The sequence below is a fragment of the Pantoea sp. V106_11 genome (assembly GCF_029967885.1).
Taxonomy (GTDB): domain Bacteria; phylum Pseudomonadota; class Gammaproteobacteria; order Enterobacterales; family Enterobacteriaceae; genus Pantoea; species Pantoea ananatis.
In genome coordinates, this window is the sequence record NZ_JASCAK010000032.1 from 57294 (window position 1) to 114964 (window position 57671).

Annotated in this window: 52 protein-coding genes (2 of these 52 cut by a window edge); 31 read left to right on the forward strand and 21 right to left on the reverse strand. The window is 51.1% G+C overall.

What is annotated here, in order from left to right; translation table 11 throughout:
• The 3 genes in view from rfaD to rfaC are tightly spaced (at most 17 nt apart) and all read left to right on the forward strand, a layout consistent with a single transcriptional unit that may run on beyond the window.
• Nucleotides 1–917: the 3' portion of an ADP-glyceromanno-heptose 6-epimerase gene (rfaD, locus tag QLG08_RS17070; RefSeq protein ID WP_078829334.1), read on the forward strand. 16 nt of this gene lie to the left of the window's left edge; the window shows 917 of its 933 coding nt (coding positions 17–933); its start codon lies beyond the left edge, outside the window; the stop codon is at nucleotides 915–917.
• A gap of 17 nt (nucleotides 918–934) precedes the next feature.
• Nucleotides 935–1993, forward strand: coding sequence for an ADP-heptose--LPS heptosyltransferase RfaF (gene rfaF / locus QLG08_RS17075; RefSeq protein ID WP_014604755.1), 1059 nt, complete (start codon nucleotides 935–937; stop codon nucleotides 1991–1993).
• Complete coding sequence (gene rfaC, locus QLG08_RS17080; RefSeq protein WP_078829335.1) at nucleotides 1981–2949, forward strand: lipopolysaccharide heptosyltransferase RfaC; 969 nt, start codon at nucleotides 1981–1983, stop codon at nucleotides 2947–2949. Before rfaF ends, rfaC begins: the two co-directional genes overlap by 13 nt.
• A gap of 34 nt (nucleotides 2950–2983) precedes the next feature.
• On the opposite strand, the gene QLG08_RS17085 is transcribed toward rfaC, so the two are convergent.
• Genes QLG08_RS17085 through QLG08_RS17100 form a run of 4 tightly spaced genes read right to left on the reverse strand, consistent with a single transcriptional unit; the run spans nucleotide 2984 to nucleotide 7466 of the window.
• Nucleotides 2984–4192 (reverse strand): O-antigen ligase family protein, encoded by a 1209-nt coding sequence (locus QLG08_RS17085; protein WP_078829336.1) that lies wholly within the window; start codon nucleotides 4190–4192, stop codon nucleotides 2984–2986.
• Nucleotides 4189–5358, reverse strand: a complete 1170-nt coding sequence (locus QLG08_RS17090; RefSeq protein ID WP_078829337.1) for a glycosyltransferase — start codon at nucleotides 5356–5358, stop codon at nucleotides 4189–4191. Before QLG08_RS17090 ends, QLG08_RS17085 begins: the two co-directional genes overlap by 4 nt.
• 36 nt (nucleotides 5359–5394) lie before the next feature.
• Nucleotides 5395–6507 carry a glycosyltransferase family 9 protein gene (locus QLG08_RS17095; RefSeq protein WP_078829338.1) on the reverse strand — a complete coding sequence of 371 codons (1113 nt, stop codon included), beginning with the start codon at nucleotides 6505–6507 and terminating at the stop codon, nucleotides 5395–5397.
• On the reverse strand, nucleotides 6507–7466 hold the full coding sequence (locus QLG08_RS17100; protein WP_029569278.1) for a polysaccharide deacetylase family protein: 960 nt from the start codon (nucleotides 7464–7466) through the stop codon (nucleotides 6507–6509). Before QLG08_RS17100 ends, QLG08_RS17095 begins: the two co-directional genes overlap by 1 nt.
• Nucleotides 7467–7629: 163 nt before the next feature.
• Between QLG08_RS17100 and QLG08_RS17105 the strand changes: the two genes are divergently transcribed.
• Both QLG08_RS17105 and galE read left to right on the forward strand, forming a co-directional pair.
• Entirely contained in the window at nucleotides 7630–8751 is a 1122-nt protein-coding gene (locus QLG08_RS17105; RefSeq protein ID WP_014604749.1) for a glycosyltransferase, read from the forward strand.
• A gap of 11 nt (nucleotides 8752–8762) precedes the next feature.
• Nucleotides 8763–9779: a UDP-glucose 4-epimerase GalE gene (galE, locus tag QLG08_RS17110; RefSeq protein ID WP_014604748.1), complete on the forward strand. Its 1017-nt coding sequence runs from the start codon at nucleotides 8763–8765 to the stop codon at nucleotides 9777–9779.
• Nucleotides 9780–9812: 33 nt separating this feature from the next.
• Here the strand turns inward: galE and QLG08_RS17115 are convergent, their stop codons facing one another.
• Nucleotides 9813–10832 carry a glycosyltransferase family 9 protein gene (locus QLG08_RS17115; protein WP_238493033.1) on the reverse strand — a complete coding sequence of 340 codons (1020 nt, stop codon included), beginning with the start codon at nucleotides 10830–10832 and terminating at the stop codon, nucleotides 9813–9815.
• A gap of 176 nt (nucleotides 10833–11008) precedes the next feature.
• On the opposite strand from QLG08_RS17115, the gene QLG08_RS17120 reads away from it, so the two are divergent.
• The 6 genes from QLG08_RS17120 (at nucleotide 11009) to coaD (ending at nucleotide 16897) form a co-directional block, all read left to right on the forward strand.
• The gene (locus QLG08_RS17120; RefSeq protein WP_257793780.1) at nucleotides 11009–11998 is read left to right on the forward strand and encodes a glycosyltransferase; all 990 of its coding nucleotides are present in this window, start codon (nucleotides 11009–11011) and stop codon (nucleotides 11996–11998) included.
• A 73-nt stretch (nucleotides 11999–12071) separates the two neighbouring features.
• On the forward strand, nucleotides 12072–13148 hold the full coding sequence (gene rfaQ, locus QLG08_RS17125; protein ID WP_161611130.1) for a putative lipopolysaccharide heptosyltransferase III: 1077 nt from the start codon (nucleotides 12072–12074) through the stop codon (nucleotides 13146–13148).
• Complete coding sequence (locus tag QLG08_RS17130) at nucleotides 13141–14277, forward strand: glycosyltransferase family 4 protein (RefSeq protein WP_013027733.1); 1137 nt, start codon at nucleotides 13141–13143, stop codon at nucleotides 14275–14277. The genes rfaQ and QLG08_RS17130 overlap by 8 nt, the downstream gene beginning before the upstream one ends.
• 90 nt (nucleotides 14278–14367) lie before the next feature.
• Nucleotides 14368–15642: a lipid IV(A) 3-deoxy-D-manno-octulosonic acid transferase gene (gene waaA / locus QLG08_RS17135; protein ID WP_013027734.1), complete on the forward strand. Its 1275-nt coding sequence runs from the start codon at nucleotides 14368–14370 to the stop codon at nucleotides 15640–15642.
• Entirely contained in the window at nucleotides 15642–16421 is a 780-nt protein-coding gene (locus QLG08_RS17140) for a glycosyltransferase family 2 protein (protein ID WP_015699302.1), read from the forward strand. Before waaA ends, QLG08_RS17140 begins: the two co-directional genes overlap by 1 nt.
• Nucleotides 16418–16897, forward strand: coding sequence for a pantetheine-phosphate adenylyltransferase (coaD, locus tag QLG08_RS17145; RefSeq protein WP_014604743.1), 480 nt, complete (start codon nucleotides 16418–16420; stop codon nucleotides 16895–16897). Before QLG08_RS17140 ends, coaD begins: the two co-directional genes overlap by 4 nt.
• On the opposite strand, the gene mutM is transcribed toward coaD, so the two are convergent.
• The 4 genes from mutM to radC form a co-directional block, all read right to left on the reverse strand.
• Nucleotides 16894–17703 carry a bifunctional DNA-formamidopyrimidine glycosylase/DNA-(apurinic or apyrimidinic site) lyase gene (gene mutM, locus QLG08_RS17150; protein WP_014604742.1) on the reverse strand — a complete coding sequence of 270 codons (810 nt, stop codon included), beginning with the start codon at nucleotides 17701–17703 and terminating at the stop codon, nucleotides 16894–16896. The genes coaD and mutM overlap by 4 nt on opposite strands.
• A 69-nt stretch (nucleotides 17704–17772) precedes the next feature.
• On the reverse strand, nucleotides 17773–17940 hold the full coding sequence (gene rpmG / locus QLG08_RS17155; protein WP_001051798.1) for a 50S ribosomal protein L33: 168 nt from the start codon (nucleotides 17938–17940) through the stop codon (nucleotides 17773–17775).
• A gap of 20 nt (nucleotides 17941–17960) precedes the next feature.
• Nucleotides 17961–18197, reverse strand: a complete 237-nt coding sequence (gene rpmB / locus QLG08_RS17160; RefSeq protein WP_006121249.1) for a 50S ribosomal protein L28 — start codon at nucleotides 18195–18197, stop codon at nucleotides 17961–17963.
• 238 nt (nucleotides 18198–18435) lie between these two features.
• A complete protein-coding gene (gene radC, locus QLG08_RS17165) occupies nucleotides 18436–19122 on the reverse strand; it encodes a DNA repair protein RadC (RefSeq protein WP_013027738.1) in 687 nt (228 codons plus the stop codon).
• A 150-nt stretch (nucleotides 19123–19272) separates the two neighbouring features.
• Between radC and coaBC the strand changes: the two genes are divergently transcribed.
• From coaBC to slmA, 3 genes are all read left to right on the forward strand, one after another.
• A complete protein-coding gene (gene coaBC, locus QLG08_RS17170; RefSeq protein WP_014604740.1) occupies nucleotides 19273–20493 on the forward strand; it encodes a bifunctional phosphopantothenoylcysteine decarboxylase/phosphopantothenate--cysteine ligase CoaBC in 1221 nt (406 codons plus the stop codon).
• Entirely contained in the window at nucleotides 20471–20929 is a 459-nt protein-coding gene (gene dut, locus QLG08_RS17175; RefSeq protein ID WP_014333008.1) for a dUTP diphosphatase, read from the forward strand. Before coaBC ends, dut begins: the two co-directional genes overlap by 23 nt.
• Before the next feature lie 120 nt (nucleotides 20930–21049).
• Nucleotides 21050–21646: a nucleoid occlusion factor SlmA gene (slmA, locus tag QLG08_RS17180; protein WP_072137333.1), complete on the forward strand. Its 597-nt coding sequence runs from the start codon at nucleotides 21050–21052 to the stop codon at nucleotides 21644–21646.
• 28 nt (nucleotides 21647–21674) lie between these two features.
• Here the strand turns inward: slmA and pyrE are convergent, their stop codons facing one another.
• Together pyrE and rph are read right to left on the reverse strand one after the other, a co-directional pair.
• On the reverse strand, nucleotides 21675–22316 hold the full coding sequence (gene pyrE / locus QLG08_RS17185) for an orotate phosphoribosyltransferase (RefSeq protein WP_013027742.1): 642 nt from the start codon (nucleotides 22314–22316) through the stop codon (nucleotides 21675–21677).
• A gap of 48 nt (nucleotides 22317–22364) precedes the next feature.
• Complete coding sequence (gene rph, locus QLG08_RS17190; RefSeq protein ID WP_013027743.1) at nucleotides 22365–23081, reverse strand: ribonuclease PH; 717 nt, start codon at nucleotides 23079–23081, stop codon at nucleotides 22365–22367.
• 153 nt (nucleotides 23082–23234) lie between these two features.
• Between rph and QLG08_RS17195 the strand changes: the two genes are divergently transcribed.
• Complete coding sequence (locus tag QLG08_RS17195; RefSeq protein ID WP_161611129.1) at nucleotides 23235–24419, forward strand: nucleoside transporter C-terminal domain-containing protein; 1185 nt, start codon at nucleotides 23235–23237, stop codon at nucleotides 24417–24419.
• Between the two features lie 35 nt (nucleotides 24420–24454).
• On the opposite strand, the gene QLG08_RS17200 is transcribed toward QLG08_RS17195, so the two are convergent.
• Nucleotides 24455–24889, reverse strand: coding sequence for a DUF3574 domain-containing protein (locus QLG08_RS17200; protein ID WP_014333006.1), 435 nt, complete (start codon nucleotides 24887–24889; stop codon nucleotides 24455–24457).
• A 157-nt stretch (nucleotides 24890–25046) separates the two neighbouring features.
• On the opposite strand from QLG08_RS17200, the gene QLG08_RS17205 reads away from it, so the two are divergent.
• From QLG08_RS17205 to QLG08_RS17225, 5 genes are all read left to right on the forward strand, one after another.
• Nucleotides 25047–25910, forward strand: a complete 864-nt coding sequence (locus tag QLG08_RS17205; RefSeq protein WP_013027746.1) for a YicC/YloC family endoribonuclease — start codon at nucleotides 25047–25049, stop codon at nucleotides 25908–25910.
• A 758-nt stretch (nucleotides 25911–26668) separates the two neighbouring features.
• Complete coding sequence (locus QLG08_RS17210; RefSeq protein ID WP_019105388.1) at nucleotides 26669–26944, forward strand: hypothetical protein; 276 nt, start codon at nucleotides 26669–26671, stop codon at nucleotides 26942–26944.
• Between the two features lie 517 nt (nucleotides 26945–27461).
• The gene (gene lpxP / locus QLG08_RS17215; protein WP_014333004.1) at nucleotides 27462–28385 is read left to right on the forward strand and encodes a kdo(2)-lipid IV(A) palmitoleoyltransferase; all 924 of its coding nucleotides are present in this window, start codon (nucleotides 27462–27464) and stop codon (nucleotides 28383–28385) included.
• Between the two features lie 761 nt (nucleotides 28386–29146).
• Nucleotides 29147–29809: an oligosaccharide flippase family protein gene (locus QLG08_RS17220; protein ID WP_014594911.1), complete on the forward strand. Its 663-nt coding sequence runs from the start codon at nucleotides 29147–29149 to the stop codon at nucleotides 29807–29809.
• A 456-nt stretch (nucleotides 29810–30265) separates the two neighbouring features.
• Complete coding sequence (locus QLG08_RS17225; RefSeq protein ID WP_013027768.1) at nucleotides 30266–30883, forward strand: trimeric intracellular cation channel family protein; 618 nt, start codon at nucleotides 30266–30268, stop codon at nucleotides 30881–30883.
• On the opposite strand, the gene ligB is transcribed toward QLG08_RS17225, so the two are convergent.
• Nucleotides 30797–32566, reverse strand: coding sequence for an NAD-dependent DNA ligase LigB (gene ligB, locus QLG08_RS17230; protein ID WP_238493035.1), 1770 nt, complete (start codon nucleotides 32564–32566; stop codon nucleotides 30797–30799). The two genes, QLG08_RS17225 and ligB, sit on opposite strands and share 87 nt — an antisense overlap.
• 240 nt (nucleotides 32567–32806) lie before the next feature.
• Here ligB and gmk point away from each other — a divergent pair, with 240 nt between their 5' ends.
• The 7 genes from gmk to QLG08_RS17265 all read left to right on the forward strand — a co-directional run bounded on the left by gmk (nucleotide 32807) and on the right by QLG08_RS17265 (nucleotide 41923).
• On the forward strand, nucleotides 32807–33430 hold the full coding sequence (gene gmk, locus QLG08_RS17235) for a guanylate kinase (protein WP_014332998.1): 624 nt from the start codon (nucleotides 32807–32809) through the stop codon (nucleotides 33428–33430).
• 54 nt (nucleotides 33431–33484) lie between these two features.
• Complete coding sequence (rpoZ, locus tag QLG08_RS17240; protein WP_003851346.1) at nucleotides 33485–33760, forward strand: DNA-directed RNA polymerase subunit omega; 276 nt, start codon at nucleotides 33485–33487, stop codon at nucleotides 33758–33760.
• A gap of 20 nt (nucleotides 33761–33780) precedes the next feature.
• Nucleotides 33781–35889, forward strand: a complete 2109-nt coding sequence (gene spoT / locus QLG08_RS17245; protein WP_013027771.1) for a bifunctional GTP diphosphokinase/guanosine-3',5'-bis pyrophosphate 3'-pyrophosphohydrolase — start codon at nucleotides 33781–33783, stop codon at nucleotides 35887–35889.
• Between the two features lie 3 nt (nucleotides 35890–35892).
• A complete protein-coding gene (trmH, locus tag QLG08_RS17250) occupies nucleotides 35893–36594 on the forward strand; it encodes a tRNA (guanosine(18)-2'-O)-methyltransferase TrmH (RefSeq protein WP_013027772.1) in 702 nt (233 codons plus the stop codon).
• On the forward strand, nucleotides 36591–38669 hold the full coding sequence (gene recG, locus QLG08_RS17255; RefSeq protein ID WP_072137337.1) for an ATP-dependent DNA helicase RecG: 2079 nt from the start codon (nucleotides 36591–36593) through the stop codon (nucleotides 38667–38669). Before trmH ends, recG begins: the two co-directional genes overlap by 4 nt.
• An 83-nt stretch (nucleotides 38670–38752) precedes the next feature.
• The gene (locus QLG08_RS17260; RefSeq protein WP_014332996.1) at nucleotides 38753–40132 is read left to right on the forward strand and encodes a uracil-xanthine permease family protein; all 1380 of its coding nucleotides are present in this window, start codon (nucleotides 38753–38755) and stop codon (nucleotides 40130–40132) included.
• A 111-nt stretch (nucleotides 40133–40243) separates the two neighbouring features.
• Nucleotides 40244–41923 (forward strand): AsmA family protein, encoded by a 1680-nt coding sequence (locus QLG08_RS17265; RefSeq protein ID WP_238493036.1) that lies wholly within the window; start codon nucleotides 40244–40246, stop codon nucleotides 41921–41923.
• Nucleotides 41924–41955: 32 nt separating this feature from the next.
• On the opposite strand, the gene fabY is transcribed toward QLG08_RS17265, so the two are convergent.
• From fabY to typA, 5 genes are all read right to left on the reverse strand, one after another.
• Nucleotides 41956–42903: a fatty acid biosynthesis protein FabY gene (gene fabY / locus QLG08_RS17270; RefSeq protein WP_026020958.1), complete on the reverse strand. Its 948-nt coding sequence runs from the start codon at nucleotides 42901–42903 to the stop codon at nucleotides 41956–41958.
• A 59-nt stretch (nucleotides 42904–42962) separates the two neighbouring features.
• Nucleotides 42963–43400 (reverse strand): D-aminoacyl-tRNA deacylase, encoded by a 438-nt coding sequence (gene dtd / locus QLG08_RS17275; RefSeq protein WP_013027777.1) that lies wholly within the window; start codon nucleotides 43398–43400, stop codon nucleotides 42963–42965.
• Complete coding sequence (locus tag QLG08_RS17280; protein ID WP_013027778.1) at nucleotides 43397–44266, reverse strand: virulence factor BrkB family protein; 870 nt, start codon at nucleotides 44264–44266, stop codon at nucleotides 43397–43399. The genes dtd and QLG08_RS17280 overlap by 4 nt, the downstream gene beginning before the upstream one ends.
• A gap of 3 nt (nucleotides 44267–44269) precedes the next feature.
• A complete protein-coding gene (gene yihX / locus QLG08_RS17285; RefSeq protein WP_014332993.1) occupies nucleotides 44270–44866 on the reverse strand; it encodes a glucose-1-phosphatase in 597 nt (198 codons plus the stop codon).
• 224 nt (nucleotides 44867–45090) lie between these two features.
• Nucleotides 45091–46914: a ribosome-dependent GTPase TypA gene (gene typA, locus QLG08_RS17290; RefSeq protein WP_014332992.1), complete on the reverse strand. Its 1824-nt coding sequence runs from the start codon at nucleotides 46912–46914 to the stop codon at nucleotides 45091–45093.
• Between the two features lie 432 nt (nucleotides 46915–47346).
• Here typA and glnA point away from each other — a divergent pair, with 432 nt between their 5' ends.
• The 3 genes from glnA to glnG all read left to right on the forward strand — a co-directional run bounded on the left by glnA (nucleotide 47347) and on the right by glnG (nucleotide 51416).
• A complete protein-coding gene (glnA, locus tag QLG08_RS17295) occupies nucleotides 47347–48756 on the forward strand; it encodes a glutamate--ammonia ligase (protein ID WP_014332991.1) in 1410 nt (469 codons plus the stop codon).
• A gap of 193 nt (nucleotides 48757–48949) precedes the next feature.
• Nucleotides 48950–49999, forward strand: a complete 1050-nt coding sequence (gene glnL, locus QLG08_RS17300) for a nitrogen regulation protein NR(II) (protein ID WP_014332990.1) — start codon at nucleotides 48950–48952, stop codon at nucleotides 49997–49999.
• A 7-nt stretch (nucleotides 50000–50006) separates the two neighbouring features.
• Nucleotides 50007–51416: a nitrogen regulation protein NR(I) gene (gene glnG / locus QLG08_RS17305; RefSeq protein WP_014332989.1), complete on the forward strand. Its 1410-nt coding sequence runs from the start codon at nucleotides 50007–50009 to the stop codon at nucleotides 51414–51416.
• Nucleotides 51417–51456: 40 nt separating this feature from the next.
• Here glnG and hemN read toward each other — a convergent pair whose 3' ends face one another.
• Nucleotides 51457–52830, reverse strand: coding sequence for an oxygen-independent coproporphyrinogen III oxidase (gene hemN, locus QLG08_RS17310; protein ID WP_088900799.1), 1374 nt, complete (start codon nucleotides 52828–52830; stop codon nucleotides 51457–51459).
• Nucleotides 52831–53064: 234 nt separating this feature from the next.
• The gene (yihI, locus tag QLG08_RS17315; RefSeq protein ID WP_014604730.1) at nucleotides 53065–53586 is read right to left on the reverse strand and encodes a Der GTPase-activating protein YihI; all 522 of its coding nucleotides are present in this window, start codon (nucleotides 53584–53586) and stop codon (nucleotides 53065–53067) included.
• Nucleotides 53587–54135: 549 nt separating this feature from the next.
• Here yihI and yihA point away from each other — a divergent pair.
• The gene (yihA, locus tag QLG08_RS17320; RefSeq protein WP_033774673.1) at nucleotides 54136–54771 is read left to right on the forward strand and encodes a ribosome biogenesis GTP-binding protein YihA/YsxC; all 636 of its coding nucleotides are present in this window, start codon (nucleotides 54136–54138) and stop codon (nucleotides 54769–54771) included.
• A gap of 395 nt (nucleotides 54772–55166) precedes the next feature.
• Here yihA and polA read toward each other — a convergent pair whose 3' ends face one another.
• Nucleotides 55167–57671, reverse strand: the 3' portion of a protein-coding gene (polA, locus tag QLG08_RS17325; RefSeq protein ID WP_161611127.1) for a DNA polymerase I. It continues 282 nt past the right edge of the window; 2505 of the gene's 2787 nt are visible here — the last part of the coding sequence; its start codon lies beyond the right edge, outside the window — the gene reads right to left on this strand; the stop codon is at nucleotides 55167–55169.

Below are 57671 nucleotides of genomic sequence, written 5' to 3' on the forward strand. Positions count from 1 at the left end.
GCGGCGCAGGAATGATCGGCAGCAATATTGTCAAAACGCTGAACGATCGCGGTCACAACGACATTCTGGTCGTGGATAACCTTAAAGATGGCACCAAGTTCGTGAATCTGGCCGATCTGGATATCGCTGATTACATGGATAAAGAAGAATTCCTGACCTATATCATGTCAGGCGAAGATCTTGGTCCGATTGAAGCCGTTTTTCACGAAGGTGCCTGCTCAGCCACCACCGAGTGGGACGGTAAGTACATGATGGATAATAACTATCAGTACTCTAAAGATCTGCTGCACTTCTGTCTTGAGCGTGAAATTCCGTTCCTTTACGCTTCTTCTGCCGCCACCTATGGTGGACGCAATGAGAATTTCATTGAAGAGCGCCAGTACGAACAGCCACTGAATGTCTACGGCTATTCAAAAATGCTGTTCGACCACTACGTGCGTCAGATCCTGCCTGAAGCCTCCTCGCCGGTATGCGGCTTTCGCTACTTTAACGTTTACGGCCCGCGTGAAAGTCATAAAGGCAGCATGGCAAGCGTGGCGTTTCATTTAAACACGCAGATTAGCAATGATGAAAATCCAAAGCTGTTTGAAGGCAGCGACGGCTTTAAACGTGATTTTATTCATGTCGATGATGTGGTGTCGGTGAATCTGTGGTGCTGGGAGAATGGGATTTCCGGCATCTATAACTGCGGAACAGGCCGCGCCGAATCCTTCCAGGAAGTGGCAGATGCGGTGCTTAATTTTCACCAGAAAGGCCAGATTGAGTACATTCCTTTCCCTGACAAGCTGAAAGGCCGCTACCAGGCTTACACGCAGGCCGACCTGTCTAAATTACGCGCAGCGGGTTACGACAAACCGTTTAAGGCCGTGGCACAGGGCGTTTCTGAATATATGGTTTGGTTAAATCGCAACGTCTAAAGGAATAGATACCGGTAATGAAAATTCTGGTGATCGGCCCGTCGTGGGTCGGCGATATGATGATGTCGCAAAGTCTCTATCGTACCCTAAAGGCCGAACATCCTGACGCAGTGATTGATGTGATGGCACCTGCGTGGTGCCGTCCTTTACTTTCACGGATGCCTGAAGTGAATCAGGCGCTGGCGATGCCGCTGGGTCATGGCGCGTTAGCGCTTGGCGAGCGCCGTCGACTGGGCAAATCGCTCCAGGCCAGCCATTATGACCGCGCTTATGTTTTACCCAACTCTTTTAAATCAGCGCTGGTTCCCTTTTTTGCCGGGATCAAGCGCCGTATTGGCTGGCGCGGAGAAATGCGTTACGGCCTGTTAAACGATTGTCGGGTACTGGATAAAGCCGCGTTTCCGCTTATGGTTGAGCGCTATGTGGCTCTGGCTTATGACTCACCAGTCCGCTCAGCGCGGGAACTGCCGCAACCCCTGCTAACGCCTCAGCTACAGGTCAGTGAACAGGAAAAAAGTGAGACGTCCGCGCAGTTTCAGCTGACTCCCGAGCGGCCGACGATTGGTTTTTGTCCCGGTGCAGAGTTTGGGCCGGCAAAACGCTGGCCGCATTTTCACTATGCGACGCTTGCCCAGCAGTTAATCAGTGAGGGTTATCAGATTCTGCTGTTTGGCTCGGCAAAAGATCATTCCACCGGTGAAGAAATCCTGTCTTCGCTACCGGAAGCGAGCCGTGCGCATTGCCGCAATCTGGCTGGCGAAACGCAGCTGGAACAGGCTGTTATTCTGCTGGCTCAGTGCCACGCAGTGGTCAGTAATGATTCGGGCCTGATGCATATTGCCGCAGCGTTAAACCGACCGCTTGTCGCCTTATATGGTCCCAGCAGCCCTGACTTTACGCCGCCTCTGTCTGACCGGGCACGTATTCTCCGTTTAATTAGCGGCTATCATCGTGTACGCAAAGGCGATGCCGGGCAGGGCTATCACCAAAGTCTTATCGATATTCAGCCCGCACAGGTTCATGAAACATTGAGCACGTTGTTGCGCGAAGTCCAGGAGGGGACATGCACGTCCTGATCGTCAAAACCTCCTCAATGGGAGACGTACTGCATACGCTGCCAGCACTCACCGATGCCATGCATGCCCTGCCCGGAATACGCTTTGACTGGGTGGTGGAAGAAAATTTTGCACAAATCCCGACCTGGCATCCGGCAGTGGATAAGGTTCTGCCTGTCGCCATTCGACGCTGGCGCAAACACTGGTTTGGCAGCCTGCAGCGTGAAGAGCGCGTGCGTTTCAAGCGTGAGCTTCAGTCTCGTGACTACGACATCGTGATCGACGCTCAGGGGCTGATTAAGAGCGCCGCGCTTGTGACTCGTCTGGCTAAAGGCGTTAAGCACGGCCTGGACAATCGTAGTGCGAGAGAACCTTTCGCCAGTTGGTGGTATGACAAAAAGCACGAGATCAGCAAGCAACAACATGCAGTCGAGAGGACGCGTGAGCTGTTTGCTAAAAGTCTGGGTTACGATAAACCCCCGTCTCAGGGGGATTATGCAATTGCCGGCCATTTTCTGAAGCCCTTATCACAGCATGAGAGCCCTTATCTGGTATTTCTTCATGCCACTACCCGTGATAACAAGCACTGGCCAGAAGCTCACTGGCGAGAGTTGATTGAACGTGTCCGGCCAGCGGGCTTGCGTGTAAAGCTGCCATGGGGCGCTGAACATGAACATCAGCGTGCGCTGCGTCTGGCTGAAGGTTTTGAGCACGTAGAAGTCTTGCCTAAGCTTTCTCTTGAAGCCGTAGCACAGCAGTTGGCAGGCGCAGATGCCGTAGTGTCGGTAGATACAGGGCTGAGCCATCTGACCGCCGCACTAGACAGGCCCAATATCACGTTATATGGCCCCACCGATCCGGGTTTGATTGGGGGTTATGGGCAAAATCAGTTCGTACTCAAATCCACTGATAACAATCTTAACAGTATTACTCCAGAGAAGGTGTCAAACGCGCTCGGTCCGTTACTCGACAAATAAAAAACGAGCAGAGTCAATCTGCTCGTTTTGTCTTCTATGCCTGTCTTTTAATTAACAGATAGACAGGTACCCCCAGCATAAGCACTATTGCACAGCGTAAATCAATAAATAAAGTGTCAGTCAGGCCATAAATAAAATTAGGCGTTAAGAGCAAAATGACGCCGGCAATACTTTCATTATTTTTTATGAAAATATAGGCCAGTGAAAAAAAGAATGATGCCAGTAGCAAAGCGCCCCAAATACCCCTTAAGCTAAGGCTATCAATGAATTCATTATGCATATGAAAATCTATTGCACGTAATGCTTCAGGATTTTTATTTTCATATTGATCAATATAATTTTTAATCTCAATATAACGCTGATCTGCACTTTGACCCATTGGGTGTTTTGCAAAAGCATACAGTCCTGCTTTCCATAAACTAAATCTCGCACCAAGAGAAGTATTTCCATTATTGGCGTTATAATCTTTAATCTCACTTGATGTAGAGACAATTCTTTCGAAAGCATTGTAAAACGGCTTATGATTAATAAAAAAAGTGATCGCAATGATTGCAACCATCAGTAAGATAATGTTCCTGTTAATAAGTTTTGACTGAGCCAAAAAAACAAAAACCAATATTGGGTAGGTTAGTATAACAGACCGCGTCTCAGTAAGTAACAGCACATAAAACCCAAGAAGAATGACTAAGACATTCAATAAAAATGAAAACTTTGTTTTTAAAGTCGAAGTAACATATATAGCCGCAAAAGCCTGAATAGCATAGACATAGGCTACAGTAGTCGCAACAGTTTTGATTTCCAGTCGGACACCCGGGTTTTGGTAATGAATGAGAATCCCTTGCACGGAAACATATAAAAAACCTACAAGAATCAAAATCTTGGAAACCAAAAAACCATTCTTTGAGATATATTCTTTCTGTTGCGCAAGGTAGTAAATGATAACGCTCGCCATCAATATGCGAATCGCTACGTAATAATAGTTTTCATCAACTGAAAACATTACAATTGAATGGAAAAACTTAGCATGCAAGATAAGTCCTAAAGCGAGGAAGGCACTCGTCAGCGAAAAATAAAAGACGCTATCTGTCTTTAAATTCCGCCTGTTCAAAAAAATATCAAAAAATGATATTATGAATGCCATAAAAAGTGCATTGCGACAGACTGTTGACGCATTCAATGCAGTTGAAAAAGATACACAATTTAGTGCGAGTACTATTGCTGGCACTTTAAATTTTATCGTCATTTCATTTTTACCTGGGTAAGAAAATCTTCGATGTTCTTAATCATATCGTTTCTGTCAGACAGGATCATATTCCTTTGCTCAATCCCCTCCAGAAAACGCAAATAGTTTCCTTTTTGTAATATTCCTTCAATTGCATCTGCACCATCAAGATAAGAAACGATCATGGGTTTGGTAATTTTGTTATTTACAGGATCATATACAAACTTTCTTTCAACATCAGCAGGGTAGCCTGTCTGGCTAATATAGTCTTGTATGCTCAGCGTCGGTTTGATACCTATTCCGGTTACCTCATGTATATTCACTTCTGGTTGTCCGTCAACGACAGAATAAATACAGGGGACTTTATGCAACTGTGCATCAAGACAGGACAAACCAAAACTTTCTGCAACAGACAGACTCATATAGAGGTGAATAGAATCATAAAAATCACCTAAATCCTCCTGATAACCAAGGAAGCTGACATGTTTTTCTAGTCCTCTTTCTTTGACCAAAGCTCTCAAGTGCGTTTCTTCTGGCCCTTTTCCGGCAATCAAAAGACGGGCATTGATATCGCGTTTGAGTAGCTCAGCCACCATAAGCACAGAGACAGCAATCCCTTTTACACCAGCCAGTCGCGAAGCAGTCCCCAGAATTAACTCATGCTTTGACGGAGGTGTTTTGAGCCTCATATTGGCTTTAGGGACAGGTAATGTATTGGGAATAATTTTTACAGGCACACTTATCGATAATCGCATCTGCATCATCGCTTTCGATGCTTTGCTGGGAGCAATAGCGGCATCAATGTAATTTATAAATTCACGCGTGCGTTGATTATTATCGAATACCCATGACGAACCATGGTCATAATAAACGGTTTTAACGTCACGCGGCTTACCTGATAAGCGAGGTATAAGATCCCATACCACCAACACATCCGCTCCTTCTCTTTCAATTCGTTTTTTAAGGACAACTGGTCTTAAAAAAGGAGGGAATTTTATTTTAGCAAAAGGGAAAATCTTATTTACAAATTGAATGTCATGACCGACCAAAGATTGCTTGATGCTCGGGTCTACATTGTTACTTATGCAAAATATTTTATTTTGTAAATTGCTCTCGCTAATAAATTGCAAAAAGATTTTTTCAGCCCCACCCATTTTATCCAGGTTGATAATATGAATCACCTTCATAACATTATTCCCTACTATTTATTGCGTTCGATGTTGTCATAAAGGCTTTAAGACATCGAAATAATCTTCAAATGTATCTATAACCTGCTCTACAGAAATGGACTTCATCGCACCATCACCTAATGTCTCGGCCTTCAGGGCAGACTGGACGCCCAGGATGGCATGGTGGATATTCAGATCTTGATAAGGCCCACTAAACACAGGCTGAGCCGTCGCAAACAGACTGAGCGTTGGTACTTTCAGTGCGATCGCGACGTGAAAAGGTCCAGTATCGCCGGTCAGTAAAGCATCAAACTGATTTATTGTTTCAACAAGTTGTGGCAGTGAAGTTTTACCAATCGTATTGACCACACGATGATGCAATTGAGGGCTCAGTTGTGCCATAAACTGCTGTCCTAAAACCACTTCTCCCGGACCACCGATTAAAACAATATCAAGATCTTCATTATGGGAGAGTGCGCGTTTAGCCACAGCGGCGAAAGAGTCGATGGGCCAGCAACGTTCAGGGGAAGATGCACCTAACTGAAAGCCTAATTTTTTTCTCTCTCGTGTCGTGAAACATTTTGGCGGCAAATGAGGCAACCGCATTTCAACGGCTGAAGTATCACACCCCAGTGGCGCAATAAGCTCCAGTTTGCGCTGTATAAGATGCCCTTTATAACCCACGGTATAGTTAGTCAACCAGCGATCAATTAGAGATTCATCATCATGATAGTTATCGCGGAAGATATAACTGGCACCAGCTAAAACAGCACTCGTATAGTCATAGGGCGCATGTGAATGAAGAATCACGGCCAATTCTGGACGGCCCTTTTTCTGAAGCGCTTTTACAAGGGCAGGCACCTGTTTAACTTTGCTATTCCAGTAGACGACGTCATCCCAGTCGTTTCCACCCGTTAAAAAATCACGAAATTTAGGATGTGCTACAAGTGTGATCCAGGCATCGGGAAAACGTTGCCGCAGGGCTCCTATCGCTGGTGTATTCATCATGAAATCTCCCAGCGCTGTCGTAGAATAAATGACAATATTTTTGAAGTCGTTTGGTTGATTATCTGATAAAAATTCAGCTCTGGAGCCTACCATGCCGTTACGTCGGGTAACTGTGCGTAAATAAAGATTTATTAATTCAAATTTCCAGCGCTTACGCATTATTCACCCTTAAACGTTGCATAATAATCCGCCAAGGTCATACCTGTCGTTTGATGCTGTAGCCAGCTAAATAATTGCTCTAAATCAGCATAAAGTTGTTCAATATCTTTTTCATTTTTGAACGTGGGGCTCCCCCCTGGCATGAACTCTGAAGAATGGAGCATAAACTCAACATAGTCTGCGCCTTCGGCGATAGACTGATTGACGACTTTTTTCATCTGTTCGAGATTGCCACCTACTGGCCTTAACCAGTTCACGGATGAAACAGGATGCTTGCCACGCAGCTTTTTCACGCCCATTTTGATGCTGTTGATAACAGGCGAATATTTATATTGAATGCTCATAGGAACCTCGAGCAATGTCGATTGGCCACTTTTAGCAATGTCATCAGGATCAATAAGATAAGCACGACGTGGAAAGTTAACGTAGTCACTTCCCCCCTTCCCGGCTGGGTTGCCCACCGAGCTGCTCCAGTTAACACGAGGTGTTACTGAGCAATCAACCTGATAACCGAATTCCGTCAACAAACTGGCATAATATTCGTTAAATGCCCAGCGCCCGGCGCGATGGCTGAGCATTTTAGTTTGAAAGGTATCCTCAAGAAGCTGAGTCATGTACTTAACTTTCTCCCTGATGACTGCATGAGGATATTCGATTAAGTATGGCTTATGCCGCCAGTCGTCGCCGGTGAGGTCATGCAGAGGTGGACTATTCCACGCATGGAGATGCATCCCAACTTCACCCTGGCCACGCGCAATAACATCCTTTGCAAATTCAACGTAGACAGGATCGACGGCCATTTCATAGTTAGTCAACCAGGTAGGTTTAAAGCCATATTTCTCGCATAAAGACTGAAATCGCGGCAGGAAAATCGCATTTCGTGTAGTGATGCTGTCATGATTCTCCCAAAGATTATCGCCTTCAGTATCGATAGTAATGAGAAATGCAAGTCTTGACATAATGGCTTTAATCCCAAAAAAATGAATAGCTATGTTACGCACCAGACCTCATCTGCGCAAATTCATTTAGTTACCATGAATTATAAAAACTTTAATCATAGCAATGACATAGATACTAGATTAAGATTTTGATAACAATTTTAGGACTCGGGCAGGCATTATCATGACAAGACATATTCTTTTTATCATTGATGGCTTACCGGGTGGTGGCGCTGAAAACGTGACGTTAACCCTGGCTGAGGGCATCGCGCATCGCGGTTATCCGGTCACACTGATATCGCTTAGTAAGAAACTAGACTACACCATTCCCGGCAATATTGACTACCGAGTGTGTCACGATAATGGTACAGGTCCGCTTCGCAAGTTAACTGAACTCTCACGCCGGGCACGCCAGCTTGATGACAGGCTTGAACTACTTTTTGCTGAAAAAGGGCCACCCGCGCTTGTCATTTCAAGCTTGCATAAAACCGATCGTATTGTTGTCAGGTCTCGCCTGTTACAGGAATGTAATGTCTGGCACTGTATCCATGGTATTTTTTCCCGTTCGTACCTTGGTAATAAAAATGCGTTTTCTCGTTATTTAAAAAAATACAAAATTCAACGCACCTATCACCAACGCAATATTGTGACGGTTTCTGAAGCCGTAGGGGAGGACATGATCAATAATGTGGGCGTCAGGCCTGCCAAGAGGTTGACCATTTATAACCCTTTTGATTTTGATAAAATCAAACAACGTTCGATGGGACACAATCCCTTTGCAGGTGAAAACTACATTCTGCATATTGGCCGTCTTCATCAGGTTAAGCGACAGGACCGTCTTCTTGAAGCATTTGCTATGGCTGACATTCCCACCAAACTCATTATCCTCGGTCAGGGAGAGAAGTCGGTTACGGAACAACTTAACGCGCTTATTGTCAGACTTAACCTGCAGGATAAGGTGGTGTTGGGCGGGTTTATGTCCAATCCTATACCCGTACTAAAAGATGCGCGTTTATTTGTGTTGAGTTCGGACAGTGAGGGCTTGCCTACAGTATTGATCGAATCACTGGTTTGTGAGACACCTGTTGTCAGCACCGCTTGTCCTGGAGGGGTGAAAGAAATCATGGTGGGTGAACTGGCCAGCTATCAGTCTGCACTTGATGCCTCTTCATTAGCCACTAAAATCCGCCATGGCTGGCAGTCTCCGCCTGACATTACGCCTGCAATGTATGCTAAATTTGACATCAATCTTATCATCGAACGTTATCTCAGCCTGATGGCCGATAAAAATAGCGACTCGAAATAACAAGGAACGATATGGCTATCCTGGTTACCGGCGGCGCCGGTTATATCGGTTCACATACTGTGCTGACCCTTCTGGAGGCAGGTCACGAAGTTGTCGTCATAGACAATCTTTGCAATGCATCTTCAGAGTCAATTAATCGTGTGGAAGCCCTTAGTGGTAAATCGCTGGCTTTTTATCAAGCCGATGTACGCGATGTAGATCAGGTCAGAGCCATTTTTTCTCGTCATGCTATCTCATCGGTTATTCACTTTGCCGCGCTAAAGTCCGTTGGTGAGTCGGTGTGTAAACCGCTGGAATACTACGACAATAATTTAAAAAGCACGATGGTTCTTGTGGCGGAAATGCGCCGGGCGGGCGTCAATAATTTAATATTCAGCTCATCTGCCACCGTTTACGGCCAACCAGAATGTATACCTTTGCGAGAGGATGCACGCATCGGTGGCACGACTAATCCGTATGGCACAACTAAATTAATGATTGAACAGATATTGCAGGATTACTCGCGAGCCTGTCCCGATTTCTCTGTGATTATTTTGCGTTATTTTAATCCGGTGGGGGCACATCCATCCGGTATGATCGGCGAAAATCCCAATGGTGTTCCGGCAAATCTCGTACCTTATCTTACGCAGGTCGCCGTCGGTAAGCTGGAAAAATTATTGATCTACGGCAATGATTACCCCACCAAAGACGGAACCGGAGTCCGGGACTATATTCACGTAATGGATGTTGCTGAAGGCCACCTCAAAGCACTCGATGCGGTTAACTGCCGACAAGGTGTAAGCATATACAATCTCGGCACCGGTATCGGCTATTCTGTTCAGGATATCCTGCGTGCGTTTGAAAAGGTTATCGGGCGACCAGTACCACATGAGATTGTTTCCAGACGAGACGGCGATATTGGTGAGTGTTGGTCAGATCCTTCCCTGGCAAAACAACAGCTTGGCTGGCAGGCAAGGCGCAATCTGGACGATATGGTAAAAGATGCCTGGCGCTGGCAATTAAGTCACCCTGAGGGGTTTAAATCCTGAGCTGGACAAAACATGTTATCCAGCCGTTTTTCGTTAGATGGACTCAAGTCGTTGCCAGGCCAGCCAGGCCTGGTCGACACTGATATCCGTGCTCTCCCCAGAGTCAGTCTGAAGAATTTCATGTTTTCCTGACCATGGGTGCCAAAGTGCAGCATCCGTATCGCCGAAAAACACCACCTGCTTTTTATGCAGTGCTGCTGCGATGTGCATTTGTCCACCATCACTGCACAGTATTTGTTTACAACAGTTAAAGCCTGCCATAAGTTCACGAATCGTTGCTGTTGGATATGCAGCAACGCGTTCTGAATTTACTTTAGTTAACAATGCCTCTACGCGAGCCTGATCGCCAGGATCGTTGGGATCCAGCGTTCCCTGAGGTGACCAAAAAATTAAAATGTGTGCATCCGATTCATCTAACAATTTTTCGATCAATTGCGCATAGCTTTCCAACGACCAGCGACGCTTGGCCGAACGACTACTAATGTGAATGCCATAAAAACTTTGTCCCCGAGGAAAAAAAACCTTGATACGTTGTTCTGCTTCTTTTTTTTCTGTATTCGTTAAATAAATTCGCACATCAGGAACGACAAGACGTAACGACGTCAATGCGGTGAGATAACTAAACGTTTGTTCAACCTGATGCTGGCCTGAAAAATCGCCCTTGTCGAAACATTTTGTCAGACCATCGCCTTTTTCACCTGCGCCAATGATATGTTGTGCGCCCGCCATACGCGCGAGGCGAAGGCTGTATTTACAGGGAACCGGATTAGCCAGTACCGCCGCATCAAACTTCGTTTTACGTAAAGCCCAAAAGATTTTTAAACGGTGCCAGTAAACGCCCACTGCGCTTTCATTCTTACTGCGATGTTTGGCTTTTTTATAGACATGCAGCGCGTCAATATGCGGGTTATGCAGCACCACATCCTGCGCCACTTTATTTACCAACAGCGTCAGTTTAGCTTCAGGAAAGGCTGTCTTTATGCCTTCCAGTAACGGTGTGGTACAAACCATATCACCAATGTTGTCGCGCCTGATGACGAGGATATTTTTCATACAATACTCGGTTTAGGGATACCTGTCCTGGCTGTAAAGCACCCGGCATTGAGAGTGGCGAAAAAATAAATTTCTGCTACACAGACTATTTGACCCGTAATGCAAAAAAAGTTCTGAGCGCTTGAGTAATAATTTTGTTAAAAATTTGCTCCATTTTCATTTGAACTCATAATGCTGTGTCACAGAATTTGCCTTTATTATCAATAATCACACCAATGTTTAACGCTGGTGCCATGTTTGAGACGTTTATTCAGTCTTTGCTGGCTCAGACGCTGACATCCCTTGAAATCATCCTCGTCGATGATGGCTCCACTGACGGCTCGGGTGAGAAGGCAGACGGCTATGCACAGTGCTACCCCCACATTCAGGTCATCCACCAGCCCAACGGTGGCGTCTCGCGTGCGCGCAATGCCGGGCTGGCTGTTGCATCCGGTAAGTACGTAACCTTTCCAGACGCTGATGACACCATGAAGCCAGAGATGTATCAGATACTGGTCGATATGGCAGAGGCAGACGTTCTCGATGTGGCGCAATGCAATGCCGAATGGTTTTTCCAGGCTAGCAATGAAACCCAGCCGTTGATACCGCCTGAACGACTCTCAAGTACATCCGTCCTTAGCGGCCCTGAGTGGCTTAACAAGGCGCTGAAGACTCATCGCTATAAACATGTTGTCTGGCTCGGTATTTACCGACGCGAACTGATTGAAAAACTGAAGCTAAATTTTGAACCCGGCCTGCATCATCAGGATATTCCGTGGACCACAGAGTTCATGCTGAATGTAAAACGCGCGCGCTATACCGATAAACAGCTGTATCGCTACTATCTGCACGATGCTTCAATCAGCAACCGCAAGCGAACCGGCCTGCGTAACGTTGAATATCAGCGTCACTATCTGAAAATTGCGCAAATGCTGGAGTCAATTAACAGCCGCTATCGCCATAAGGTAAAAATTTATCCGGCCTTTCACTATCAGATTACTTACGAAGCCCTGAGCGTCTGTCACAGTATCCGACGCGAACCGGACGAATCAGCGCGACAGGCGATGATTGCCGATATCTTCGCGACCCAGACACACACGCGTATGCTGCGTAATGCGCGCGGTGTAAAACAGTGGTATCACCTGCTGCTATGGCTGGGTCGAATTTATTACTGGCGCAGGAAATAAGCGGCGTCACTTGCTTTAACCTCAAAAGGGTTTGCCCTACAATCGGCTCACTGAATTCTGAGAGCATTTGAGTATGACAAGCCCGATTCCAGTCCAGTTTGCACCCAAAAAAATTCTGTTAATCAAACTACGCCATCACGGCGACATGCTGCTGACTACGCCTGTCATCAATGCTTTGCATCAGCATTATCCGCAGGCCAGCATTGATGTCCTGCTCTACAAAGAAACCCGGCCCATGCTGGAAGCACATCCTTCTGTCCGTCATCTGCACATCATCGATCGAAACTGGAAAAAGGAAGGTGGCTGGCAGACGTTTCGCCATGAAGTCGCACTGGTCTCAGCGGTGCGAGCCTGTCATTACGATTTGGTGATTAACCTTGCCGATCAGTGGCGCAGTGCCATTCTCACCGGACTGTCTGGTGCGCCGGTACGCATTGGATTCGCGTTTAAAAAGCGTGATAACGCCTTCTGGCGCGGGTGCCACAATCATTTGGTTACCACAGAAAATCATGAGCGCTTACATACGGTTGAACAGAATCTTTCCGCTCTGTCACCGCTGCAGATTTCAGCCAACGGTGCCAGAGCCTCGATGCACTTCAGCCCGGACGATGCGTTAAAAGTGCAGAATATGCTGCTTCAGCAGCAGGTGAAGCCCCCTTATATCGTGCTGCAGCCTACCTCTCGCTGGCAGTTCAAATGCTGGGAGGAAGACAAGGTTGCAGCCACTATCGACCAGCTGGCTCAAGCCGACCGAAAAGTCATCCTGACAGCAGGACCGGATGATAGTGAGCTGGCGATGGTTGAGCAGATTCTGGCGCAGTGCCAGTCTCCGCATGTTATCTCGCTGGCAGGCAAACTCTCTCTGCCACAACTGGCTGCACTTATTGCTCGCGCTCAGCTCTTTATCGGCGTTGACTCAGCCCCGATGCACATGGCCGCCGCGCTCGACACGCCCTGCATTGCGCTTTTCGGCCCGACAAAACTGCAGCACTGGCGCCCCTGGGGTGACAACAATCGGGTCATCTGGGCTGGTGACTATGGCCCCCTTCCTTCTCCGGATTCCATTGATACTCGTACCGAACAACGTTACTTGTCCGTTATCCCGGTTGAGGACGTCGTTACCGCAGCAAGGAGCTATCTAAATGAGTAAGTTACGCCTGGCGATTGTCCGGCAGAAATACCGCCCTGATGGCGGGGCCGAACGCTTTATTTCACGCGCGCTGGAAGCCCTGGGTAGCGAAAAACTGGATCTCAATATCATCACCCGAAGCTGGGAAGGAAAGCCCAACCCGGACTGGCACCTGCATATCTGCAATCCAGGGAAACTGGGACGGGTTTCACGTGAACGCGGTTTTGCCCACGCGGCGCGGGCCTGCTGGGAACGTGAAAAGTTCGATATTGTTCAAAGCCATGAGCGTATCGCTGGTTGTGACATCTTTCGGGCAGGCGATGGCGTTCATCGTGTCTGGCTTGAACAACGGGCACGTATTGTTTCGCCCCTGCAGCGTCTTAGCGCCAGCCTCAGCCCATATCATCGCTATGTTCTGCAGGCAGAAGCCGATATGTTTAACTCCCCAGCACTGAAAGCGGTGATATGTAATTCTGAGATGGTAAAAAAAGACATCCTGCGCTGCTTCGCACTGCAGGCTGACAAAATACATGTCATTCACAACGCCATTGATTCAACGCGCTTTCAACCTGCGACAGAGGCCGCCCGCCATGCGGTTCGGACACAGCTGAACCTGCCCGCTAACGCGACTGTTCTGATCTATGTGGGTTCGGGATTTGAACGTAAGGGCCTCAAAGCCGCCATTGAAGCGCTGGCCAAAAGTAACCGCTATCTGATCGTGGTCGGCCAGGACAAACAGGCAAAACGTTATCAGCAGTTAGCCAGTCAGCTTCACTGCAGTGAGCGGCTTCGTTTTGTCGGCGTACAGCAGGATGTGCAGCCCTATTACCATGCTGCTGATGGATTGCTTCTGCCCACCCTTTACGATCCTTTTCCCAACGTGGTGCTGGAAGCCATGGCCTGCGGGTTGCCGGTGATCACCAGCACCGGGTGTGGCGGCGCTGAATTTATTCGCGAAGGTCAGGAAGGGTTTGTTCGTGATGCGCTGGATGTAAAAGGACTCAATCAGGCCATTAATGCCCTTTCTGCTTTAACCGTTGACGGCAGAATGGGCGAAGCAGCAAGACGCAGGATTGAACCTTACACGCCGCAAAACCTGGCACATTCATTGAACAGGCTCTATCAGCAGGTCCTGAGTCGCCACGCATGATGTGGGATGAGTGATTATGCTGTTTCTGATAAGATGCTGTATTCTGACTTTAATCTGCTTTTTTGACGCCAACGTGTCATAACGGTAACTATGACGACCATTTACACCGCATTGCTTTATCTCATTCAGCCACTTATTTGGCTGCGCCTGTGGCTGCGCGGTCGTAAAGCTCCTGCCTACCGTAAACGTTGGGCAGAGCGTTATGGCTATTGCGCCGGAAAAGTGAAGCCTGAAGGCATCGTTTTACACTCGGTTTCCGTGGGCGAAACCCTGGCGGCAGTGCCGTTGGTGCGCGCGCTACGTCATCGCTATCCAACGCTACCTATCACCGTCACCACCATGACGCCAACCGGTTCTGAACGTGCTCTGTCTGCTTTTGGCAAAGATGTGCATCATGTTTATTTGCCTTACGATCTCCCCAACGCCATCAATCGCTTTCTTGATACGGTCAATCCACGCCTGGTGATCATTATGGAAACCGAGCTGTGGCCTAACATCATTCGTATCCTGCACCAGCGCCATATTCCCTTGGTGATTGCTAATGCCCGACTTTCGGAACGATCGGCTAAAGGCTATCGCAAGCTTGGCAAGTTCATGCGTAATCTCTTACAAAGTATCACGCTGATCGCCGCACAAAACGCCGAGGACGGTGAGCGGTTTGTGCAACTCGGTCTGAAGCGCTCGCATCTGTCGGTTACCGGCAGCCTGAAGTTTGATATTTCTGTTACGCCCGAGCTGGCCGCAAGAGCAGTAACGCTACGCCGGCAATGGGCGCCCCGTCGCCCTGTCTGGATTGCCACCAGCACTCATGAGGGTGAAGAAGCTATCCTGCTGGATACGCACCGTCGCTTATTACAAACCTTTCCGGATTTGCTGCTGATTCTGGTGCCGCGTCACCCGGAGCGTTTTAACGATGCCCGAGAGCTGACGCAGAAGCGCAACTTCAGTTTTACCCTGCGCAGCAGCGGTGAAATCCCATCCGGCTCAACGCAGGTTGTGATTGGCGACTCGATGGGTGAACTGATGTTGCTGTATGGCATTGCCGATCTGGCCTTTGTTGGCGGCAGCCTGGTTGAGCGCGGTGGTCATAACCCGCTCGAACCCGCCGCTCATGCTATTCCTGTGCTTATGGGCCCCCATACCTGGAACTTCAAAGATATTTGTAGCAAGCTGCAACAGGCACAGGGGCTGATTACCGTTACTGATGTCGCATCGCTGGTAAAAGAGGTGACGAACCTGCTGCAGGACGATGATTATCGTCGCTACTACGGACGCCATGCCGTAGAAGTGCTGCATCAAAACCAGGGCGCCCTTCAGCGTTTGCTGCAGTTACTTGAACCACACCTGCCGCCACGAGCCCATTAATGACATCCACTCGCCAACGCCTTTCAGTCGTGATGATTGCCAAAAATGAAGCAGAGCTGCTGCCTGACTGTCTTGCATCAGTGAGCTGGGCCGATGAGATTATCGTGCTGGATTCTGGCAGCACGGACGACACTATGGCGCTGGCCCGGGCAGCAGGTGCGCAGGTTTTTCAGGCGACGGAATGGCAGGGCTACGGCAAACAGCGCCAGCGGGCGCAGAGTTTTGCCAGTTGCGACATGATTTTGATGATCGACGCCGATGAGCGAGTCACGCCAGAGTTACGTCAGGCCATTGAACGGGTGCTCGAGGCGCCGCCAGGCGACACCGTTTACAGCTTCAGCCGCAGTAATCTTTTTTTGGGGCGATTCATGCGCCACAGCGGCTGGTACCCTGATCGAGTGATGCGTCTTTACCCACGTACGTTAAGCTATAACGATAACAGCGTGCATGAGTCACTCAACACCGAAGGCGCCTCCGTGCAGGCCCTCAAAGGCGATTTACAACACCTGACCTGTCGTAACCTGATGGCTTTCCAGCGTAAGCAGCTGGCCTATGCGGAGGCCTGGGCACAGGAACGATTTCAGCGCGGAAAAACCTGCAGCCTGTTTTCGGTCTTCAGTCATGCGCTCGGCGCCTTCGCGAAAACGCTGCTGCTGCGTGCCGGCTTTCTTGATGGTAAACAGGGTTGGCTGCTGGCGGTCGTCAATGCCCAGTACACCTTCAACAAATATGCAGCGCTATGGGCGCTGACACATGCTTCGGCGAAAGGGCGCACATGACCACGAAAGCTATTTATCCAGGCACCTTCGATCCCATCACATTAGGCCACATCGATATTGTGACGCGTGCAGCGCAGATGTTTGACCGGCTGGTCGTAGCCATTGCCGCCAGCCCGAGCAAAAAGCCCTTATTCACGCTTGATGAAAGAGTTGCGCTGGCGCGTCAGGCGACCGCGCATCTGGCGAACGTTGAGGTGACAGGTTTCAGCGATCTGATGGCGAACTTTGCCCGCACTCAGCAGGCAAACATTCTGGTGCGCGGATTACGTGCCGTGTCGGATTTTGAATATGAGACACAGCTGGCGCGTATGAACCGGCATTTGCTGCCGACGCTGGAAAGCGTGTTTTTGATGCCATCGGAAAACTTTTCTTTTATCTCTTCTACCCTGGTGAAAGAAGTGGCGCGGCACGGCGGAGACGTCTCGGCCTTCCTGCCCGCGCCTGTCCACCAGGCTCTGCTGGCAAAACTGCCTTAGTGTTGACAGTTGGGGCACCAGTAAGTGCTGCGTTGCCCATGCTTGCCACTGACAATCGGTGTGCCACATGCTCTGCAGGGCTCTCCCGCGCGACCATAAACCTGTAGCTCTTGTGCAAAATAGCCCGGTTTGCCATCACTTTGTAAAAAGTCGCGTAATGTTGTTCCGCCCTGCTCGATTGAGCGCAACAGTACCGCTTTGATGGTATTCGCTAATATCGCCGCATCTTCATGGGAAAGGCTCATTGCGGGTCGATCAGGAATGATCCCTGCCGTAAACAGTGACTCACTCGCATAGATGTTACCCACGCCAACGACAATTTTATTGTCCATTAGCCACTGCTTAATCACCGTTCGCTTTCCGCGGGATTTTTCAAACAGATAGTCACCACTGAACGCTTCACTCAGCGGCTCTGGGCCGAGGTGTGCCAGTACGCTACTGCCGGCCAGGTCGCTGCTCCACAGCCAGGCGCCAAAACGCCGGGGATCGGTATAGCGCAGGACTTTACCGTTGCTCATGACCAGGTCGACATGATCGTGTTTGGCTGCGGGCAACTCTTCTGAAAGGACACGTAAACTGCCTGACATACCCAGGTGGATAATAATCCAGCCGTGCGGCAATTCGAGTAAAAGGTATTTGGCACGACGTTGAACGCTCAGCACAGGCTGATCGCTTAACGCCAGGATTTCTTGTGACACTGGCCAACGCAAACGCGCGTTGCGCACGACTGCGTGAAGAATTGTCTCACCAACCAGATGTGGCTCAATGCCGCGTCGGCTGGTTTCTACCTCTGGCAACTCTGGCATAACCTCTCCCCTGCGCATTACACAAACAAAAAACCCGGCCTGAGCCGGGTTTTTTGCAGAAAACCAAAATTACTTAATTTTGGCTTCTTTGTAGATCACATGCTGACGTACAACCGGATCGAACTTTTTCAGTTCAAGTTTCTCTGGTTTAGTACGTTTGTTCTTCGTGGTGGTATAGAAGTGACCTGTACCAGCAGAGGAAACCAGCTTGATCTTCTCACGAATACCTTTAGCCATGATTCAGTTCCTTAGTACTCTTAGTACTTCTCACCACGGGCACGCATGTCGGCTAACACCGTATCAATGCCCTTTTTATCAATAATACGCATACCTTTTACAGATACACGCAGAGTAACGAAGCGCTTCTCGCTCTCAACCCAAAAACGGTGTGAGTGCAGGTTCGGAAGGAAACGGCGTTTCGTCGCGTTCATTGCGTGGGAACGGTTGTTACCGGTCACCGGACGCTTTCCAGTTACCTGGCAGACTCGTGACATGTCTATTCTCCAAAAATCAAATCAGCTCGAGCTTTAAAAATTAGGTTTTGGCCGCCTCGTCAGGCTTACAGCCCGCCAGGCGAGTTCCATGGAACCCGCTAAGCTGGCCTAACCGCCAAACCCGAGATTCTCAAAGGTGGCGTAGTATACGCCGCTCGGCCCAAGTGCTCAAGTCCCGAACAGATAAAGATCCCGAATGATCGTGTAAAAATCCGCCACCTGGACCAGATTTTCAGGCTCAGAGCCATCCCCGCTCGGTAAATGAGACCGATTCACCCCGTCCAATCACTAAATGATCGAGCACGCGAATATTGACCAGCCGACAAGCTTCGCAGATTTTAACGGTAATGTCGCGGTCAGCCTGACTCGGCTCGGCTCTTCCTGACGGATGATTGTGTGCGATGATTAACGCTGCGGCGTTAATTTTAAGCGCCTCGCGCACAATTTCGCGCGGATGCACTTCCACACTGTTAATCGAGCCTGAGAACATTTGCCGGGCGGTTATCACCCTGTGTTGATTATCCAGAAACATCACGATGAAAATCTCACGTTCCTGCTCTGCTAACAGCGTTTGCAGATACTGGCGTGTCGCAAGCGGGCTGTCGAGGGTATTTTCACGGGCCAACTGGCTGGCGAAAAACCGTTTAGCCAGCTCAGCAACGGCACGTAGCTGAATTAGCTTAATTTCCCCCGCCCCTTTGATTCCTTTGAAATCCTCCGCACTGGCGTTCACGATGTTGTAAAGCGACCCCAGCTCTTGCAACATCTGCTGCGCCAGCTTCATCACCGGTACGCCTCTTGAACCCGTACGTAAAAAGATGGCCAGCAGTTCTGCATCGCTTAATGCATCTGCGCCCAGTCGCTTGAGTTTTTCCCGTGGTAGAAAATGATTCATTGCTGCTCTCCCTGTCGCCCCCTGTATCATCCTCTGGCAGTTAACACGCGACCAGTGAGCAAATGTGATTCTTCGGCACTTCTCGCAAACGCAGCCTTTGAACAGGTGACGGCAAGGTTTTGTGATAAAATTCGCCCATTCCGCCGTGGCTGTACGGCAACTGAAAACGAGGTCAACTGCATGATGGGATTAGCCGGTAAAAAAGTGCTTTTAGGCGTAAGCGGTGGCATCGCAGCCTATAAAACCCCCGAGCTGGTGCGCCGTCTGCGCGATCGCGGTGCCGATGTGCGCGTGATGATGACCCATGCAGCAAAAGCGTTTATTACGCCCCTCAGCCTCCAGGCCGTATCGGGCTACCCGGTAATGGACGATCTGCTCGACCCGGCAGCCGAGGCCGCCATGGGCCATATTGAGCTGGCCAAATGGGCCGATCTGATTCTGCTGGCACCCGCATCCGCGGATTTAATCGCGCGCGTGACAGCCGGTATGGCGAACGATTTAGTGACAACCGCCGTGTTGGCTACCGCGTCGCCTGTCGCGATTGTGCCGGCGATGAATCAACAGATGTACCGCGCCGCCATCACGCAAACGAACCTGACGACGCTCCAGGCGCGCGGCGTATTCATCTGGGGGCCTGACAGCGGCAGCCAGGCATGCGGCGATGTCGGGCCGGGCCGCATGCTCGACCCACTGGCTATCGTTGACCATGCGGTTCAGTGGGCCAGCCCCGTCAACGATCTGCAACATCTCAACATTATGATTACCGCCGGCCCGACTCGTGAAGCCCTCGATCCCGTGCGCTATATCAGCAACCACAGCTCAGGAAAAATGGGTTTTGCCATTGCGGCCGCGGCCGCCAGACGCGGTGCCAGCGTCACACTGATTAGTGGCCCGGTTAGCTTAGCAACGCCCGTGGGCGTTAAGCGGGTGGATGTAACGTCGGCACGGGAGATGCAGTCTGCGGTGATGGATGAGATAAATAAACAACATATTTTCATTGCAAGCGCAGCCGTGGCAGACTACCGGGCAGCCGACATTGCGGATGAGAAAATCAAGAAACAGGATGACGATGATAATGTCACCCTGCAGCTCATTAAAAATCCCGATATCGTCGCGGGCGTTGCCGCATTAACGCAGGGCCGGCCTTTTGTGGTTGGATTTGCGGCTGAAACCCAGAATGTGGAAGAATACGCCCGAAAAAAACGCGCGCGTAAAAAGCTGGACCTGATCTGTGCTAACGACGTGTCGAAAGCTGGACAAGGGTTCAATAGCGACACCAATGCTCTTCACCTTTTTTGGCAGGAAGGAGAAAAGACCTTACCGCTCAGCGATAAGTCACTCCTTGGTCAACTTTTAATAGACGAGATTGTCAGCCGTTATGATGAAAAAAATAGACGTTAAAATTCTGGATGCGCGCGTCGGCAAAGATTTTCCATTGCCGACCTATGCGACACCGGGTTCCGCTGGGTTAGATCTTCGTGCCTGTATTGATGACGTGATGGAAATCGCCCCCGGGACTACAACATTAATCCCTACCGGCCTGGCTATCCATATTGCCGATCCGAGCCTTGCCGCTGTCATCCTCCCACGCTCAGGACTGGGCCATAAACATGGCATCGTACTGGGTAACCTGGTGGGGCTTATTGATGCCGATTATCAGGGTCAACTGATGGTATCGGTATGGAATCGGGGTCAGGAAAGCTTTACGCTACAGCCGGGCGACCGCATGGCCCAGCTGGTTTTTGTTCCTGTCGTTCAGGCCGAATTCAATCTGGTAGAAGAGTTTGATGCCAGCTTGCGCGGTGAAGGCGGCTTCGGTCACTCAGGTCGTCAGTAACCAGCACTACCTATTTTCACTTACGCTCATCATTTTATTTCTCATCGCCATAGGTGTTTATCTTGTGGCTGATGCGTAGGTGTTGCCTGTTTATGGTGAAATTCAGGGGTTTTTAAGGGCATGGCAGAAAAAAAAGTCGTAAAGCGGAATCGTCGCGAAGAGATTTTGCAGGCGCTGGCGCAGATGCTTGAGTCCAGCGATGGCAGCCAACGAATCACTACCGCGAAGCTCGCGGCCAACGTCGGTGTTTCGGAAGCGGCGCTGTATCGTCATTTTCCCAGCAAAACACGGATGTTTGACAGCCTGATCGAATTTATTGAAGACAGTCTGATTACCCGCATCAATCTCATTCTTAAAGATGAAAAAGAAACAATGGCGCGCCTGCGTCTTATTGTGCAGCTGATTCTGGGGTTTGGTGAGCGTAATCCGGGGTTGACACGTATTTTAACGGGTCACGCGCTGATGTTTGAACAGGATCGTTTACAAGGGCGCATTAACCAGCTGTTTGAGCGCATTGAAGTCCAGCTACGTCAGGTGATGCGTGAGCGGAAAATGCGAGAGGGTGAAGGCTTTCAAACCGATGAAGCATTATTAGCCAGTCAGCTAATGGCTCTGTGTGAAGGATTACTGTCGCGTTACGTTCGCTCGGAGTTCCGCTTTAGTCCCACCGCTGACTTTGACACCCGCTGGCCGCTGATTGCGGCACAGCTGGTGTAACAGGCAGGCGGGCAGCGCCCGCCTGTAATCAGACGCCGTACGCTTTTTGATACGCACGCACCTGCGCTAAATGATCGGCCATATGCGTTTTTTCAGCCAGATAGTCGATCAGGTCGTTGAGCGTGATAATGGCGGTAACCTTGCAGGAATAGTCACGTTCCACTTCCTGAATAGCGGAAAGCTCCCCCCGGCCACGCTCCTGACGATCCAGTGAAATCATGACGCCAGCCAGACTCGCATCATGGGCATTAATGATATCCATCGACTCGCGGATTGCCGTGCCTGCCGTGATAACGTCATCGACCAACATAACTTTACCCTGTAGCGGGCTTCCCACCAGCAGACCGCCCTCACCGTGATCTTTCGCCTCTTTACGGTTAAAGCAGTAAGGCACATCCCGGTCATGATGATCGGCTAAGGCAACCGCTGTCGTGGTCGCAATAGGAATCCCTTTATAAGCGGGCCCGAACAGCAAATCGAAATCCACGCCGCTGTCCACTAACGCCTGCGCATAGAAACGCCCCAGCAGCGCTAAGTCTCGCCCGCTGTTAAACAGACCGGCATTAAAGAAATAGGGACTTTTACGACCAGATTTTAACGTAAACTCACCAAATTTAAGCACCTGCTTATTCAGTGCGAATTCAATAAACTGCCGCTGCCAGGCTTTCATGTCTTACTCCTCAGATAAAAAAAGGCGACTCTGCGGTCGCCTGTTACTTTATTTTTCCAACGCTGCTTTTTGCGCCTGAATTAACTCTTCGATGCCGCCGCGGGCCAGCGCCAGCAGTGCCAGCAACTCTTCATGGCTGAAAGGTTCGCCTTCCGCCGTGCCCTGCACCTCGATCATACGGCCGTCTTCCATCATCACGACGTTCATATCGGTTTCAGCAGCGGAGTCTTCAACATATTCAAGGTCACACAGGGCTTCACCGTTAACGATGCCCACAGATACCGCCGCGACCATCCCTTTCATCGGGTTCGCTTTGAGCTTACCGCTGGCAACCAGTTTGTTTAGTGCATCCGCCAGTGCCACGCAGGCGCCGGTGATAGATGCGGTACGGGTGCCACCATCAGCCTGGATGACGTCGCAATCAAGCGTAATGGTATATTCACCCAGCACTTTAAGATCGACGGCTGCGCGGAGTGAACGGGCGATCAGACGCTGAATTTCCAGCGTGCGGCCGCCCTGTTTGCCTTTCGCGGCTTCACGTGCCATGCGGCTATGCGTTGAACGCGGCAACATGCCATATTCGGCAGTGACCCAGCCCTGTCCCTGTCCTTTGAGGAAGCGCGGAACACCTTCATCCACCGTGGCAGTGCAGAGCACTTTGGTTTCACCGAATTCCACCAGAACGGAACCTTCTGCGTGTTTAGTGTAATTGCGGGTCAATGTGACTGGACGCACCTGATGTGCGCTACGGCCTGCTGGACGCATGGTTATCTCCGGCTTGCAAATGATTGGCTGCGTATTATACGGACTTCCTGGCCCGCTGTCTCTTGCAGTGGGCTGTAAGGCTCAGGATGAAATTCATGTGGGAGTATGGCTAAATGCCCTACCTTTTGCCGCATTTTACGAACAGATTAAACTATGGCCGCTATTTTACATTTCCTGCTGGCGCTGGTGGTGATTTTCGCCCTTGCGCTGTTGGTCAGTCATGACCGTAAACACATTCGTCCGCGCTATATCATTCAGCTCATTATCGTTGAAGCCGCGCTGGGCTGGTTTTTCCTTCATTCTGCCAGTGGACTGGCGCTCGTGGGAGCGGTGGGCAGCTTCTTTGAAACATTACTGGGTTTTGCTGCACAAGGCACAGAGTTTGTTTTTGGCGGCATGAGTCAGCAGGGCCTGGCCTTTATCTTTCTTGGCGTACTTTGCCCGATTGTTTTTATTTCCGCTCTGATTGGTATTTTGCAGCACTGGCGCATTCTGCCGTTGCTAATCCGCCTGGTGGGAACTGTCCTGTCTAAAATCAACGGCATGGGAAAGCTGGAATCGTTTAATGCGGTCAGTACGCTGGTACTGGGTCAGTCTGAAAACTTCATCGCATATAAAGGTATTCTGGCGGATATCCCGCCGAAGCGCCTTTACACCATGGCGGCAACCGCTATGTCTACCGTCTCGCTTTCCATTATCGGTGCATACATGTCGATGATTGAGGCTCGCTATGTCGTGGCGGCGCTACTGCTCAATATGTTCAGCACCTTTATCATTCTATCGATTATTAATCCCGGTAAGGAAAGCGAGGAACAGCCTGTAGCCCTGGATAAGTTGCATGAGGAGCAGAGTTTCTTCGAAATGCTGGGAGAGTACATCCTGGCGGGCTTTAAAGTGGCGATGATCATTCTGGCAATGCTGATCGGTTTTATTGCGCTGATCGCGGCCGTCAATGCGCTGTTCGCAGCGCTATTTGGCTACAGTTTCCAGCAGCTCCTGGGCTATGTTTTTTACCCTTTTGCCTGGTTAATCGGCATCCCCGCCGTCGACGCCCTTCAGGCTGGGAGCATTATGGCCACTAAACTGGTGGCCAATGAATTCGTCGCCATGATCGAACTGAAGAAAGTGGCGGCAGGCATGACGCCGCGTGGATTAGGCATCCTGTCGGTATTCCTGGTCTCGTTTGCTAACTTTGCGTCGATTGGTATTGTGGCAGGCGCGATTAAGGGGCTGAACGAACAACAGGGGAACGTCGTCTCGCGATTTGGCTGGAAACTGGTATATGGTTCGACCCTGGTAAGCCTGCTTTCGGCTGCATTCGCCGGACTGTTTATCTGATCATCTTACGGCGGCCTGGGCCGCCGTTAATGGCATCAGAAACTCACGCAGGAAGGCGAATCGACACGCATGACCGATTCCTGACCAAACTGTTTTTTATACTGCTCGCGTAGTGCTTCGACACGGCTGTTGTTATCGCTGTCAAAGTTATAGATGAGCACCAGCGCTTTGCTTTTCTCACGCGCCAGCTGACCGTTTTCACCCAACCACTGCCCTTGCGCATCATAAACAGAGAGCCCGGCTTTAAAGCGAGGCGTCACTTGTTTATCGATAAAATTCATCCAGTCCAGCGAACTCACGCTACCGCCTTGTGGCTTACTGAGACCAAACCACAATGTGGTTTGCATCATCACCTCACCGCCAGCACATATGGGAACAGGTCGGGTTGATGGCACAGGTGGCGGTGATGGCGAATGACAGCCAGCCAGCAGTAAGGTCAGCATTACAGGAAAGCGTAATACGTGAGACATAAACGGGGTCCTCAACGAGTAAGCCAGTAAACAGCATAAGTGCCTGTTGCTGAAAGCGGAAATAATTTGTTCTCTCATCCTGCTGCTGCTTACACCTGTTATGGTTAGCTTTGCCTCGTTATACTGACTTTAATCTTTCTGAAAATGAGTAACGCTTATGATCCGCAGTATGACCGCCTACGCCCGCCGTGAAGTTAAAGGCGAATGGGGCAGCGCCGCCTGGGAGCTGCGTTCCGTTAACCAACGTTATCTTGAAACCTATATTCGTCTGCCAGAGCAATTCCGCGGACTGGAGCCGATGATTCGGGAACGCATTCGCCAGCGTCTGACGCGCGGTAAAATCGAATGTAATCTGCGCTTTGATGCCGATCCCGGCGCACAAGGCGAGCTGATGCTGAACGAGTCGCTGGCTAAACAGCTGGTTCAGGCCGCTAACTGGGTGAAGATGCAGAGCGACGAAGGCCAGATCAATCCACTGGATATTTTGCGCTGGCCTGGCGTGATGTCTGCGCCAGAACAGGATCTGGACGCGATTAATACACAGCTGATTCAGGCGCTGGATGGCGCACTGGATGATTTCATTGCTGCACGTGAGAGCGAAGGCAGCGCATTGAAATCCCTGATCGAGCAGCGTCTGGAAGCGGTAACGCATGAAGTCAGTAAAGTGCGAGCTCAACTGCCTGATGTCATTAAGTGGCAGCGTGAAAGGCTGATCGCCAAACTGGAGGACGCCGAAGTGCAGTTGGAAAACAACCGCCTGGAGCAGGAACTGGTGATGATGGCGCAACGTGTGGATGTAGCAGAAGAACTGGATCGCCTGGATGCGCACGTTAAAGAGACGTACAACATTTTGAAGAAAAAAGAAGCCGTCGGACGTCGGCTCGACTTCATGATGCAGGAGTTCAACCGCGAGTCGAACACTCTGGCCTCGAAATCGATTAATGCAGAGATCACCAATTCAGCCATTGAGCTGAAAGTGCTGATTGAACAGATGCGCGAGCAGATTCAAAATATCGAGTAATAGCTAATTTCGCTTTATAGCATTTACTACTTCACCTCATCATTATCAAGTCCGCGTAATAGCGGACTTTTCTCATTGCGGCTCAGCAAACTTAGGCGCGTAAAAAAGGCTCAACAACCTGCTGTAAGCGCACTGGGCGCCCGTTTTACTGATGCTTTCTGGTCAGACAGATAAAATCTGTAACCCTTTAGTGTTAACTTATCATTTTCGGTGCTCCCTTTTTTAACGGAACATGGAATTGATTTTTATCGTCAGTATTATGCAGCCCTCTCGGCAAGGCCTCCTTATTTCTTAAGTAAACCGTCCTCACCGAAGAACCTTCGCTAACCGAATAGTGAGATGTGATAAGCAGGCCGGAAACTAAAACGCGAAGAAGCCCAGACGCACAACAATCCAAGTACGGATAATGAACATGTTTTCATCTGGGTGATACATGACCTGTATGCCGCATTTCAGCCTACCTGCACCCCAATTTTCATACGCATTATTGAAACGGGTTGTTTTGTGATTGACCGCCCAGTATTCAGGCGAATTTGTTAAAAAAGAGAAAATCTTTTAAGAAAACAAATGCCCATAAGGTGTTGAACTATAATCCACTAAGCTTCTTCCAGAAATCGGCATTAATAAGAGTCTGTAAGTGCTAATCACTCACACTATCGTATAAAATAATTTTTAAAAAATAAAAAAGCACGATCGACTAAAGTTTTATTATTTGGTGCCGTTCTTTGTTTATGAAAATCAACACAGAGTGTGAAGCCATGAAAAAACTAACTTATGTATTTGTCTTAATGGCACTATCATCCTCGTCATTTGCAACTGGCGGCCAAATCACTTTTCGTGGTGCTATTGTGGAGACCGGATGTGATACCCTGATTGTTCATTCTCAGATTAAGCAAAGCTGCACAAGAGGAGGTAAAACCGAAGCTGCCACCCTAGGGTTGAATGACAGCCAGCAATCTTTGCCATTCAAGCTGGGCACGATGCAGTTAAAAAAAGTCGGTAATTACCGCATGATGACTGTGAATTACTACTAGCGCTCCTTTTTTGTACAGCATGTTCTTTCAGGCTATGATGTGACGTACAGGGACAGACGTGTATAGCCTGTGAAGACGCATGTCCTTACTCTCTCCTCTTATGATCTGCCGAAATCACTTATCGCACGGATCATGTCGCTTTTCATCACATCCCGGCGCATACTCGTCTTTAGCAAATTTTTAGAATTTTGCCACTCTGAATGTAAGTTTTTCGAAAAGATTTTAGCTTGTGAGTACAGAACTGTCTTAATTTCCCTACGCTTCCCTTAACGTTCTGGCTTTACAAGAGTATACTTAAGACGTTGTTTTTAAATCATTAAAAAACAAAACACCACCCTGTTTTGTTCGTTCAGTAGGCCATTCCATCGATCGTCTTACTCCACAGGATGACGAAAGCTCACTGTGACAGAGGGCACTTTTTGATAAAGTGCTGGTCGTAGTTAGTACAGCCGTACCGCTTGGGAACTTAAGGAATGGGTCTTTTTGCGTTACATCCATCAATCCTTTAAGGTCAATGATGAAAAACACCAGGCAGTTCAGCAGCACACTTTTACACCCGCGTTATTGGTTTACATGGTTCGGTCTAGGCATTCTCTGGCTTCTGGTTCAACTCCCTTATCCTGTTCTGATGAGATTGGGTGCAGGTGCCGGTAAACTTTCCCGTCATTTCCTTCAGCGCCGAGAGCGTATAACCCGTCGTAATATTGAACTCTGCTTTCCTTTTATCAGTGACGAAGAAAAAGAAAGCATGATCGCGGGTAATTTTGCCTCTCTCGGTATGGCACTGGTTGAAACGGGTATTGCCTGGTTCTGGCCTGATCATGCGGTTAAACGTTTATTCAACGTCTCTGGCCTTGCAAACCTCTATTCAGCTCAAAATGAAGGCCGTGGCGTGATGTTAATCGGCATCCATTTTATGTCCTTAGAGCTGGGTGGCCGCATCAGCGGGTTGTGTCAGCCGATGATGGCTATGTACCGTCCGCATAACAACCGCGCGATGGAATACGTACAAACCAAAGGCCGGATGCGTTCCAACAAGGCGATGATTGACCGTCGCGATCTGCGCGGCATGGTGCAGGCACTTAAGCAGGGCGAATCCGTCTGGTTTGCACCGGACCAGGATTACGGCCCTAAAGGCAGTACATTTGCGCCACTGTTTGCCGTTGAGAAAGCAGCGACAACGAACGGTACCTATGTTTTATCTCGCCTGGCCAAGCCAGCTATGGTGCCAATCATGCTGATTCGTAATCCCGGCAACGATGGCTATAAACTGATTATTGAACCGATTCTGGAAAACTATCCTCACAAAGATGAATCAGCCGCTGCTGCTTACATGAATAAGGTGATCGAAAGCCAGATTATGCGCGCGCCGGAGCAGTACCTCTGGCTACATCGCCGGTTTAAAACGCGCCCACCGGGTGAAGCGTCTCTTTACGTATAAAGACAAAGCAGGCTCTGGCCTGCTTTACTTTTTCAGGCGAGATTTGTTTTACCGTCACGGCAAACAAGGCAGGTTCAGCCTGAAAGCAGAAACCCCTATCCAGCCCCGCCTTTCCCTGCTTTCTTTAATAACTGCCTAAGGCTAATTTGCCAGTACAGCGGTTGAGTCATTCTTACGCTCCGGTTTTTTATGTTCAGAATGTTTAAGTATTTAACCCTCACGCGCGTAACAAACGTGTTTATGCTTTGCCGCTGCTTAAGCATTTTATAGCGGAAAAATCCTGGCTCACGCTTTCACAGCGTGCCTATGTACAGTGTTTAAAAGCCTTTTTTATTCCACACTCTTTTATGCTGGATAGTCACACCGAATTCTGGCACAAATAAATATGTAGATTTTATCTGTTAGTCAAAAAAAATCATGCAGCCACTCAATATTAACGCCTATCTCAAATCGTATATCAGATTTTCCTTATGATGTTATTTCTAATAAAAAGCGCTATAAATCACCTACACACAGCAATACTTATATAACGATATAATAAAGGCGTTCAGTGACATTCATTATGGCATCATGAATGTTATAATTATGAATGACGTCTGGATAATTAAAACAACAACAGGGATTCAGCATCACCAGGGGAAATATGCGCGCTATAGATCCGTTCGCGACAGCATCAGCTTGACCGTTAATATAACCTGTATAAACAGACCAAACGCTAAGCCAGGATTTCACCTCCGCTTACCACTATAATTATTTACACGATGGAAAAAACCATGGCTATACGTAAAATAAATATTATTGACGCTAAATGGCCCTTTCTTTCATCAATAAAAATCTTAAGCATTGGCGTGTTGCAACTTTCCCTGCTGGGTAAAATCCTGCAGGCAGAAGCATTCAATTTTCTGGCTGTCGTGATTGCCGGCCTTTTGGTCATAGATACACTGGCGGATCGCGGTTTTTCAAACAAAGTGATTCGCTATTCTCCCCTCTCCGACAATACGTTGTCTGTCATATATTGGGGGAATGTGTTAATGGGCCTCCTCATTTTTTCTGCGCTTTTTATTTCCGGCATTGTTGCCGATCATCTTTTTAACCAGCCAGAGATTACCATGATGCTGGAGATGGCAGCGGTCATCTTTATTATCATCCCTCAGGGTCAACATTACCGCGCGATCTTGCAGCGCGAAAAGCAGTATTCCGATATCGCTTTTTGTGAAATATCATCCGTATTCGTTGGACTGATCATTACGCTGCTGACTGTGTGGAGCACGCCTTCAGTGTTATGCGCGTTATGGGGCTATCTGGCAATGATTTCAGTAAGGATGCTGGCTTACTGCTGTTATGGCCGGGTCTGGTTTCAACCCGAGTATCAATTTAATCTGAAAACCTTTTTCCAGGTTTGTATCAGGAACGTACCGCGATAAGAAGGTATTTGGACTTCAGGCATCTGAAAAAAGGGCTTCACGTGCTGCCAGTCAGCACGTTTTTTTGAGAACACACAGCCCTTTCCGTTATTGGTTATTCCTGCGGATTCTGTCCTGCTTTTCACCGGCCTCTGCATGCGGGCTGCCATTCACCCAACAGGTTTTCACCCTGCATGGCTTTCTTGCGTTGTTTCCTTTCCCTGTTTAGACCAACATAATGTCATGGCACAGAACAAGATCAGGGCAATGCGTCAGCGCCCCCTGGCGTGTCTGGATTAAAACCAATAAAAAATTTCATCTCTACTGGTGTCTTCCCCCATGCACCTTATTGATTATTAATGTCTTATCCCGAACGGGATAATTTTTACTAATACTTTTAACGTCACTAACAGAAAATCTCAGTCGCGCCGTGCTCTTCAGTGGCGTAGCCTTGCCGCCGTCTTTCTGGAGCCTGCTATGTTACTTACTGTTCTCTATATCATTGGTATCACCGCTGAAGCGATGACGGGTGCACTTGCCGCCGGCCGTCGTAAAATGGACCTGTTTGGCGTGATCATTATTGCTTCTGTGACCGCGATAGGCGGGGGTTCAGTACGCGATATTCTACTTGGCCATTATCCACTGGGTTGGGTAAAGCATCCTGAGTACATCATGATCGTCGCCGCGGCTGCCGTGGTGACCACCTTTGCCGCGCCGTTGATGACACATCTGCGCAAGGTATTTCTGGTTCTGGATGCGCTGGGTCTGGTGGTGTTCTCCATCATTGGCGCTCAGGTTGCGCTGGATTCAGGTCATGCCATGATCATTGCCGCGATAAGTGCCGTCATCACCGGCGTATTTGGTGGGGTTTTGCGTGATATGTTTTGTAATCGTATCCCGCTGGTTTTTCAAAAAGAGCTTTACGCCGGTATCGCTTTCGCTTCTGGCTGGATGTACATCCTGCTACTGAAAACGCCTCTGGCACATGAGCTGGTGATCATCATCACCTTACTTTTCGGTTTCTTTGCCCGCCTGCTGGCACTGCGGTTTCGGCTCGGCTTGCCCATCTTCAATTATCCCCACCCTGAACACTGATGATGCCGGGATGCCCTGCTGCTGCAAAAAGGTAATCAACTTCCGCAGCCCGGCATCCTGAAATTGTGCGGCAATGCGTTCAGCACGCCTTGCGCCCACGCCGGGCAGCGCTTGCCAGGTTTGCACATCACGAGCCAGCAAGGGTTCCCACTCTTTATCGGCCAGGGCGCGAAGTGCCTTTTGGGGCAACGCGATGCCCAATGCGTTAACCCAGCGACGCAAAGGTTGCTGGCGGGTCAATTCGAACCTATGCCAGATTTGCTGTGCTCTTTCAGAGGAGATGCCTGCTGCAGCGGCAATCTGTTCTGGCGTAATCGTCAGCCAGGAAAACAGGTGCGTAATACAACCGGTATCCAGTAGTCGCTGCCAGGTGCTGCGCTGAACGCCGGGAATATTCAGCACGAACTTTTGACTCAGCCAGCTCAAGCGAGCCAGTAACTGGCGATGGCAATCCGGTGTTAACGTATAACAACTCAGATGAGTGAAGTGCTCAGAACCCGGTGGCTCAGGGTAATCACGCTGCGCCACGCGCCAGATAACGCGCTCCAGCCGGGGAATTCCCTGTCCTGCCAGGCTAACCGTCACCTGATCTCCCGCGATGACATCCTGCTCTCGCCAGCGTTTTAACGACCCTATGTTGACACGCCTGACGGTTTTGTCATCAAGCTGAACGGGCTGAAGATTCAGTACGACCGCCACCTTTCCCGTTCGTCCTATTGAGAAATCTACGGATCGTACCTCACTGCTCACCTCCGGTGGCTGGTATTTCCAGGCGATGGCCCACTCACCCTCACCGGGCTGCCAGTACTTTCCTGCCGGGCGGGCAGCCTGGTGCACAACAATACCGTCGGTAACAAAAGGCAAGGGCGCGTGAAACCAGCGCTCGCGCCAGCTTGCCGCATCCTCTTCATCCTGAACGGGTTGAGTCCAGTGGCTGGCGAGGTCAAAGCCCCATGAGCTCAACCGGGCCAGACGTTCAGGCATACTCGCCGGCCCGTCAGGCCAACTCCAGATAAAAATACCCAGTTGTGCCAGCAGCGGCGAGTCAGCCTGGCTCATCATTGCCCCTGCCACACGGGCTCTGGCATTCCTGCCGCCGTCCACAGCCTGCTGATGACCGGTCATCTTCAAAAAAAGCTCGCCCTGCAGGACGATGCTGCCTTGCTGACTGTCGATAACCGATGGAATGGCAGGAATATGACGGGCTTTCGCCAGCCACTGCTCGCCGTGTAACCCATCGCCGCGGCTGATTAGCGAGACCAGTTTTCCCTGTCGATAGATCAGGGAGACGGCAACGCCATCGATTTTTGGTTGTACCCAAAGATCGTTTCGTGCCTGCATCCAGTAACCCAGCGCACGTTTATCCCGTACTTTTTTAACGCCGGTGTGCGCAACGGGATGCCACTGCGTACCGTCCTCAGGCAAGGCAGGCACATATTCATCCGCAGCCTGAGTAAAACAGCGCTGCCAGTGGTTAAGCCGCTGCTGCAAGCTATCGTAGTCTGCGTCACTAACCAGCGAGCGCCCTTGCTGGAAATACGCCTTATCCCACTGCCGAAGTTGCTGTTGCAAATGCGCGATCTCATTGACGGCACGCGCTGACGTCCAGGCGGGGCACAAAGCCGCAAGGGAAGAAAACGTGCTGAATATCAGTAGCAGCCCAACAATAAACATCCCTCTCATCCGTCACCTCCTGATTTTGAACCATTCAATCTCTGAACATCAGGCTGAGCCAGCCCTGTTCCTGTGTTCTGGAACGGGTTAGGCGAACAAAGAGTTGTGTTTTCAGCTGCTGCGGACTGGGCTGCGTAGCATGTCGCATAAACTTTTCGCTTTGAGGATGGCGCAAACGCTGCGTGGGGCGGGGAAGCTGTGTATACTGTGCAGGAAACCGACTCCGCACTTAATCAATTCAAGAAAATCATGGCCCAAGGTACGCTCTATATTGTTTCTGCGCCCAGTGGTGCAGGAAAATCCAGTCTGATTCAGGCACTGTTAAAAACGCAGCCGCTGTATGATACGCAAGTGTCTGTTTCCCATACCACCCGTGGTATGCGTCCGGGCGAAGCGCATGGTGAACATTACTTCTTTGTTCAACAGCATGAGTTCGAAAAAATGATCGCGGAAGATGCTTTTCTGGAGCACGCGAAAGTTTTCGACAACTATTACGGCACCTCGCGTAAGGCAATTGAACAGGTCCTGGCGACCGGCGTGGACGTTTTTCTTGATATTGACTGGCAGGGCGCGCAGCAAATTCGCGCTAAGATGCCAGAAGCGCGCAGCATATTTGTCTTGCCGCCTTCGAAAGAAGAACTGGATCGTCGCCTGCGTGGTCGCGGTCAGGACAGCGAAGAGGTCATTGCACGTCGGATGGCACAGGCCGTGGCAGAAATGAGCCACTACGCCGAATACGACTATTTAATTGTGAATGATGATTTTGATCTGGCGTTATCGGATCTGAAAACCATTATTCGCGCAGAACGTCTGCGCATGGCCCGTCAGAAAGCGCGCCATGATGCTTTAATCAGCAAACTGTTGGCAGTCTGAACCCAGTTTCAGTATGATGCCGAGTCATTTCTTCATCTGTGGAGTAGCACACCTATGGCACGCGTAACCGTTCAGGACGCAGTAGAAAAAGTTGGTAATCGTTTTGACCTGGTGTTGGTCGCTGCACGTCGTGCACGTCAGATGCAGGTAGGCGGAAAAGATCCGCTGGTTCCGGAAGAGAACGATAAACCTACCGTTATCGCACTGCGCGAAATCGAAGAAGGTTTGGTCACCAATCAGATTTTAGATGTGCGTGATCGTCAGGAGCAGCAAGAGCAGGAAGCCGCTGAGTTACAGGCCGTTACCGCTATCGCTGAAGGTCGTCGTTAACAGCTAGCTGCAGGTCAACCTTGTATCTGTTTGAAAGTCTCAATCAACTGATTGAACAATACTTGCCTGAGGACCAGATTAAGCGCCTCAAGCAAGCTTATCTTGTGTCACGTGATGCCCACGAGGGACAGACACGCTCCAGCGGCGAGCCTTACATCACCCATCCTGTTGCAGTAGCCTGTATTCTGGCAGAAATGAAGCTCGACCATGAAACGCTCATGGCCGCGCTTTTGCACGATGTTATTGAAGACACGCCAGCCACCTATCAGGATATGGAACAGCTGTTTGGCAAGAGCGTTGCCGAACTGGTTGAAGGCGTTTCAAAGCTGGATAAGCTGAAATTCCGTGACAAGAAAGAGGCGCAGGCAGAGAACTTCCGCAAGATGATTATGGCGATGGTGCAGGATATCCGTGTCATTCTCATCAAGCTGGCTGACCGTACCCACAACATGCGAACGCTCGGGTCGTTACGTCCCGATAAACGTCGTCGCATCGCGCTCGAAACGCTGGAAATATACAGTCCACTGGCGCACCGCCTGGGTATTCATCACCTAAAAACAGAACTGGAAGAGCTCGGTTTTGAAGCGCTCTATCCCAATCGTTTTCGGGTGATTAAAGAGGTCGTGAAAGCGGCCCGCGGCAACCGTAAAGAGATGATTCAAAAAATCCTCTCTGAAATCGATGGCCGCCTGCAGGAAGCCGGTATCCCCTGCCGGGTAAGTGGGCGCGAAAAGCACCTTTACTCTATCTACCGCAAAATGACGCTCAAAGAGCAGCGTTTTCACTCGATCATGGATATCTATGCCTTTCGCGTTATCGTCAAGGATTTAGATACCTGTTATCGCGTGCTGGGTCAGATGCACAGCTTGTACAAGCCGCGTCCGGGCCGGGTAAAAGACTATATTGCAATCCCCAAAGCTAACGGCTATCAATCTTTGCATACCTCGATGATCGGGCCACATGGCGTACCGGTTGAGGTGCAAATCCGTACCGAAGATATGGATCAGATGGCTGAAATGGGGGTTGCCGCGCACTGGGCCTATAAGCAGGCAGGCGAAAGCGGTACCACGGCGCAAATCCGCGCTCAGCGTTGGCTGCAAAGCCTGCTTGAACTGCAACAGAGCGCCGGCAGTTCATTTGAATTCATCGAAAGCGTGAAATCCGATCTCTTCCCGGATGAGATCTACGTCTTTACGCCAGAAGGCCGTATCGTCGAACTGCCGACAGGCTCCACGCCGGTCGATTTCGCCTACGCGGTACATACCGATATTGGTCATGCTTGTGTAGGCGCGCGCGTTGATCGTCAGCCTTATCCGCTGTCTCAGACGCTCACCAGCGGCCAAACTATCGAGATCATCACCGCGCCCGGCGCGCGTCCTAACGCTGCCTGGCTCAACTTCGTGGTGAGCTCCAAAGCTCGCGCTAAGATCCGTCAGCTACTGAAAAACCTCAAGCGCGAAGACTCGGTAAACCTGGGACGTCGCCTGCTCAGCCATGCAATGGGCGGCAGTCGTAAACTGGCGGAAGTACCGGCTGAAAACATCAAGCATGAGCTTGATCGCATGAAACTGACGTCACTGGACGATCTGTTAGCGGAAATCGGTCTGGGTAATGCAATGAGCGTGGTCGTGGCCAAGAACCTGCTCCAGACCGACACCAGCACGCTCAGCAATAACAAAAAACAAGGCAAGCTGCCCATCAAAGGTGCAGACGGTGTGCTGATTACCTTTGCGAAATGCTGTCGCCCTATTCCTGGCGATCCCATTGTCGCTCACGTCAGCCCCGGTAAAGGCTTGGTTGTTCACCATGAATCCTGTCGAAATATTCGCGGCTACCAAAAAGAGCCAGAAAAATTCATGCCGGTAGAGTGGGATAAAGTCACCGAACAGGAGTTTGTGGCTGAGATCAAGGTGGATATGTTTAACCACCAGGGTGCACTGGCTAATCTCACGGCAGCCATTAATACTGCCGGTTCCAATATCCAGAGTCTGAATACTGAAGAGCGCGATGGCCGCGTTTACAGTGCCTTTATCCGTCTGACCGCACGCGATCGCGTCCACCTGGCGAATATCATGCGTAAGATTCGTGTGATGCCGGATGTGATCAAAGTTCACCGCAACCGTAACTAGTGCATGAATCCTCAACGCTTTGCTCGTATCCAGGAAATGCTGGCCCTGCGCCAGCACGACCTTACCGTCTGCATGGAGCAGGTGCATAAGCCTCATAACGTTTCCGCTGTCATTCGTACCGCCGACGCGGTGGGGATTCATGAGGTCCATGCCGTATGGCCCAGCCAGCGCATGCGCACCCAGGCGTCGGCATCGGCCGGCAGTAACAGCTGGGTGAACGTGGTAACGCACCGCTCAATCAACGACGCCATTAGCCATCTTAAAACGCAAAACATGCAGATACTGGCGACCAACCTCTCTGCTGACGCCGTGGATTTTCGTGAGATTGATTACACCAAACCCACCTGCATTTTGATGGGGCAGGAAAAAACCGGTATTACTGATGAAGCTCTGGCGTTGGCCGATCGTCATATCATTATTCCGATGGTCGGTATGGTTCAGTCACTCAACGTTTCCGTTGCATCTGCCCTGATTCTTTATGAAGCGCAGCGCCAGCGTCAAAATGCCGGTATGTATCAACGTCAGACCAGCCTTTTAGCCCCGGAAGAGCAACAGCGCCTGCTGTTTGAGGGCGGCTATCCCGTTCTGGCCCGCGTGGCAAAGCACAAGCGCATGCCGTATCCTTATATCAATGCTCAGGGCGAGATAGAAGCCGATGAAACCTGGTGGGCAACGATGCAATCTACAGGCAGAAGTAAGAAATGAAAGGCCGTCTGCTGGATGCCATCCCGCTCAGTACCCTGACCGGCGTCGGCGCCAGTCAGGCGGCAAAGCTGGCTAAAATTGGCCTGCATACCATTCAGGATTTACTGCTTCACCTTCCCCTGCGTTATGAAGATCGTACCCAACTTTATGCCATTAATGACCTGTTACCGGGCATTTGGGCAACTGTTGAAGGCGATGTCCTGCATACCGAGATTACTTTTGGCCGCCGGCGCATGATGGTGTGCCAAATCAGTGACGGCAGCGGCGTGCTGAGCATGCGCTTCTTCAACTTTAATGCCGGGATGAAAAACAGCCTCGCGCCGGGCAGACGTGTCACCGCCTATGGTGAAATAAAACGTGGCCAGCGCGGTGCAGAAATCATTCATCCGGAATACCGTGTACAGGGCGAGCACAGCACCGTGACGCTGGAAGAAACCCTGACGCCCGTTTATCCCACAACTGATGGCATTCGTCAGGCGACGCTGCGCAACCTTACCGACCAGGCGTTAACTTTGCTGGAAAACTGCCCGATTACGGAACTGTTGCCGCAGGCGTTAAGCGGCGGACTGATTAGCCTGCCCGAGGCCTTACATACGCTGCATCGGCCACCGCCAGATGTGAAACTCAGCGAACTTGAAAGCGGGCACCATCCTGCACAGCGCAGGCTGATTCTGGAAGAACTGCTGGCGCATAACCTGAGTATGCTGGCCGTCAGAGCTGGCGCACAGCGCCATTATGCTCTGCCCATGCCTGCCCGGCATACATTGAGTGACCAGTTACTGGCCGCTCTGCCTTTTTCGCCCACTTCTGCCCAAAAACGCGTGGTCGCCGAGATTGAGAAAGACCTGGCCAATGACTTCCCCATGTTGCGATTGGTCCAGGGAGACGTCGGCTCAGGAAAAACGTTAGTTGCCGCCCTCGCCGCCCTGAACGTTATTGCTCATGGCAAACAGGTGGCGATGATGGCACCGACAGAGTTGCTGGCCGAACAGCATGCAATCAATTTTCGTCAATGGCTCGCGCCACTGGGTCTGGAAGTTGGCTGGCTGGCAGGTAAACAAAAAGGCAAAGCGCGTCAGGCGCAGCAGGACGCCATCGCGAGCGGTAATGTCGCCATGGTCGTTGGCACACATGCACTGTTTCAGGAGCAGGTGAAGTTCAACGGGCTGGCGCTGGTGATTATTGATGAGCAACACCGGTTTGGTGTTCATCAACGGCTCGCGCTATGGGAAAAGGGGGAGGAGCAGGGTTTTCATCCCCATCAGCTGATCATGACCGCCACTCCCATTCCGCGCACGCTGGCCATGACCGCCTATGCCGATCTGGATACATCAACCATTGACGAATTGCCGCCAGGCAGGACGCCGGTCACGACCGTTGCCATTCCGGACAGCCGTCGCAGTGAGATTATTGAGCGCGTACAAAAGGCCTGTCACGAGGGCCGTCAGGCTTACTGGGTCTGTACGTTGATTGAAGAATCGGACCTGCTGGAAGCCCAGGCGGCAGAAGCCACATGGGAAGAACTCAACGTGGCGCTGCCTGATTTGCGGGTGGGACTGGTGCATGGTCGTATGAAACCGGCGGAAAAGCTGGCAGTCATGCAGGCTTTCAAAGCGAACGAGATCCAGCTGTTAATCGCTACTACCGTAATTGAAGTCGGCGTGGACGTGCCAAACGCCAGCCTGATGATTATTGAAAACCCGGAACGGCTTGGGCTGGCTCAGCTGCACCAGCTACGCGGACGCGTGGGACGGGGTGCGGTTGCCTCTCACTGTGTGCTGCTGTACAAAGCGCCGCTGAGCAAAACGGCGCAGAAGCGTTTGCAGGTGCTACGCGACAGCAACGACGGCTTTGTGATTGCCCAACACGATCTGGAGATTCGGGGGCCGGGTGAACTGTTGGGAACGCGCCAGACCGGTAATGCTGAGTTTAAGGTTGCCGATCTCCTGCGCGATCAGGCCATGATTCCTGAAGTTCAACGCGTCGCACGGCATATCCACCAGCACTATCCTGAACAGGCACAGGCCCTAATCGAGCGCTGGCTGCCGGAAACCGGCCGCTACAGCAACGCCTGACACTTTTTTGCCACCGTTAGCAAACGTTTGCTTTTGAGCCGTTGCAGATTACAATCGCCTCACTTTTTTTGGGAACCGTTACAATGTCGACCAATCAGCAGCCAGCCTCCTCATCCGTCAGTAAAAGTGAACTGATCTACCGCCTGGAAGATCGCCCGCCGCTTGCGCAAACCCTGTTTGCAGCCGGTCAGCATTTGCTGGCCATGTTCGTTGCGGTGATTACGCCCGCGCTGCTCATCTGCCAGGCATTGGGTTTACCGGCGCAGGACACACAGCACATCATCAGCATGTCCCTGTTTGCCTCTGGCGTAGCCTCAGTGCTGCAAATTAAAACGTGGGGGCCGGTTGGCTCAGGTTTGCTGTCTATTCAGGGCACCAGCTTTAACTTTGTCACACCGCTGATTATGGGTGGGATGGCGCTGAAGAACGGCGGCGCAGATGTGCCCACGATGATGGCGGCGCTGTTTGGAACGCTGATGGTCGCATCCTGCACGGAAATGGTACTCTCACGGGTGCTGCACCTGGCTCGCCGTATCATCACGCCCCTGGTGTCCGGTATTGTCGTAATGATCATTGGGTTATCGCTTATTCAGGTTGGCCTCACCTCCGTCGGCGGCGGCTTTGCCGCCATGAACGATCACAGTTTCGGCGCACCGAAAAACCTGCTGCTGGCCGGCGTCGTTTTGGTCGTGATTATCCTTCTGAACCGTCAAAAAAATCCTTATCTCCGCGTTGCCTCCCTGGTGATTGCAATGGCGGTGGGCTACCTGCTGGCCTGGGCGATGAATATGCTGCCATCCATCAGCACACCGGCCGATCAGCCGATCGTTGCGTTGCCGACTCCGCTTTATTACGGTCTGGGTTTTGACTGGAATCTGCTCATCCCGCTCATGCTGGTGTTTATGGTGACCTCACTGGAAACGATTGGTGATATCACCGCAACCTCAGATGTATCGGAACAACCGGTGAGCGGCCCCATCTATATGAAGCGCCTGAAAGGCGGCGTGCTCGCTAACGGCCTGAACTCATTTGTCTCTGCCCTGTTCAATACCTTTCCTAACTCCTGTTTTGGGCAGAATAACGGCGTTATCCAGCTGACCGGCGTTGCCAGCCGCTATGTTGGTTTTGTTGTGGCGCTGATGCTTATCCTGCTGGGTCTGTTTCCGGCGGTGAGTGGACTGGTGCAGCATATTCCTGAGCCGGTTCTGGGCGGCGCAACTATCGTGATGTTTGGTACCATCGCCGCATCCGGCGTGCGTATTGTCTCCAGAGAGCCGCTCAACCGGCGTGCAATCATGATTATCGCCCTCTCACTGGCCGCAGGACTTGGCGTGTCACAGCAACCGCTGATTTTGCAGTTTGCACCGGACTGGTTGAAAACCTTACTGTCTTCCGGCATTGCCGCAGGGGGCATCACAGCGATTGTGCTTAATCTCGTCTTTCCACCGGAAAAGTCGTTTTAAGGCAGGCTGCGGCCTGCCTGCTATTTATGCTGATTTACATCCAGGCGGTTGAGCTATAACGATAATTCAGGCATAACAACCTTTCAGCGGACTGAACCCGGGAAGGATACGATGAAATTTATAGGAAAGTTTTTCCTTACCTTATTGTTACTACTACTGTTTGCGTTAGTGGTGCTGTATGTACTGCTGCAAACACAGTGGGGCGCGGGCTGGTTTAGCCGTTGGGTGAGCGACAAAACGGAATGGCATCTGTCGCTGAGCAAAATCGAACATAACTTTTCATCACCTACACACATTATTCTGGATGACTTCAGTTTTGGCCATGACGGACAACCGGCCGTGCTGGTCGCCAAACGCGTCGATCTTGGCATCGCCCTGATGCAGTTCAGCGATCCCTTCCATTTTGCCAGCATAGAGCTCCGTGACGGTGAGGTTAACCTGACCAATCTGGCCAGGAATAGCGCCTTACCCGTGCAGGCCGATCGCCTGCAACTGAACAACATGCGCATCGACAGTCCCGCTTCCGTTTTACCGCTTTCCGCACTGCAGGTGAATGGCGGCATTCTGCCGTGGAAACCCTTGCCCGACGATGTGCTGGGTAGAGATGCACAGTTCCAGATGAGTGCAGGCAAGATGACGCTCAACAGCGTGGCAGGTGAAAACGTGCTGATTCAGGGCAACGTGTCCCAGGGCCGCATGACGTTTAGCAACATCGGCGCGGATTTAGCCCGGGGCTCGATGACCGGTAACGGAGAGCGCGATGCGCAGGGAAACTGGAAGATCAATCAGCTCCGCCTGAACGATATCCGTTTGCAAACCGCCAGCTCGCTTGTCGGTTTCCTGAAGCCGTTTGAAGAGGTGCCCTCGGTTACGCTGAACCGCGTCGATATTACCGATGCCCGGCTGCAGGGCCCTGACTGGGCGGTAACCGATCTCGATCTGACATTGAAAAATATCAGTTGGAAAGGCCGGGACTGGCAGAGTCAGGATGGCTCACTGGCGATGAACGCAGGCAACTTTATCAATGGCAAATTCGAGCTCAACGATCCCATTATCAATATGGACTTCTCGCCACAGGGGATTGCCCTGACCCAGTTCAGCTCACGCTGGGCCAACGGCGTGATCCGGGCTGACGGTAACTGGTCACGTAACGACAGACGCTTAACACTGAATAACCTGGCCGTCGCGGGCCTGGAATATACGCTGCCACAGAACTGGCGGGCGTTATGGCAGGATCCCCTTCCTGACTGGCTGGATGGGATTACCGTGACCCGTTTCACCTCAAACCGCAATTTGATTATCGACATCAATCCTGCGTTTCCTTTCCAGCTTACCTCACTGGATGGCAATGGTGAGAATCTGCAGTTGGCCCGTCAGCATCAATGGGGGATCTGGTCAGGGAAACTGAGCCTGAATGCAGCGGAGTCTACTTTTAACCGCACGGATTTACGCCATCCGTCCATTGCGCTGGAGGCTGACGATCGGCAGATCAGGGTGACGGAACTCAGCGCGTTTAGCGCTAAGGGTTTACTGGAAGGCACGGCAACCGTAGGTCAGCAAACCGACCGCCCGGTTAGCCTTAACCTGACTGGTCGCGGCGTACCCGTCAATGTCTTACAAAACTGGGGCTGGCCCGCCCTTCCTCTGGAAGGCGACAGCAATTTCCAGCTGCGCCTGAATGCCTCCCTAAAGGCCGATCAGCCGCTGGCACCGTCGGTTAACGCCACGCTGTCGGTGAATACAGACAGCCAGCAACTGCAGCAGACCATGCAGGCAGGTCAGATGAAGTAAAACACACAGGGCCGCAATCGCGGCCCTGTCGTTTAATTGATGCGCGCCCCTGAGCCGCCCTCTTCGAGCGGCCCGTCCGGATCCACAGGCAACACGATGTACACCGCTTCAAATACCGCACCACACTCATCATCACCGAATAGCTGCACGTCCAGTTGAACACGGGCTTTGCGACCCCGTGCCAGGCGATCGAGATCGCCACTCAGTGAGCCAAGGTCGGCAATAGCACCCGGCCTGCCGGTGATCGGACGGCTATAGCGAATATGCGCATCGGCCAGAATAATGGTGCCACCGAGATGGCGCTCACGCAGCAGCAGCCAGATCAGCCCCCAGCCGGTAAGCGTGGCCAGCGAAAACAGGCTTCCGGCAAACAAGGTATGATGCGGGTTTTGATTACCTGTTTCCGGCATGGTGGTAATAAATTTTTGCCCGGTATATTGCAGAATCCGCACGCCCATTTTTTCACTCAGGGGGATGTGCTCGTACCAGGCCTGCTGTAGCTGCCCGCACCAGTCCGCGCGGTGTAAGATATCATCCAGCGTAACAACCGGCTTAATCATGAGAAAGTGGCGCACCGGCGTGGTCTGTGGAGCGGTAATTTCGCCCTGATTGACATATCCGAGCTTGGCAAAGAACGCCACCGCATCCTCACGCGCACTGCACGTCACACGTTTGACGCCTTCCTGACGCGCGACCGACTCCAGCGTCATCGCCACCAGCGTGCCCAGGCCTTTCCCCTGAACGGTTGGGTGTACGGCTAAAAAACGGATCGCCGCCTCATTATCCGCATTGATGTAAAGTCGCCCCACCGCAACGGGTTTACCCTGCTCATCCACTACCATTTGATGATGCGCTAACGCATCCCAGGCATCACGTTCAGAACCCTGGGGTTGATGCAGCGGCTTTCGTAACATTTCCCAGCGGAACTGATAATAGACATCCAGCTCTTCCGCCGTTTGTGGCACACGAAGATGATACATAAAATGTTTCTCTCGGTCTGATGCGGGATGGCGGAGGTTTAACCGCGCGGTATGCGGCGTCATACCTGTAACCAGAATGTCACTGGCCCGTCGTTGACCAGCGCGACCTGCATATCCGCGGCGAAACGGCCATTCGCGGTCATCACGTCATGGCGACGGCAACACGCGCTGAAATAGTCATACAGCCGTTCTGCTTCTTGTGGCTCAGCCCCGCCGGAAAATGAGGGGCGCATGCCCTTTTGCGTATCGGCAGCCAGCGTAAACTGAGACACCACCAGCACACTTCCGCCCGCCTGTTTGACGTTCAGGTTCATCTTGCCCTGGTCGTCACTAAAAATACGATAGCCCAACACGCGCTCCGCCAGCCGCTCGGCGCGCTTGTCATCATCACCTTTTTCAACGCCCAACAGTATTAACAATCCCTGTCCGATTTCACCCACAACAGCGTTATCAATACTGACGCTGGCACGCTGAACGCGTTGAATTAAAGCAATCATCCGTCCTCTCGTTCTTTTTCTCTTTCCTGCCGTTTGAACTGGCGGTAGTCATCTAAGGTCACGGTAATTTCCGCACCGAGAAGTACGATACACCAGGTCCAGTAAACCCACAGGAATAAAATGGGGATCACCGCCAGCACACCATAAATCAGCTGGTAAGACGGGAACATCGTAACATAGAGCGCAAAGCCCTTTTTCCCCAGCTCAAACAACAGTCCGGCGACCAGCGCCCCCGTCAACGCATCGCGCGAAGGAACCCGCTGTGTCGGGACAATACTGTATAACAGCCAAAACGACAGCCACGATAAGAGCAGCGGAAAGAAACGCAGCATCTGATCGACCAGGCTGGTTACGCCCGTCACGTTGATCCATTTCAGCGACAGCAGATAAGAGCTGATGGCTAAACTGGCACCCGCCAGCAAGGGCCCGAGCGTTAATATCATCCAGTAAACCGCAAAGGAATAGACCAGCGGCCGCTTTTTGTCGCTGCGCCAGATCGCATTCAGCGCCGAATCCACGGAATGCATGAGCAACAGCGCCGTTACGATCAACCCCACCGCGCCCACGGCCGTCATCCGGTGCACGTTTGCCACAAACTGCTCAAGGTAACGTTGCAGCGTGTTACCCGCAGCGGGCATGAAGTTGGTAAAAATAAAATTCTTAAGCTGTACGCTAATATCAGAGAACACAGGAAACGCAGCAAACAGCGCAAAGACCACGGCAATCAACGGCACCAGCGCCAGTAACGAGACAAAGGCCAGGTTGCCTGCCTGCGTCGTCATGGCATCATTATCAATGCGCTTCCAAAGCAGCTTAAGCCACAACCAGAACGCATGAAGCCCGGGGCGAAAATGACGTAACTTCATGGCTTAATGCTGACCTGCAAACCAGTCCGGCACGGTTGTGCTGTCGGTTACCAGCACGCTGTTAATTCCCAGCGCCCGCGCGCCCTCAATATTCGCGGCATTGTCATCGAAGAACACGGCCTGATCGGCGCTCACCCCTTCAGCATCTAACACATGCTGATAGATTCTCGCTTCAGGTTTACGCATGCCCAGCTCCTGTGACAGGTAGATCTTGTCAGCCGCCTGCTGTACGTCAGGATATTGCGTTGGCCAGAAGGTACAGTGCAGGGCGTTGGTGTTGGAGAGAATCACCACCCGATGTCCCGCCTGTCTTAGCTGGTGCATTACGGCCAGCGTCTCCGGCCGGACACCAACAAAAACCGCCTGCCAGCCTGCCGCGAACTGTTCATAGCTCAGCGCGATATCCAGCTTCTCACACAGGGCTTCTGCAAAGGCCTCATCACTGATTTCGCCACGCTCATGCTGTTCAAATGCGTCATCCATATGGAAGTGGCTTTGAAGCGAGGCCAGCGGCACGCGGCTGAGGTCACTCCAGACGCCCAGTACGCGGTTAAAGTCGATATCGATAATCACATTGCCCAAATCAAAGATATACAGCATGGTGCCTCCTCGGGTTCCCTGGATCATTCACTCTAGCGGTAAAAGCGCAGCCTGAACAGGCAGCCTGGACGAGAAAAACAGAAACAGTAAATTAAGGCACGACGACACAACGTTGAAAGGGCGGAGAGAAGAAGTTACGGGCTGGTTTAAGGTAGATTTAACTCTGGGTAGCAATCGCGCAGGAAAAAAAAAGCCCCGTTTAAACGGGGCTTCCTACAGCGCAGTTATGCGTCTTTACCGCCGCGTGAAGCACGCTTACGGTCGTTTTCAGTCAGGTGACGTTTACGGATACGCACTGACTGAGGGGTCACTTCGACCAGTTCGTCATCATCAATGAACTCGATAGCCTGCTCAAGTGTCATTTTGATAGGTGGAACCAGCGTCGTCGCTTCGTCAGTACCGGAAGCACGCATGTTAGTCAGCTTCTTACCGGTCAGGCAGTTTACAGTCAGGTCGTTAGAACGACTGTGAATACCGATGATCTGGCCTTCATAAACTTCTGCACCGTGACCCAGGAACAGCTTGCCGCGATCCTGCAGACCGAACAGGGCGAACGCAACCGCTTTACCCTGACCGTTAGAGATCAGCACGCCGTTCTGACGCTGGCCCACTTCGCCCGCACGAATATCATCGTAGTGACTGAAGGTGGAGTACAGCAGACCGGTACCTGAGGTCATGGTCATAAATTCGTTACGGAAACCGATCAGGCCACGGCTTGGGATCACGTAGTCAAGACGTACGCGGCCCTTGCCATCTGGATCCATGTTTTTCAGGTCGCCTTTACGCTCGCCCATGGCTTGCATGACTGAACCCTGATGCGTTTCTTCGATATCCAGCGTCACGTTCTCGAAGGGCTCTTGCTTACGGCCTTCGAATTCGCGGAAGATAACTTTCGGACGGGATACCGCCAGTTCGAAACCTTCACGACGCATGTTCTCGATCAGAACAGACAGGTGCAGCTCACCACGGCCCGATACGCGGAACGCGTCAGCATCTTCGGTTTCTTCAACACGCAGTGCTACGTTGTGAACCAGTTCTTTGTTCAGACGCTCAAGGATCTGACGAGACGTCACGTACTTACCTTCTTTACCGCAGAACGGAGAGGTGTTGACGTTAAAGAACATGGTAACCGTTGGCTCATCCACGCTCAGTGCTGGCAGCGCCTGCACGTTCTGCGGATCACAAATGGTGTCAGAAATGTTCAGCTCGCCCAGACCGGTAATCGCAATGATATCGCCTGCTTCTGCCAGGTCGCTGTCAATACGCTCCAGGCCCAGGTGAGTCAGCACTTTACCGACTTTACCGTTACGGGTTTTACCTTCGCTATCAATGATAGTGACTTGCTGGTTAGGCTTCACTTTACCGCGCTTGATGCGGCCGATACCGATAACGCCCAGGTAGTTGTTGTAGTCCAGCTGAGAGATTTGCATCTGCAGCGGGGCATCCGCTTCAACCTGTGGAGGCGATACATGGTCGACAATAGCCTGATACAGCGGGGTCATATCGTCAGCCATGTCTGTGTGCTCAAGACCGGCAATACCATTCAGCGCCGAGGCGAAAATGATAGGGAAGTCGAGCTGCTCGTCAGTCGCATCCAGGTTAACGAACAGGTCAAATACCTGATCAACAACCCAATCAGGACGCGCGCCAGGACGGTCAACTTTGTTGATAACCACAATCGGCTTCAAACCATGCGCGAACGCTTTTTTGGTTACGAAGCGGGTTTGCGGCATAGGGCCATCCATCGCATCTACAACCAACAGTACCGAATCCACCATAGACATTACGCGTTCAACTTCACCACCGAAGTCGGCGTGTCCTGGGGTATCAACGATGTTGATACGGTAGTCGTTCCATTTAATGGCGGTATTTTTTGCGAGGATGGTAATCCCACGCTCTTTCTCCAAATCATTGGAGTCCATCACGCGCTCGGTGGCTTCAGTACGGGCATCGAAAGTACCGGACTGTTGCAGCAGTTTATCAACCAGGGTGGTCTTTCCATGGTCAACGTGCGCGATGATGGCGATGTTACGCAAATTTTCGATCACAGCTTTTTTGCCTCAGGCATTAGAAATAACGCGGTATTGTACACGGATTAAGCGGGAGACTGAACACGATCACACTTTTCACTGAAAGTTTATTGCATTGTCGCAAAATCGCACTAATAGGCGTGCAAAATTTGCACTGCGTCGATGTTTTGCACCAAAAAAGTGCTCACTTTCAACCCAACCGCACACAAACAGTGCAATGCAACTATCATGGTGCATGACCTTTATGACAAAAAGGTGCATGACAGCGCGATTTTGTGCAAAGAAATAAAGTTGGCACAGAATTCGCTTTGTATTATCCAGATGAAAACGATGTAAGACAACGGTTACAGAGCTGGTCAGGATCAGATTCAGGAAAGACAGTTAACAGTCGTCTATTCCGTAACCCGGTTCTCGCCATGTAGACAATGACCATTTCCAGGAGAGTTGAGTATGTCCGCTGAACACGTTCTCTCGATGATGAACGAGCATGAAGTTAAGTTTGTTGACCTGCGTTTTACCGATACCAAAGGTAAAGAACAGCACGTTACTATTCCGGCTCACCAGGTTAACGCTGACTTCTTCGAAGAAGGCAAGATGTTCGATGGCTCTTCCATCGGCGGCTGGAAAGGCATTAACGAATCAGACATGGTGCTGATGCCGGATGCAACCACGGCGGTAATGGATCCTTTCTTTGAAGATTCTACCCTGATCATTCGTTGCGACATTCTTGAGCCAGGCACCATGCAGGGCTATGACCGCGATCCACGTTCTATCGCTAAGCGCGCGGAAGATTACCTGCGTTCTTCAGGCATTGCGGATACCGTTCTGTTTGGCCCAGAGCCAGAGTTCTTCCTGTTTGACGATATTCGTTTTGGTTCTTCAACTTCGGGTTCTCATGTTGCTATCGACGATATCGAAGCAGCCTGGAACACCGGCAAAGAATACGAAGGCGGCAACAAAGGCCACCGTCCAGGCCTGAAAGGTGGTTACTTCCCGGTTCCACCGGTTGACTCATCACAGGACATCCGTTCTGCCATGTGTCTGACCATGGAGCAAATGGGTCTGGTTGTTGAAGCCCATCACCATGAAGTTGCAACAGCAGGTCAGAACGAAGTGGCTACACGCTTCAATACCATGACCAAAAAAGCTGACGAAATTCAGATCTACAAATATGTCGTTCACAACGTGGCTCATGCCTACGGCAAAACGGCGACCTTTATGCCAAAACCGATGTTTGGTGATAATGGTTCCGGTATGCACTGCCATATGTCGCTGTCTAAAGGCGGTCAGAACCTGTTCTCTGGCGATAAGTACGGCGGCCTGTCTGAAATGGCGCTGTTCTACATTGGCGGCATCATCAAGCATGCTAAAGCTATTAACGCCCTGGCGAACCCAACCACCAACTCCTACAAGCGTCTGGTGCCGGGTTATGAAGCGCCGGTGATGCTGGCCTATTCAGCGCGTAACCGTTCAGCCTCAATCCGTATCCCGGTTGTTGCCAGCCCGAAAGCACGTCGTATTGAAGCGCGCTTCCCGGATCCAGCGGCTAACCCATACCTGGCGTTTACCGCACTGCTGATGGCGGGTCTTGATGGCATCATCAACAAGATCCATCCTGGCGATGCGATGGACAAAAACCTGTATGACCTGCCACCGGAAGAAGAAGCTGAAATTCCAAAAGTTGCAGGTTCACTGGAAGAAGCGCTGATTGCCCTGAACGAAGACCGCGAGTTCCTGACCCGTGGCGGCGTGTTCACTGATGACGCGATCGATGCCTATATCGAACTGCGTAAATCCGAAAACGATCGTGTGCGCATGACGCCGCACCCGGTTGAGTTCGAACTGTACTACAGCGTTTAATTTCAGAATAAGCAAATGGGTGCCGCAGACAGATCTTGCAAAGGCGGCACCGATAGTCTGAAACGTTTTTTTGTTGCCGTGGAAACTTTAGCCCATCTTCGGATGGGCTTTTTTCTCCGCGAATTCATCGTTCATTCGCTTTAATTCCGGCTTAAAGATTACAATGCACTAAATCAGTGCAGAGGAACGCTGTATGGCAACTGCCTCACTGCCCGATGCCGGGCAGATTCTCAATACCTTAATCAACAGTATTTTGTTGGTGGATAACGATTTGGTTATTCACTACGCCAACCCCGCGGCACAGCAATTACTGGCGCAAAGCTCGCGTAAATTATTCGGCACGCCGTTACCTGAACTGACCGGCTACTTTTCGCTGAATGTCGAGGTAATGCGCGAGAGTCTTGAGGCGGGCCAGGGCTTTACGGACAGTGAAGTTACCCTGGTGGTCGATGGTCGGGCACATATTATGTCGCTGACAGCGCAGCGCTTGCCTGATGGCCTGATTTTGCTGGAAATGGCGCCCATGGATAATCAACGTCGCCTGAGCCAGGAACAACTCCAGCATGCTCAGCAGGTTGCGGCACGCGATCTGGTGCGTGGGCTGGCTCATGAGATTAAAAATCCGTTAGGCGGACTGCGCGGTGCGGCCCAGCTGCTGTCTCGCGCCCTGCCCGATCCCGCGCTGAATGAATATACCAAAGTCATTATTGAACAGGCCGATCGCCTGCGGAATCTGGTGGATCGCTTATTAGGGCCGCAACAGCCCGGGATGCACATCACCCAGAGTATTCATCAGGTCGCCGAACGGGTGGTCAACCTGGTCTCAATGGAGCTGCCAGAAAATGTGTCTCTGGTCCGCGATTACGATCCCAGCCTGCCGGAGTTGCCCCACGATCCCGACCAGATTGAACAGGTACTGCTGAATGTGGTGCGTAATGCGCTGCAGGCGCTGGGCGAGGACGGTGGCACGATAGTCATTCGCACCCGTACCGCCTTTCAGCTGACGCTGCACGGTACGCGGTATCGCCTGGTCGCCCGTATTGATATCGAAGATGACGGTCCCGGCATTCCGGCTCAGCTTCAGGATACGCTGTTTTATCCGATGGTAAGCGGACGTGAAGGCGGAACCGGTTTAGGTCTTTCTATTGCCCGTAGCCTGATTGATCAGCATTCAGGAAAAATTGAGTTTAACAGTTGGCCAGGTCATACCGAATTTTCGGTTTACCTGCCTATTCGCCAGTGAGGTTTCTATGCAACGAGGGATAGTCTGGATCGTCGATGACGATAGCTCCATCCGCTGGGTGCTTGAACGCGCGCTCACTGGAGCCGGTTTGAGCTGTGCGACCTTTGACAGTGCGAACGACGTGCTGAACGCATTAGCGACAAAAACGCCGGACGTTTTATTGTCAGACATTCGTATGCCCGGAATGGACGGGCTGACGCTGCTAAAACAGATTAAACAGCGCCATCCCATGCTCCCGGTCATCATCATGACGGCGCACTCCGATCTGGATGCCGCGGTCAGTGCCTATCAGCAAGGGGCCTTTGATTATCTGCCCAAGCCGTTTGATATTGATGAGGCTGTTGCGCTGGTCGAGCGCGCCATCAGCCACTATCAGGAACAGCAGCAGCCACGTAATCAGCCTGTCAGCGGCCCGACCACCGATATTATCGGCGAAGCGCCCGCCATGCAGGATGTGTTTCGTATTATTGGCCGTCTCTCTCGCTCGTCGATCAGCGTCCTGATCAACGGGGAATCCGGTACGGGTAAAGAACTGGTTGCGCATGCGCTGCATCGCCACAGCCCTCGCAGCAAAGCGCCGTTTATTGCCCTGAATATGGCCGCGATTCCCAAGGATTTGATCGAGTCAGAACTGTTTGGTCATGAAAAAGGGGCGTTTACCGGTGCCAATCAGATCCGTCAGGGCCGTTTTGAACAGGCTGATGGCGGCACGCTGTTTTTAGACGAAATCGGCGATATGCCGCTGGATGTTCAGACACGACTGCTGCGCGTTCTGGCTGACGGGCAATTTTACCGCGTCGGCGGCTATGCGCCGGTAAAAGTTGACGTCCGTATTATTGCCGCAACGCATCAGAACCTTGAACTGCGGGTGCAGGAAGGCAAGTTCCGTGAGGATTTATTCCATCGTCTGAACGTCATCCGCGTGCATCTGCCGCCGTTGCGTGAGCGCCGTGAGGATATCCCGCGTCTGGCCCGTTATTTCCTCCAGGTTGCGGCACGGGAACTGGGGGTTGAGGCCAAGATTCTGCACGCGGAAACCGAAACCGCGCTGACACGTCTGCACTGGTCGGGTAACGTGCGCCAGTTGGAGAATACCTGTCGGTGGTTAACCGTTATGGCTGCGGGACAGGAAGTGCTGATCCAGGATCTTCCGCCAGAGCTGTTTGAATCCAGTACCCCGGAAAGCCCTACTCAGTCGTTGCCGGATAACTGGGCAACCCTGCTGGCGCAGTGGGCTGACCGCGCCTTGCGTTCCGGTCATCAAAATCTACTGTCTGAAGCCCAGCCGGAGATGGAGCGTACGTTGCTGACCACGGCGCTCCGTCATACTCAGGGCCACAAACAGGAAGCGGCACGTTTGCTGGGTTGGGGGAGAAATACCCTGACGCGTAAGCTCAAAGAACTGGGGATGGAATAAGAAATCCACTGCCGGAACAGCGCAGGCTGCTCCGGCTTTTTTATATGACGCGTGAAAACTGCTGCTGCCGCGCCTTGTGACGTAGATACGCATCAAAGCACATACAGATATTTCGAATCAGCAAGCGTCCGGCTCCCGTCACTCTCAGGTCCGTTGCATGCTGCTCCACCAGCCCATCACTAATCAGCGGTTCTAACAGCGCCATGTCTTCCGCAAAATAGCGTTCAAACTGAATATTCCACTGCGCTTCGACCGTGCTGAAATCAAGTGAGAAATTGCAGATCAGCCTTTTAATCACGTCGCGACGTAAGCAGTCGTCTTCACTCAGCAGTAATCCGCGCCACAGGCCATGGCCCTGTTTTTCAACCTGACTGTACCAGTCGTTAAGCCCTTTCTGGTTTTGCGCATAGCTGTCGCCGATCATGCTAATCGCAGATACGCCAAGCCCCAGCAAGTCACTGTCGCCCTGTGTCGTATAACCCTGAAAGTTGCGGTGCAGTTTTCCTTCACGTTGCGCGACTGCCAGCTCGTCCTGCGGTTTAGCAAAGTGATCCATACCAATAAACTGATAGCCCTGTTGGGTCAGCGTGGTAATGGTCTGCTGGAGGATATCCAGCTTCTGCTGTGCTGAGGGCAGCTCATCTTCTTTAATTTTACGCTGTGCGGCGAACAGCGCGGGGAGATGGGCATAGTTAAAGACGCTGAGGCGATCGGGATCCAATGCGATAACGCGCTGCAAGGTATAAGCGAAGCTTTCAGGCGTTTGCAGCGGCAACCCGTAAATCAAATCGATGCTGGTTGAACGAAATCCCTGCTCGCGCGCCCGCGCCATCAAGGCAAAAATGACCGCTTCATCCTGTACACGATTCACCCGCTCCTGCACGGCTTTATTGAAATCCTGCACGCCCATGCTCAGGCGATTGAAACCACACGCGCGCAGGTGATCGATCATATCCAGTTCAATTTCACGTGGATCGACCTCGATCGACATCTCTGCGTCGTCGATAAAGGTAAAGTGCTGCTTCAACAGCGCCACCAGCCGGCTGATTTGCTGTTTATTAAGGAACGTGGGCGTTCCGCCGCCCCAGTGCAGCTGGCTAACCTGACGACCCTTAAACAGCGGTGCGCGGGCAGTGATCTCCTGCTCAAGCGCATTCAGATAACGGTCGGCTTTATGCAGCTGACGCGTGACAATCTTATTGCAGCCACAGAAGTAGCACAGGCGATGACAGAACGGGATGTGGATATACAGCGATAAAGCACGTTGCGGATAACGTTCAATGGCGTGTCTGAAGTCGTTATCGGTAAACTTATCGTTGAACGCTAAGGCGGTGGGATAAGACGTGTAACGCGGACCGGCAGAGTTATATTTTTCAATTAACGCCTGGTCCCACTTGATCTGCATTGCTGACATGCTCACTCCTTCCGCTTACGTTGCCGTCGTAAAGGTCGCGATCCAGAAGGAAAGAGAGGTGAGCGGGCGGAAACCCGACGTAAACGCTGCTTCAGACGCGACAGTCGCCGTAGTTTAAACAATAACCACAGCAGATAACATGTCATCAACAACACGAAAATTGATCCAGGCCAAAACATTGTCGTTTACCTGTTAAGCATGGCATGCGCATGCGCGCATGCCGATCAATACAGCTTAGTTACCTTTTAGCAGGCGATACATATCCTCTTCCGCCTCCTGGTCTTCCTCTTCGTCCATTTCAATACCAAGCTGTTCCATCAGTTCATCAATGCGATCCAGCGTCACGTCAAGCCAGCCCTGATCTTCTGATGACAACGTCTCACCCTTTTCAAGACGATCGAGCAGCGCATCCAGGCGCTCACTGTTCTCCAGCTGCGCCAGCTCCTCTTCAGGCGTGAGAGACACTTTTTTCTCCCTCGCCGGTTTGGCCGCAACGTTTTTCGCTTTTGCCGGTGCGGCCTTTTCGTCAGCGATCAATGCCACTGGCTTCTTGCTGCCAATACGCGGGTCTTTCGCGGCGGCGCTTTGCTTGCCGTTGTTGCTCTGCGTTTGCGGATTAGCACGGCTGCCTGACGCATGGCCACGATGCTTTTTATCGCGTTTACGATCGCGCGCTTCATTATTGATATCTTCACGCGATTTACGTTTAGCTTTGGCGACAGGCTTACCTTTCGCAGCGCTTGCAGGTTGCTTCATGATGTTCGGTCCCGGTGTTTTTTATTCAGTATAGAATTGCGGCGAAATCTAGCAGAAACCAGACAAAGAAAAAAGGCGACAGCTCAAGCTGTCGCCTTATTTCATACCTTCAGCAGAAGGAATCATGTTTCAAATCCGTTTCGGCTCACAACGTCCCGGTTAATCCTGCGCCTGCTCAACTCCTGAGCGTATCCCTTTCCTTTTCCGGCTCCCATCCATAGCCATTTCCATTCCAGCCGCTCTTCGTTATCCCAACATTCCTGAGCGCATCATCCTGATGAGTGCGTCCTGCACTGCTGAATAATGTAGACCATATGGTAAAAGGCTCAAGTAACACATGTCAGTCTTTAGGCGAAAAAACCTGTACTTAAGTATAATTCACTGAATTTTAATGGTTTATTTTTTTAATTATTTAACTAAAAAGAGACATAACGGGCAAAATTTATGGCAAATATCTTACAAAGGCGCCTCACCAATGGTATTGAGCACTTTCGCGCCATAACGCGTATAATCAGCGCCATTGCCCTAATGCGTTTCTGGAGTATTCCCTTGTCTGAACTGAATTACCATGTCACCCGCTTCATTCTTAGCGCACCGGACATCCGCCATTTGCCCTCTGATACCGGCATTGAAGTTGCGTTTGCTGGTCGTTCAAACGCGGGTAAATCCAGCGCCTTAAATACGCTCACCAATCAAAAAGGCCTGGCGCGAACCAGTAAAACACCCGGTCGTACGCAGCTGATTAACCTGTTTGAAGTTGCAGAAGGCAAGCGCCTCGTAGACTTACCGGGTTACGGCTATGCTGAAGTGCCAGAAGAGATGAAACTCAAATGGCAACGGGCATTGGGCGAATATCTGCAAAAAAGGCAGGCGCTTAAAGGCCTGGTGGTACTGATGGATATCCGCCACCCGCTTAAAGATCTGGATCAGCAAATGATTCAATGGGCGGTTGAGAGCGAGATCCCTGTCCTCCTGCTGCTGACTAAAGCTGACAAGCTCGCTTCCGGCGCACGTAAAGCCCAGCTCAATATGGTGAAAGAAGCCTCAATGGCGTTTATGGGTGATGTGCAGGTTGAGGTTTTCTCATCGCTGAAAAAAATCGGCGTCGACAAAGTGCGCCATAAGCTGAATAGCTGGTTTAGTGAACTCGAACCTGCTGTTGAAGATCAGGGCACTGAAGCCTGACAAACCTCACAGGCTGCCGTTTTTTAGCGTCAGCCCAATAAAAAACGCCCCAGTCACAGAATGACTGGGGCGGCTAAATTCAGCCAAATCCGATTACGTGAAGTAAAAGGTCTGAAAGATAGAACATCTTACCTCTGTACCCTACGCCTCGAACTTTACCTGATTTTTTGTGAGCAACAAAGGTTTTTTTGTTGCTCTCTTTCATTTTTAGTCACTTTTTTTACCATGCTCGTCACAAAAATGAGGATGGCATGTAGTTAAATTACAAAAAAAGTGCTTAGGCCATAATAAGTTACTGCATCGTTTTGCAGCGCCGGTACCACGGTGTGCCGGCTTCATGCCTGATCACGTGATAATGCGCCAGCGGTGGCGCATAAACGCCACCAGCCAGAGTCTTAATGCGCCTGATCCCAGTTGTCGCCTACGCCGACTTCGACCAGTAAGGGGACATCCAGCGCCATACTGCCCTCCATCAGCGCGCGAATCTGCTTGCTGGCTTCATCGACGGCTTCAGCTTTGATTTCAAACACCAGTTCATCGTGCACTTGCATGATCATCCTGACCGCATCATCGGTTTGCTTTTGTAACCAGTCATCGACCGCAATCATGGCGCGTTTGATGATATCCGCGGCCGTTCCCTGCATGGGGGCATTAATCGCCGCACGTTCAGCAGCTTTACGACGAATGGCGTTACTGGACTTGATGTCGGGCAACCACAAACGGCGTCCATCCAGCGTTTCAACATACCCGTTACTGGCTGCAAGCTGCCGCGTGTTTTCCATATAGCGCAGCACGCCAGGATAGCGCTCGAAGTACAAATCCATATACTTTTTCGCTTCGCCTGCGCCAATGTTCAGCTGGCGAGATAATCCAAACGCGCTCATGCCGTAGATAAGACCAAAGTTAATGGCCTTGGCGCTACGACGTTGTTCGCCCGTGACCTTAGACAGCGGCACGCCAAAGACCTCTGACGCAGTAGCACGGTGAATATCTTCTCCCTGGGAAAAGGCATCGAGCAGGCCTTTATCCTGTGACAGATGCGCCATGATACGCAGTTCAATCTGTGAATAGTCCGCCGCCACGATACGGTTCCCCTTGCCCGCAACAAAGGCCTGACGAATGCGGCGTCCTTCATCGTTACGGACCGGGATGTTTTGCAGGTTAGGATCGGTTGAAGACAGGCGACCGGTAGCCGTTACCGCCTGATGATAGGACGTGTGCACGCGACCGCTGACAGGATTGATCATCAGCGGCAGTTTATCAGTGTAAGTTGACTTCAGTTTCGACAACCCACGGTGCTCCAGAATGACCTTTGGCAGCGGATAGTCCAGTGCCAGCTCAGCCAGAACTTCTTCACTGGTAGAAGGCGCGCCTCCGGGTGTTTTCTTCGTCGGCTTAATGCCCTGCTTTTCAAACAGGACGACCTGCAGCTGCTTGGTCGATGAGAGATTAAAGGGCTCGCCCGCCAGCTCATGCGCTTTAAGCTCAAGCTCAGCCAGGCGCGATGTCAGCTCTTTAGAGTGCTGCGCCAGAATGGCTTGATCGATCAATACGCCGTTACGCTCAACACGTGAAATCACCTTAAGCAGGGGCATTTCAATTTGTTCAAAAACCTTTTTAGGGCCGGCTTCTTTTTCAAGCTCAGGCCACATTTTCAAATGCAGTTGCAGAGTGACATCGGCATCTTCTGCTGCGTAATGTGCAGCCTGCTCTAAAGCGATTTGATTAAATGTGAGCTGATTTTTCCCTTTACCGGCGATCTCTTCAAAGGTAATGGTTTTATGATTCAGCCACCGCGCAGACAGGCTGTCCATATCATGCTTGCCCACTACGCTGTTCAGGATATATGACTCCAGCATGGTGTCATATTTGATACCGGCGAGTTCAATATCGTAGTTTTTCAGCACGCCACGATCGTATTTGAGATTTTGCCCTACTTTACTGGCGTCAGGATCTTCGAGCAGCGGCTTGAGTTGCGCAAGAACGGCATCGCGGTCGAGCTGCTCCGGCGCATCGAGGTAATCATGTGCCACGGGCAGATAAGCCGCCTCACCTGGCGCTACCGCAAAACTGAGGCCGACGATATTAGCCGTTAACGTATCCAGCCCATCGGTTTCGAGATCGAACGCAAAGACCTCGCTGTTTTTCAGCTTCTCCACCCAGGCATCTAAGGTTTGCTGATCCAGAATGGTGATATAGCCGTCAGCCGATAACAGGCTGGTGGCCTCAACGCTCGCCACCGGCTCATCGGTAAGAACCTGCTGGGCTTGCCGGTTGCTTTTAGTACCCTGCAGCCATTTTCCCTCTTGCAGGTCGGTCAACCAGCGCTTGAATTCGAAACGGCTAAATAGTGCTTGCAGCGCGTTAACATCAGGTTCGCTGACCATAAGCGCTTCACAGGGTTGATCGAGCTCGACGTCTGTTTTAATGGTGGCAAGCTGATAAGAAAGAAAAGCAACATCGCGATTCTGCTCCAGTTTCGCGGCCATGGTTTTTGCACCGCGAAAAGAGAGATCGGCGACTTTATCAAGATTGTCGTAAATGGACTGCATCCCGCCCAGCCCCTGCAGCAGCGCCTGGGCTGTTTTTTCACCCACGCCGGGTACGCCGGGAATATTATCTGAGCTGTCCCCCATCATCGCCAGAAAATCGATGATCAACGACGGTGGCACACCATACTTCTGCTCAACCTCTTCTGGGCCAAGAATGGTATTCGTCATGGTATTGATTAGCGTAATGCCCGGTGTGACAAGCTGCGCCATATCTTTATCGCCGGTGCTGATCAGAACAGCGTGGCCTTTTTTCTCTGCCTCTAACGCCAGCGTACCAATCACATCGTCCGCTTCAACGCCGCTGACAGCCAACAGCGGCAAGCCCATCGCACGCACCATTTCGTGCAG

Coding starts and splice junctions, on each gene's coding strand:
- rfaF (WP_014604755.1), top strand. CDS start 935: ATGAAAATTCTGGTGATCGGCCCGTCGTGGGTCGGCGATATGATGATG.
- rfaC (WP_078829335.1), top strand. CDS start 1,981: ATGCACGTCCTGATCGTCAAAACCTCCTCAATGGGAGACGTACTGCAT.
- QLG08_RS17085 (WP_078829336.1), bottom strand. CDS start 4,192: ATGACGATAAAATTTAAAGTGCCAGCAATAGTACTCGCACTAAATTGT.
- QLG08_RS17090 (WP_078829337.1), bottom strand. CDS start 5,358: ATGAAGGTGATTCATATTATCAACCTGGATAAAATGGGTGGGGCTGAA.
- QLG08_RS17095 (WP_078829338.1), bottom strand. CDS start 6,507: ATGCGTAAGCGCTGGAAATTTGAATTAATAAATCTTTATTTACGCACA.
- QLG08_RS17100 (WP_029569278.1), bottom strand. CDS start 7,466: ATGTCAAGACTTGCATTTCTCATTACTATCGATACTGAAGGCGATAAT.
- QLG08_RS17105 (WP_014604749.1), top strand. CDS start 7,630: ATGACAAGACATATTCTTTTTATCATTGATGGCTTACCGGGTGGTGGC.
- galE (WP_014604748.1), top strand. CDS start 8,763: ATGGCTATCCTGGTTACCGGCGGCGCCGGTTATATCGGTTCACATACT.
- QLG08_RS17115 (WP_238493033.1), bottom strand. CDS start 10,832: ATGAAAAATATCCTCGTCATCAGGCGCGACAACATTGGTGATATGGTT.
- rfaQ (WP_161611130.1), top strand. CDS start 12,072: ATGACAAGCCCGATTCCAGTCCAGTTTGCACCCAAAAAAATTCTGTTA.
- QLG08_RS17130 (WP_013027733.1), top strand. CDS start 13,141: ATGAGTAAGTTACGCCTGGCGATTGTCCGGCAGAAATACCGCCCTGAT.
- waaA (WP_013027734.1), top strand. CDS start 14,368: ATGACGACCATTTACACCGCATTGCTTTATCTCATTCAGCCACTTATT.
- QLG08_RS17140 (WP_015699302.1), top strand. CDS start 15,642: ATGACATCCACTCGCCAACGCCTTTCAGTCGTGATGATTGCCAAAAAT.
- coaD (WP_014604743.1), top strand. CDS start 16,418: ATGACCACGAAAGCTATTTATCCAGGCACCTTCGATCCCATCACATTA.
- mutM (WP_014604742.1), bottom strand. CDS start 17,703: ATGCCAGAGTTGCCAGAGGTAGAAACCAGCCGACGCGGCATTGAGCCA.
- rpmG (WP_001051798.1), bottom strand. CDS start 17,940: ATGGCTAAAGGTATTCGTGAGAAGATCAAGCTGGTTTCCTCTGCTGGT.
- rpmB (WP_006121249.1), bottom strand. CDS start 18,197: ATGTCACGAGTCTGCCAGGTAACTGGAAAGCGTCCGGTGACCGGTAAC.
- radC (WP_013027738.1), bottom strand. CDS start 19,122: ATGATACAGGGGGCGACAGGGAGAGCAGCAATGAATCATTTTCTACCA.
- coaBC (WP_014604740.1), top strand. CDS start 19,273: ATGATGGGATTAGCCGGTAAAAAAGTGCTTTTAGGCGTAAGCGGTGGC.
- dut (WP_014333008.1), top strand. CDS start 20,471: ATGATGAAAAAAATAGACGTTAAAATTCTGGATGCGCGCGTCGGCAAA.
- slmA (WP_072137333.1), top strand. CDS start 21,050: ATGGCAGAAAAAAAAGTCGTAAAGCGGAATCGTCGCGAAGAGATTTTG.
- pyrE (WP_013027742.1), bottom strand. CDS start 22,316: ATGAAAGCCTGGCAGCGGCAGTTTATTGAATTCGCACTGAATAAGCAG.
- rph (WP_013027743.1), bottom strand. CDS start 23,081: ATGCGTCCAGCAGGCCGTAGCGCACATCAGGTGCGTCCAGTCACATTG.
- QLG08_RS17195 (WP_161611129.1), top strand. CDS start 23,235: ATGGCCGCTATTTTACATTTCCTGCTGGCGCTGGTGGTGATTTTCGCC.
- QLG08_RS17200 (WP_014333006.1), bottom strand. CDS start 24,889: ATGTCTCACGTATTACGCTTTCCTGTAATGCTGACCTTACTGCTGGCT.
- QLG08_RS17205 (WP_013027746.1), top strand. CDS start 25,047: ATGATCCGCAGTATGACCGCCTACGCCCGCCGTGAAGTTAAAGGCGAA.
- QLG08_RS17210 (WP_019105388.1), top strand. CDS start 26,669: ATGAAAAAACTAACTTATGTATTTGTCTTAATGGCACTATCATCCTCG.
- lpxP (WP_014333004.1), top strand. CDS start 27,462: ATGAAAAACACCAGGCAGTTCAGCAGCACACTTTTACACCCGCGTTAT.
- QLG08_RS17220 (WP_014594911.1), top strand. CDS start 29,147: ATGGAAAAAACCATGGCTATACGTAAAATAAATATTATTGACGCTAAA.
- QLG08_RS17225 (WP_013027768.1), top strand. CDS start 30,266: ATGTTACTTACTGTTCTCTATATCATTGGTATCACCGCTGAAGCGATG.
- ligB (WP_238493035.1), bottom strand. CDS start 32,566: ATGAGAGGGATGTTTATTGTTGGGCTGCTACTGATATTCAGCACGTTT.
- gmk (WP_014332998.1), top strand. CDS start 32,807: ATGGCCCAAGGTACGCTCTATATTGTTTCTGCGCCCAGTGGTGCAGGA.
- rpoZ (WP_003851346.1), top strand. CDS start 33,485: ATGGCACGCGTAACCGTTCAGGACGCAGTAGAAAAAGTTGGTAATCGT.
- trmH (WP_013027772.1), top strand. CDS start 35,893: ATGAATCCTCAACGCTTTGCTCGTATCCAGGAAATGCTGGCCCTGCGC.
- recG (WP_072137337.1), top strand. CDS start 36,591: ATGAAAGGCCGTCTGCTGGATGCCATCCCGCTCAGTACCCTGACCGGC.
- QLG08_RS17260 (WP_014332996.1), top strand. CDS start 38,753: ATGTCGACCAATCAGCAGCCAGCCTCCTCATCCGTCAGTAAAAGTGAA.
- QLG08_RS17265 (WP_238493036.1), top strand. CDS start 40,244: ATGAAATTTATAGGAAAGTTTTTCCTTACCTTATTGTTACTACTACTG.
- fabY (WP_026020958.1), bottom strand. CDS start 42,903: ATGTATCATCTTCGTGTGCCACAAACGGCGGAAGAGCTGGATGTCTAT.
- dtd (WP_013027777.1), bottom strand. CDS start 43,400: ATGATTGCTTTAATTCAACGCGTTCAGCGTGCCAGCGTCAGTATTGAT.
- QLG08_RS17280 (WP_013027778.1), bottom strand. CDS start 44,266: ATGAAGTTACGTCATTTTCGCCCCGGGCTTCATGCGTTCTGGTTGTGG.
- yihX (WP_014332993.1), bottom strand. CDS start 44,866: ATGCTGTATATCTTTGATTTGGGCAATGTGATTATCGATATCGACTTT.
- glnA (WP_014332991.1), top strand. CDS start 47,347: ATGTCCGCTGAACACGTTCTCTCGATGATGAACGAGCATGAAGTTAAG.
- glnL (WP_014332990.1), top strand. CDS start 48,950: ATGGCAACTGCCTCACTGCCCGATGCCGGGCAGATTCTCAATACCTTA.
- glnG (WP_014332989.1), top strand. CDS start 50,007: ATGCAACGAGGGATAGTCTGGATCGTCGATGACGATAGCTCCATCCGC.
- hemN (WP_088900799.1), bottom strand. CDS start 52,830: ATGTCAGCAATGCAGATCAAGTGGGACCAGGCGTTAATTGAAAAATAT.
- yihI (WP_014604730.1), bottom strand. CDS start 53,586: ATGAAGCAACCTGCAAGCGCTGCGAAAGGTAAGCCTGTCGCCAAAGCT.